The sequence below is a fragment of the Petroclostridium sp. X23 genome (assembly GCF_030013905.1).
Taxonomy (GTDB): Bacteria; Bacillota; Clostridia; order SK-Y3; family SK-Y3; genus X23.
Genome location: NZ_CP124862.1, coordinates 1672473 through 1730143, shown reverse-complemented (window position 1 = coordinate 1730143; position 57671 = coordinate 1672473). Strand labels below are relative to the sequence as shown.

Here is a 57671-nt window from a genome sequence, read left to right as displayed (position 1 = left end):
GTTGCAACTGTGATGGGCAGATACTATTCAATGGACCGTGACAATAGATGGGAAAGAGTACAAAAGGCTTACGATGCAATGGTATTGGGTGAAGGCCCAACTTGTGAATCGGCAGTAACGGCAGTTGAAAAATCTTATAATGAAGAAGTTATGGACGAGTTTGTAATCCCTACAGTTATCACCAAAGATGGAAAGTCTACAGCGCTTGTTGAAGAGAATGATTCAGTTATTTTCTTTAACTTCCGTCCGGATAGAGCAAGAGAGATTACACGTACTTTTGTAGATCCGGATTTCAAAGGATTTGAGAGAAAAAAAGGGTATTTACCTCTTTATTTTGTATGTATGACTCAGTATGATGCTGAAATGCCTAATGTTTCGGTAGCGTTTAAGCCTCAGGAATTAACCAATACTTTTGGTCAATACATCAGTGAAAAAGGATTCAGGCAGTTAAGGATTGCAGAAACTGAGAAGTATGCCCATGTTACATTCTTCTTTAATGGTGGGGTTGAAGCGGTATACAAAGGTGAAGATAGAGCGCTGATTCCGTCACCTAAGGTCGCTACTTATGATTTGCAGCCTGAAATGAGTGCGTATGAAGTGACTGAGGAAGTATTAAAACGCATTAATTCTAAAGAATATGATGTGATCATATTGAACTATGCAAACTGCGATATGGTTGGGCATACCGGTATATTTGACGCTGCTGTAAAAGCTGTTGAAACGGTAGATGAGTGTATAGCTAAAGTGGTAGAAGCTGTTCAAGCCCAGAATGGAGTTGTTTTGATAACAGCAGACCACGGAAATTCGGACCAAATGATTGATTATGAAACAGACGGTCCATTCACTGCACATACTACCAATGTTGTACCGCTCATCATGATTGGCAAGGAAGGCAAACTTGCAAAAGGCAGATTGGCAGACATCGCTCCAACCATGCTGGATATTATGGAATTGGAAAAGCCGGATGAAATGACCGGAGAAAGCCTTATTAGTGAATAATGAATAGTGAATAATGAATAGTGAATAATGAATAGTGAATAATGAATAGTGAATAATGAATATATAAATAACACTAAATACATTACAGTCAGGCGTAGAAGAAAAAATGTGACATGGGGACGGTTTTCATGTCACAACGATTTTGGGTGACAGGAGAACCGTCCCCGTGTTACATTTTTGAACAAGTATGTAATATACTTAGTGTGACGTATATAATAAGTAGAGATTTTTATTTACTTAATGTATATTTAACATTCACAGTTTATTATAGTATACAAATCAATAATTATATGGTAATATTTTTAATGCGAATAAGTGGTGGTTGTTAGGTAGATGGAATTTAAGTGCTGGGTAATTTGTTTCCGGTAATAGTCTTTCCTCGCACCACTTTAAATACATATTACGAAAGGAGAAAATTTAAATGAAACAGTATATTGAAATTCAAGATGTTTTTGCAAGGGAAATTATCGATTCCAGAGGGAATCCTACAGTTGAAGTTGAAGTAGTAGTAGAAGGAGGTTATGTTGGAAGAGCAGCGGTACCGTCCGGTGCATCCACAGGTGCTTTCGAAGCAGTGGAATTAAGAGATGGTGACAAGGATAGATACCTTGGAAGAGGCGTACAGAAAGCAGTAGAAAATGTAAACAATGAGATTGCAGAAGCTGTCATCGGTATGAATGTATTAGATCAGGTTGCTATTGACAAAACAATGATCTCTCTTGATGGTACTCCAAATAAAGGAAAATTAGGTGCCAATGCAATATTAGGGGTATCCCTTGCTTGTGCAAAAGCAGCTGCTGAAGCTCTTGGAGTAAGCCTCTATCAATATATCGGTGGTGTAAACGCAAAAACTCTACCGGTTCCAATGATGAACATCATCAACGGTGGTAAGCATGCGGACAACAGCGTAAACATCCAAGAATTCATGATTATGCCTGTTGGTGCTGCTTCTTTCAAATCAGCACTGCAAATGTGTGCGGAAGTATTCCACAACTTGAAAAAAGTATTAAGTTCAAAAGGTTACAGCACAGCAGTTGGTGATGAAGGCGGATTCGCTCCTAACTTAAAGAGTGATGAAGAAGCTATTCAAGTCATCATAGAAGCTGTAGAAAAAGCTGGTTACAAGCCAGGAGACGATTTCAGAATCGCAATCGACGCTGCTTCTACCGAAATGTACGAAGAAGCAAAAGCAAAAGGACAAGAAGGAAGCTATTATTTCTGGAAGTCCGATATCATGAAGTCCAAACAGGAAATGATTGATTACTGGGCTGACTTGGCATCAAAATACCCAATTATTTCTCTTGAAGATGGTGTAGCTGAAGAAGATTGGGAAGGTTGGAAGATGCTTACTGAAGCACTTGGAGACAAGATGCAGTTGGTTGGAGACGATCTCTTTGTTACAAACACTGAAAGACTTGAAAGAGGTATTAAAATGGGCGTTGGTAATTCCATCCTCATCAAGGTTAATCAGATCGGTACTCTAACTGAAACACTTGAAGCTATTGAAATGGCAAATAGAGCTGGATACACTGCTGTTACTTCCCATAGATCCGGGGAAACAGAAGATGCAACTATTGCTGATATCGCAGTAGCTACTAATTCAGGACAAATCAAGACCGGAGCTCCTTCAAGAACTGACCGTGTTGCAAAATACAACCAGTTACTAAGAATTGAAGAAGAATTGGACGATGTTGCACAATATCCTGGATTAAAAGCTTGGTTCAACTTAAAGAATGTATAATAGATAGTGTTTAGCGGGGAGTGGGGTGTAGGGAGTAAAAATATTCCTAAACCTTGCTCTCTTTTTATATTAAGAACTTTAAAAATATGTCTATGTATTTTCTATTGTAGGGGTGGACGACCCTGTCCGCCCCTACAAGAACTTGGTGATATAAGTTGAAAATTATAATTCTAAACTTGGCTATTTATATTACAGTAAATATCAAAAAATGATTGTACAAGTTATAGGAATGTGATAAAATAAATCTGTTAACGATTCGGGAGGTGTAAGGATGGCTATATTTATAACAATTATACATATAATTGTTGCTGTTGCTTTAATTGCTATTGTTTTATTGCAGTCAGGAAAAAGTGCAGGTTTATCCGGTTCTATTGCAGGCGGTGCAGAAACCTTCTTCGGAAAGAATAAAGGAAGAACAATAGATTCCATGTTAAGTAAGTGGACATCGATAGCTGCGATTGTATTTATTTTAACATCACTGGTTCTGGCACTACTTCAATAATTGTATGAATCAAAACATCCTGTTAAGGATGTTTTTGTTTTTTATACGAGACTGTGATAAAGTGGAATTAAGCACATAGAGAAAATTGAACTTGGGCGGCGCCTGTCCGAAACCATTGAAAAAGTTCGGTTTAGCACGTAGAAGGAGTGAAGGATGGGGACGGAGCTACTGCTGCACCTGGTTTTGGTGAAGCTGAAGCTCCGTCCCCGTGCTTTGCGACTGACCAATTAAGCACTTTTTCACATGCCCTATAGTTTTAAAATTAACAGTTCAAGGTTCATAGTTTTCAATGTTACAGGCCTATGAACTGTTTTTTTATAGAAATAATGGGTAGAATAATACTATATAATAAACTCAGTATATTACATTTGGTGAATAGCATCATATATTCTATACTCTGAACTTTAATAAAGGACGTGATTTGACATGACACAAAAGGAAAAAATATTGGCCTTCATGAGAGAAGATGCTTATAAGCCTCTTTTAATTGAAGAATTAGTTTCTGTTTTAGATATTCCAAGAGAAGAAATGGGTGATTTTCTCAGCATTATGGATGATCTTGAAGCAGAAGGTTGTATTATTAAGACGAAGAAGAAAAAATATGGAGCTACTGAACGTATGGGCCTGATCGTCGGACGTTTCCAAGGCAATGAAAGAGGATTCGGGTTTGTCATACCTGACGACGATACAATAGCGGACCTATTTGTACCTCTAGAGGAAGCGAATGGTGCCATGCATAATGATAGGGTAATCGCGAGATATACCCGTGCCATTATTGAAGGAAAAAGAGCAGAGGGCGAAATCATACGGATATTAAAAAGAGCCAACGAGACCATTGTAGGGACTTTTGAAAACAGCAAATACTTTGGTTTTGTTGTAGCGGACGACAAAAAAATATCGCAGGATGTTTTCATACCAAAGGATGAGTTTAACGGTGCCAAGGCTGGTCAAAAAGTAATTGTGAAAGTTACGCGATGGCCGGAAGCAAGACGAAATCCCGAGGGGAAGATTATTGAAATACTAGGTCACAAAGATGATCCCGGGACAGATATTTTATCAGTCATCAAGCAGTTTAATTTAAGCGAAGAATTTCCCGACGATGTAATAAGGCAGGCTGAAGGTGTGTCGGATACGGTCCAAGAGGCTGAGATTCCAAAGCGCCGGGATTTGAGGCATTTAAAAATAGTTACCATAGATGGAGAAGATGCAAAGGATTTAGATGATGCTGTGTCGATAGAAAAGTTGGATAATGGAAATTATAAGCTGGGAGTACATATTGCCGATGTCAGTCATTATGTAACAGAAAACAGCCCGTTAGATAAAGAAGCATTTAAAAGAGCAACCAGTGTATATCTGGTGGATCGGGTTATTCCTATGCTGCCTAAAAAACTTTCCAACGGCATATGCAGTCTTAATCCCCAGATAGAAAGACTTACGCTGTCGGTATTTATGCAAATTGATAGCACAGGAAGAGTCGTAGATTATGAAATATTTGATAGCGTAATCAAGACAAAAGAGAGAATGACATATTCCAATGTAACCAAAATTCTTGAGGATGAAGATCCGGATTTACTGGAAAGATATAAGGATTTAATTGATGAGTTTAAGTTAATGAAAGAATTGGCACTCATTTTAAGACAGAAAAGAATCGACAGGGGAAGTATAGATTTTGATTTTCCTGAAGCGAAGATCATATTAAATGAAATGGGAAAGCCGGTCGAAATAAAAAAGTATGAAATTACGATCTCAAATAAAATCATTGAAGAATTTATGCTGGTGTGTAATGAAACCGTTGCAGAGAATATGTTCTGGGCAAACAGTCCTTTTGTATACAGGGTTCATGAGGACCCGGACCCGGAGAAGATAGAAAACTTCAATACCTTATTATATAATTTGGGATATCATTTAAAAGGTATCGCAAAGCTGCATCCTAAGACATTGCAGCAATTGCTGGGTAAGATTAAAGGAAAAAAAGAAGAAAGAATCATTAGTACCATCATGCTGCGTTCGTTGATGAAAGCGAAATACTCCCATGAAAATTTGGGGCACTTCGGACTGGCAGCCAAGTATTATTGTCACTTCACTTCGCCCATTAGAAGATATCCTGACCTTGTGATTCATAGAATCATTAAGGAGAGCATACGAAAAGGAATTCAACCTGACAGAGAAAAGTATCTCAAAACCTTTGTCCAGGAAGCGGCTAAGCAGTCCTCCGAGCGGGAAATCGCGGCGCAAGAAGCGGAACGGGAAACAGAGGACTTGAAAAAAGCAGAATATATGAAAGATCAGGTGGGGGAAGAATTTGAAGGTGTTATTTCCAGTGTGACATCATTCGGGATGTTTGTTGAATTGGATAATACTATTGAAGGCCTTGTACGTGTAAGCAGCCTGGAAGATGATTACTATATATATGATGATAAGCACTACAGCTTGATAGGAGAAAATAAGAAAAAAGTTTATAAAATTGGCGATATGCTGAAAGTGAAATTAGTACGAGCTGATGTAGCCACCCGGCAAATCGATTTTATTGTGATTGATGATGAGAACGGGACTACAGAGGATGATACTCAGAATTTTATAACCGATACAACTGTAGAAAAAAACAAACCGGCAAAAGGAAGGACTAAAAAACCTAATAAGCCTAATAAAATAAAAGATAAGGCAAAAGCTAAAAAAAGAAGACGCAAGTAGTAAAGAAAAAAGATGAAGCTGGACAAGTTAAAATAATCCAACTTCATCTTTTTTCTTTAGACTGATTGACAATATAGAGTATCTGTTATATTATAAATATAACAGATACTCTATATATAATAATGAGGTGAAAAGGTGTTAATAAGTTTGGATTTACAAGCGGATATACCAATTTATGTACAACTAAGAGCACAAATTATTGAAGGTATAGCTACTGGGCAGCTGAAGCCCGGTGATGCATTGCCTTCAGTCAGACAGCTTGCAGAAGACATTGGAATTAATATGCATACGGTAAATAAAACATATAATATTTTAAAGCAGGATGGTTTCTTACTGGTACACAGACAAAAAGGAGTAGTAGTAAATCCTGATATGCTGCCTAGGGTTACAAAGGAATATGTCCAGCAGATTCATAATGATCTGAGACCTATGATTGTTGAAGCATATTGCAGGGGAATGACTAAAAAAGAGTTTACCCAGATGTGTAAAGATATCTTTGAAGATTTAAAGAAGGGAGAAGCTAAATCATGAGAGTATTTATGATTATAATAACATTTATCATTTGTTATATTCCGTTGTTATTGATTTTTGGGATAACCCCTTATATTACGCGCAAAACAGAAGGTTTTGGCGTAAGCATACCTGAACATATCTATCATGATGCTCAAGTAAAAAAGATCAGGGATAATTATAGGAATAGTGTTGTATTGTACGGAGGTCTTATAGCGATAGCAATACTCTTAGCAGTACTTAACATGAATAGTACGGTAAGTGCAATTGTTCTTCCGGCAGGAGTGTTTGTTGAAATCGGACTGATGTTTATCTTTTATGTTAGAGGGCATAAAAAGATGAAAGCATTGAAAGAGAAAAACATGTGGATAGAAAGTAAATTACAAAGGGTAGTGATTGATACAGAATTCCGGAAGAAAAAGGTACGTGTATCACCATGGTGGTTTTTATTGCATTTGATTACAATAGCGGCCACTATGGCAATAGGTTTGTATCTGTACGATATTATGCCGGATAAAGTTCCTATGAATTACAGTTTGAGTGGTGAAGTAACAAGATGGGCTGAAAAGTCATATAAGCTTCTTCTTTTTGCACCATTCATGCAAATATTTATTACCGGTTTAATGATGTTTATATATTGGACCATAGGAAAGGCAAAGCAGCAAGTAGACGCGGCACACCCGCAAAGATCTATCGAGCAGAATAGAATATTTCGCTACAGATGGTCTGCTTTTTTAGTTTTTATGGGATTTGCAATGGTAGTGCTTTTTGGTTTTACTCAACTATCTATGCTGGGAGTCGTAAGAAACATTTGGATCATTACGATGGTGCCTATGGTGATGGTACTGGGTATCGTTATTTCTGCGATTGTGCTATCCATTACAACCGGTCAAGGCGGCAGCAGGGTGAATGTGAAAAAGGATGAATCCAATGGAGCTGTTAACAGGGATGATGATAAATATTGGAAATTTGGTATGTTTTATTACAATCCTGATGACCCTGCTGTCTTTGTTGAGAAAAGATTTGGTGTAGGATGGACAAATAACTTTGCCAGACCCATGTCGTGGGTGATGATTGCAGCTTTTGTGGTAATAATAATATTAATCACTTATGTATCAAAATTTTTATCTATATAAGTTGAATTAAATAATTGGATATTGCAAGTCAACGGAACGCCACGGGGGGCGTTCCCTACGAATTGTAAATCATGTATGAATAGAATTTGGTGTTCTATGTAGGGAACGGCCCCTGTGCCGTTCCGACTCAAATGTTTAATTCAACTTATATAAGTGATATTTAGTGAGGAGTGGGGAGCAGATAGTGATGAGATTCTTTCCTCTCCACTATTGAATTATAAATATTAAAAACGGAGCCGCGCTCATGGCGCAGCGATAATAAGGAGGATTCAAGATGATATTAGTAAATACGGATTTTATTACAGGCAAAGAGCTTGAGACCCTTTCATTGGTGAGAGGTGCTACAATTCAATCAAAGCACTTAGGAAAAGATATTATGTCCGGTTTAAAGACGTTGGTAGGAGGAGAACTCAAATCTTACGCGGAAATGTTGAATGAAGCAAGGGCAATTGCCACAAAACGGATGATAGAAGAAGCCGAAAAGCTTGGAGCCGATGGGATTATCAATATCAGATATTCGTCAAGTTCTGTCATGCAGGGTGCTGCGGAAATACTTGTTTATGGAACAGCGGTAAAGTTTAAGAAATAACGATTAGCAAATGATGCGTTTTTTTACACAAACTTAACAAAAAAAGACATAAATTGTGCTATAATTTTCAAAATAATATATATAACCATACATCGGGGGATTTTACATGAGCAAAAAAAGGAAAGATGAAATTATCGCAGGAATTGATGTCGGGTCTCATGCTTTAAGGATGAAAGTTGCGGAAGTGGAAGAAGGGAAAAGAATAAGGCTGCTGGAAGTACTACGGCAGCCTATTTCACTTGGAAAAGATACTTTTGCCATGGGAAAGGTCAGCTTTGAGACTGTTGATGAGACATGTGAAATATTAAAAGGATTTAAACGATTGATGAGCGATTATCATATTAAGACATATAGAGCTGTTGCAACCAGTGCAATTCGAGAAGCTAAAAACAGAGATTATATTATTGATCAGATTAAATTAAAAACAGGACTAAATATGGATGTAATTAGTAATTCGGAGGAGAGATTCTTAACCTATAAGTCCATTGATGAGAAAATACCTAACTATCAGAAAATCAAAGATGAAGGTGCTATGATTTTAGATATCGGTTCCGGTAGTATTCAAGTTTCTATTTACAGTGAGGGAAGTCTTGTATTCAGTCAAAACATTAAGTTAGGATCATTAAGGATACGGGAAGTCTTATCAAGTATTGAGGGAAGAACATTGAATTTTCCTAGGATTCTTGAGGAATACATTGCCAGTAATATTGACCGGCTAAAAATATTTCAATCGCAGGATACATACAAGCATTTTATAGCTTTAGGAGGTGAAATAAAGACCATCAGTAAACTTTGCAACCATGGAGGCAAACATCATTCTCTAGCATCTATTAGAAAAGAAGATTTTGAAAGTGTATATAAAAAGTTGATGTATAAGTCCACCCATTCTATTACAAAAGAATATGGGATAAGCTTTGAGAGAGCGGATATTTTGCTGCCGTCTATGATGCTTTTTAAAAAATTTATGGATATGACTGCGGCAAAAGGGATACATGTTCCTTTGGTTTCTTTATCTGATGGTATTATATCGGATATTACAGACAAATGTTTTAATACAAACCGAAAAAAAGTTTTTGAGCAGGATATCATCTCTTCTGCAAGATTCATATCTAAAAGGTATCGCTATGACCAGGCCCATGCAGAGGATGTAGAAGTGAAAGCACTATTTCTTTTTGATGAACTGAGCAAGCTGCACGGGCTGGGACATGAGGAAAGATTATTGCTGCAGTTGGCGGCGATTTTACATGACACGGGTAAATTTATCGATATGAATCAACATTATATTCATTCCTATGAGATTATCATGGCTTCTGATTTGATCGGGATTTCAAAGGAAAGTCTTACAGTCATCGCCAATGTGGCAAGATATCACAGCAGAGTAGTCCCTCACTATACCCATGAGAACTATCAAAAGCTGGATGAAAAAACCAGGATTATCGTTGCCAAGCTGGTTGCAATCATCAGATTGGCGGATGCACTGGATAGAAGCCATAAGCAGAAATTAAAAGATATGAAGGTTCAGCTTGAAGAAAAACGGGTAATTATACGAGTAGATGCAGTTGAAGATGCGCTATTGGAAGAATGGACTTTTGAAACAAAAGCGGAATTTTTCCAAGAAGTTTTCGGTGTCACACCTATACTAAAAGTGAAAAGGAAGATCAGTCATGAATGAGATAGATTTTAGCAAATCCGAATTTTTTATCAATAGGGAACTAAGCTGGCTGGAGTTTAATGAAAGGGTTTTAGAAGAAGCAAAAGACAGGAATAATCCTTTATTTGAACGAATAAAGTTTTTGGCTATTGTCAATTCAAACATGGATGAATTCTTCATGATCAGGGTAGCATCGTTGAAAGATCAGGTGAATGCAGGTTTTAATAAGCCAGACCCAGCTGGATATACGCCTAAAGAGCAATTAAAAAGAATATCGCTTCGTACGCATAAGATGGTGGATGATATATACAATACTTTTAATAGGTCCATTCTTCCACGGCTGAAGAGAAGCGGCATACGGATGGTGTATCGGGATCATCTGACGGCAGAGCAGAAATGTTATTTGGAGGAATACTTTACGAATGAGATATACCCGGTATTAACGCCAATGGCAGTTGATTCCAGCAGGCCGTTCCCTCTTATTCTAAATAAGAGTGTGAATCTGGCAGTTCTGATCCAAGATAAGGAATGTGAAAAGGAATATATATTTGCAACGGTACAAGTGCCGGCGGTACTTCCCCGGATGGTGGAGCTCCCTGGCACTACTGATGATAAGAAAGTATTTATTTTATTAGAGGAAGTCATCAGTATTTATATTCATCGTTTATTTTCCGGGCATCGTGTGGTTTGCGATTATCCATATAGAATTACAAGAAATGCGGATTTAAGCATAGAAGAAGACGAAGCGGAAGACTTATTGATGGAAATTGAAAAATCATTAAAAAAGAGGAAATGGGGAGCAGCTATCAGACTGGAAGTAAGTCATGATATGGATGACAGATTAGTGGCGATTCTAACAGAGGCTCTTGAGATACACCGCGGGGATATTTATTACATCAATGGACCGTTGGATTTAGCATTTATCATGAAGATGTATTCCCTTGAAGGTTTTGAACAGTTTAAATATCCTTCCCATCAGCCGCAGATACCAAAAGATTTGTTGGGGCAAGAAGATATCTTTAGTGTCATTGCAAACCAGGATATTTTTCTTCATCATCCTTATGAATCTTTTGACTCTGTGGTAGGATTTATTCAAAAGGCAGCTCAAGACCCTAAAGTACTTGCCATTAAACAGACGTTATACAGAGTGAGCGGAGACTCTCCTATCGTAAAAGCTTTAGCAGAAGCGGCTGAAAGAGGAAAACAGGTAACGGTATTGGTAGAAGTAAAAGCAAGATTTGATGAAGAGAATAATATTCAATGGGCGAAGAGATTGGAACAAGCAGGCTGCCATGTCATTTACGGGTTAGTGGGCTTAAAAACGCACAGTAAAATAGCACTTGTTGTTAGGAAAGAAGAAGACGGCATCAAAAGATATGTACATCTTGGTACTGGAAATTACAATGATGTGACAGCGAGGTTTTACACTGATTCAGGAATGTTTACCAGCAATGAATATTATGGTGCCGATGCTTCAGCTGTTTTTAATATGTTATCCGGATATTCTGAGCCTCCCGAATGGTATAAGCTGGAGGTCGCACCATTGGGGCTGAGGAATAAATTTATGGATCTCATTGAAAATGAAACAAACCATGCTTTAGCCGGCAGAAAAGCACGAATCATCGCAAAAATGAACTCATTGGTGGACCCTGAAATTATTATGGCATTGTACAAGGCTTCAGCCGCCGGCGTAAAAATCGACTTGATCATAAGAGGCATTTGCTGCCTCAAGCCAGGTTTGGAGTCAGTGAGCAGAAATATTACAGTACGCAGCATTGTAGGAAGATTTTTGGAGCACAGCCGGATTTATTATTTTTATAACGACGGAAGAGAAGATATATTTCTTTCCAGTGCCGACTGGATGCCAAGAAACCTTGATAGAAGGGTTGAACTTCTATTCCCGCTGGAAGACACAAGGATAAAAGATAGAGTGATTGACATTCTAAATATATCCTTATCCGACAATGCAAAAGCTCGGATACTGTATTCGGACGGAAAATATAAAAAGGTGGATAAAAGAGGGAAGAAGCTTCTTAACTCACAAGAATTATTCTGCAGCCTTGCCTTGGAAGAGGTAAAGCGGTATAATAAAGAACAGACAAAATCAGTTTTTGAGCCAATTACTTCAGAGGATGAATTATATACAAAGGTGGAATAAAATTGAGTAAGAAGTTTGCAATTATTGATTTGGGTTCAAACTCTATTCGTATGATTATTATGAAAATATTTGATGACGGTTCATACAAAATGATTGACCAGGCAAAAGAAATGGTAAGATTAAGCGAAGGCATGGGAGAAGAAAGTACGCTAAAGCCAATGGCCATTAAGCGGACAATCAGTGCATTAAAGCTTTTTAAGAAGCTTATTGAAGTACATCATGTTGATGAAACATTTACCATTGCAACCGCTGCGGTGCGGAAAGCTGCCAACCAACTTTTTTTCCTGGATAAGGTAAAGTATGAGACAGGCTTTGAGTTTGAAGTGATCCCCGGTGAGCAGGAAGGGTACTACGATTATCTAGGCGTCATCAATACTATAAATATCGATGATTGCATTATCATCGATACCGGTGGAGCCAGTACCGAATTGGTACGTATTGAAAACCGCAGGATGAAAGATGTCATAAGCCTGCCCTTTGGAGCAGTTGTACTGACCGAGCAATTTTCAACGCAAGATGTTATAACCGCTGATATTCTTCAGAAACTTGAAGAATTTATGCGTGAACAGTATGCTGCCGTTGACTGGCTGCACCAGATGCAGGGCATTCCGGTGGTAGGACTGGGAGGATCTATCAGAACACTGGCTAAAATTGATAAGAAAAAGATTAAATTCCCTTTAGACAGTTTGCATAATTATAGAATGACGATAGGTGATGTATTGGCCGCATATGACCGAGTGACCAAAGTGAAGCTTGAGGATAGGAAGAGTATCCCGGGTGTCGGAAAGGATCGGGCAGATATTATCGCGGCAGGACTTGTTCCGGTAAAAGTGCTAATGGAGTATCTTAAATCGGAACGTCTAATCATCAGTGGCAATGGCTTGAGGGAAGGGGTATTTTATAAAAATTATCTCATAGCTTGCAGCAAGGATGATGAGATTGTTGATGATGTACTGATTCACAGTATTAATAATATTTTAGATAATTATGATGTTAATACCACCCACGGAAAGCATGTGCTGAAGCTGGCGCTATCTCTTTTTGACCAGTTAAAGGAACTGCACGGTATGGGAGAGAAAGAGAGAATGCTCTTATGCGCCGGTGCACTGCTGCATGATGTGGGGATGTATGTGGACTATTATAATCATCATAAACATGGTTTTTATTTGGTACTCAATTCACGTATCAACGGTCTCACAAACAGAGAATTGGTCATGTGTGCATTTATAGTGGCCATGCATGAAAATGAAGAATTTAAGCAGGATTGGAAAGAATATAATGCAGTGATAGATAAGAATGATTACGAAACCATTAAGAAACTGGCGCTGATTACTAGGATAGCGGAAAAGCTGGATAGGGACGAATACGGAAGTGTTGAAGATATTATCTGTTATATAACGGAGGACAGCATTCAAATGATGCTCAAATCCAGCAGCACACCTGAGCTGGAAATTGCAGCAGCGATGAAAAGTGATAAAACTTTCGTAAAGCTGTTTGGTAAAAAATTATATATCGTGTAAAAGCCGGATTTATTCCGGCTTTGTTTTTGTCAATCATACGAATATCGTAGGGGCAGGCCTTGTGTCTGCCCTAATGTAGGTAACAATGTATTCTCGGGCAGACACAAGGCCTGCCCCTACAAAACCTATGTTGAGAGTATCATTAGTAAAAGAGTATTTATCTAATAAGCATTTTATGATAATATAGTTACTGTTAAAATAGTACTTAAAAGCAGGTGAAATGATGGAGAATACAATAGATATTCTTGGTGTACATATAGATTTTGTTACGTTAGCGCAAGCAGAAGAAAAGATATGGCGTTTCTTAAAAGAGGACAAGCTGCATATGGTTTTTACGCCTAATTCGGAGATGATTATGGTGGCGATGAATGATCCGAAGCTGCAAGAAGTACTGAATGCGGCTAATCTGAAAACTGCCGACGGAATTGGTGTTGTTCATGCATCAAAGATCTTAGGCAAGCCTTTAAAGGAAAGAGTGGCAGGTTTTGACCTTGCAAAAAGAATCGTTGAAAAGCTACCGCAAACGGGTCATTCTCTGTATTTACTTGGAGGTGCGCCGGGGATCGCCGAAACGGCTAAGCAAAATTTAGAAAAACAGTATACCGGTATTAAGATAGTGGGCTTGCATGACGGTTATTTTGATGTGCAGGAAGAGCAGCGCATTATTCGTGAGATCAATACCTTGAAGCCGGATATTGTTTTCGTTTGTCTGGGAATGTCCAAACAAGAAAAATGGATTTATGATCACCGCAATGAGTTGAAAACAAAACTCTGTATGGGTATTGGAGGCAGTTTGGACGTATTCGCGGGAAAAGCACAGAGGGCACCCGATATATTTATCAAATTCGGTTTGGAATGGTTCTATCGTCTGATCAAAGAGCCATGGAGATATAAAAGAATGATGGCACTGCCTAAGTTTGCGGTTACGGTATTTTTGAAAGGAAAGAGGCAGAAGTGAAATTGGGGGGATTCGCATGGAAACAAAATTAAAAGTAAGATTACTGCAATACACACCTGAACCTGAAAAGCTGATTGCTTCTGCGGCAAAGCTTTGCTATTCGAGTTCAAATATTGAAGATATTATGGATGGATTAACGGAAGAAAAAGTAGATAACTTTTTAAATATGCTTGTAGATATAGGGCACGAAAGTCCCATTGAACATGTTAGCTTTACATTTGGAATTGAAGGAGTAAGCAGAAGTCTGCTGGCGCAAATTACTCGGCATCGTATCGCCAGCTTTAGTGTAAAGTCTCAACGTTATGTAAGGGAAGGCCAGTTTGAATACATCGTACCTGTAGAGATTGAAGCAATACCTGAAGCCAAAGAAAAATTTATACAGGCGATGGAACAAGACCAGCAAAATTATAATGCGCTTGCGGATATTCTCATGAAAAAGCATTATGAAACATTTATCAGTGAAGGGAAAACAGAAAAACAGGCAAGGCTGATGGCGGAAAAAAAGGCGATAGAAGATGCCCGGTATGTTCTTCCCAATGCGTGCGAGACAAAAATGGTGGTTACCATGAATGCACGCAGCTTGCTAAACTTTTTTCATCATCGCTGCTGTGAAAGAGCGCAATGGGAAATAAGGGAACTTGCTGTACAGATGTTAAAGCTGGTAAGAGAAGCGGCTCCGACGCTGTTTAAGCATGCCGGACCAAAGTGCTTGGCAGGTTCATGCCCCGAAGGTAAGATGAGCTGTGGAAAAATGAAAGAAAAGAGAGAGTTGTTTGAGAATTTATAAATCAAGGAGAGTAGGATGAAAGCGATTGTTGCTGTTGACTTGAATTGGGGGATTGGCTGTGGAGATAGTTTATTAGAGCGGATTCCGGAAGATATGGCATTTTTTAAGCAAATGACATTAGGTAAGATTGTAGTCATGGGCAGAGGGACTTTTGAGTCATTACCCGGCCGACAACCGCTAAAGGATAGAATAAATATTGTTTTGAGCAGGAATCGATATTTTAATCATAATGGAATGATAATATGCCATTCGGTAAATGAGTTATCTGATGAACTGAAAAAATACCCTGCCGATGACGTATTCGTAATTGGAGGAGAATCAGTATACACACAGCTTTTACCCTATTGCACGGAAGTTTATGTAACCAAGATTGAGAATAGATATAGGGCGGATAAGTATTTTGTTAATTTAGATAAAGAACAAACATGGGAAATGGTATTCAAAAGTGCCCCCAAGAACTATAATAATGTTCAATATAGTTTTGAAAGATATGTAAATGTTAAAAGGTGTAATGAAATAAGCTTTGGGAGTCTATAGTGATGGAGAAAAAAGGATTATATGTAGTGTTTGAAGGTCCTGATGGTTCAGGTAAATCGGTTCAAGCCCAAAAGATTGTAGAACGTATGAAAAAAATAGGGTTGGATACCATCCATTATCGTGAACCGGGCGGGGAATTGGGCAAGCAAAATACCATTGGAGAGAAGATACGGGCGCTTCTTCAGGATAAGGAAAACCATATCAATGCGATGTGCGAGCTGCTTTTGTTTACTGCCAATAGGGCGCAGTTGATAGATGAGATCAAGGAATATACAAATCAGGGGGTCAATGTGATTTGTGAGAGGAATTTTCTATCATCCATTGTGTATCAGGGATATGGGCGAGGAATAGACATTGATTTGATTATTAACGTAACACAGCTGTTTGTAGATAAACTTCCGGATTTGGTGATACTTTATAAGGTAAATACGCAGGAAGGTTTGCAAAGAGTAACAAACCGGGGCGAAAAGGACAGGATAGAAAATGAATCAAAGGATTTTCATTTCAGAGTATTTGAAGGGTATGAAAGCTTAAAAAGTGTATGTGATAAGCTAGGAATTCCATGCGTTATTATAAATACTACCGATAAAAAATGGGATGAATATGAAGAAAGTGTACTGCGAGAAATCATACAAAAACAGCAGAGCTAAATTATCTCTGCTGTTTTTGTATGATGCTATCAATTAAGTTTTCATAATATTTGCGACTAAGATTCATTGGTACTAACGTCCATAACAGTTGTTTTACTAACAAGGGTTGTTTTTCTTGCCCGGAACATCATATAGGAGCCGATCAAGATAAAGATGATTCCAAACGCAGTATTAAGAGTGACTGTTTCACCTAGTATCATAAATGCCAATACAGGTGCTAAGGCCGGTTTAATAAAAAATACAATAGATGTCGTAATTGCGGACGTTTCTTTCATTGCCATAAAATAGAGTACATATGCCAGTCCAGTTGCAACAACTCCTAGGTAAAGTATACATAAAATATTGGGAGTGGTAATGTTCTTGGTGATGGGGATTTTTGCAAATAACAAATATGCCAGTACGATAGCGTCACCTATCAAAAAGGTAAAGCAGTTTAGAACCAAGCCACCGTATCGTTCCATTCTTTTCTTACTAACTACACTGTATAATGAAAAAGCTATGGAAGCAAGCACTGAAAGAATAATACCTTTTAGATGTCCGTTTAGAGAGGACGGATCCAGAAAAAAACCTATCCCTATTAAGCTGATCAAAAATGAAAGCACCATCTTTTTATTCATATTCTCTTTTAGAATCACGTAAGCAAATGGGATTGTGAATATTGGGTTAGTGCTGAAAATAACGGCAACGGTTGATGCCTTTGCATTTGCTACTGCCATTTGGAAAAGCCCCATACTCATAAAAACACCAATAAAACCTGTTAGCATAAAAAACAAAAAATCATTTACATTAAAATGTAGTTTTCTTTTCTTGATGTCATAAATGGCAAATGGCAGAAGAATAAGACTGCCGATCAAAAATCTTAAAAAGTTTAATTGGAAGGGGTTTATCCCTTGTGTCATTTTCACTGCAATCTCAATCGTACTGAAAGCTATACCGGTTAAAATAATATATAAATATCCCTTTTTCAAATTAATGCTCCTATCCATTGAATATTTAAGTTGGTTGTAACTGACTCTATAAAATTATTGTAAACATATTATACAATATAAATCTTAAAAAGCATATAATATAAATTAAAATAGGCTAGTATTCCCAGCAAGTATATGCTATAATCGTCTAAGGCGATGGAGTTCGCCTTTAACCGCAGAAATGCTAATGACTCCTACTGATAATATGAATGGTTTATTATCGGTAGGAGTTTTGTTTTTCGATTCTTTAATGACTAAAATGAATGGAGGACAGCCATATGGCAATAAGTTTGGCAATCATGATTTTACTAGGTTTATTAGCGAATACTCTTTTTACGAAATTTAAAATGCCGGGACTTTTAGGGATGTTGATTGTTGGCGTGATGATCGGTCCTTATGTATTGAATTGGCTTGACCCAAGTTTGTTAGAAGTTTCAACTGATTTTAGGCAGATCGCATTAATTATCATTCTGCTTAGGGCCGGTTTGGGCATCAGCAGGGATGCCTTGAATAGAGTTGGAAGTACTGCAATTAAATTAAGCTGCATACCGGGATTGATGGAGGGTTTTACCATTGCTTATATATCTACCAAAGTTTTCGGCTTTTCATTTATAGAGGGAGGAATATTAGGATTTATCATCGCGGCAGTATCTCCCGCTGTCGTTGTTCCGCAAATGCTTGAGTACACCGAGAAACGAATCGGAACGAATAAGGCAATCCCAACGTTGATATTAGCAGGAGCTTCCATAGATGATGTGTTTGCGATAACGATATTTACTGCTTTCTTAGGATTATACAGCGGCAGCCATATGAACATAGGAGTTCAAATATTAAAAGTACCTGTGTCTATTATATTAGGTATTGCGATAGGTCTTGTGATCGGATTAATGTTCGTAAAAATATTTAAAAAATATCATATCAGGGATACAAAAAAAGTGTTATTTATTCTTGGGGCCGCAATCTTGCTTACTGCCGTGGAAAGTGTATTGAAGAATACGATAGAAATTGCAGCGTTGCTGGGAGTGATGGCTGTGGGTTTTATTATTCTTGAAAAGAGTCCGGCTGTAGCCAAAAGACTGGCAGTAAAATTTAATAAAATATGGATATTTGCTGAGATATTATTATTTGTCCTTGTTGGAGCGCAGGTTAATATTAATGTTGCTTTTAATGCAGGCCTAAGAGGATTGGTTATTATATTCGTAGGCCTTATCGCACGCAGCCTGGGTGTTGTTTTGTCTACGTTAGGTACAGATTTGAATTGGAAGGAGAGGCTATTCTGTATGATCTCTTATACACCCAAGGCAACGGTGCAGGCTGCGATAGGAGCCATTCCGTTATCATTAGGAGTAAAATCGGGAGAGGTGATTTTAGCAGTTGCCGTATTATCTATTTTGATTACAGCACCGCTAGGCGCTATTGGCATAAAAGCATCTGCCAAAAGATTTTTAACAGTAGAAGGAAAGGATTCTTTATAAAAAACTTGCCTTATAAATAGGATATTTTGCTTGTATAAGTAAATCATAAAGACAGTACTCTCTGTGAACTGTGAACTGTGAACTATGAACCATAAACTTATGCAAGGAGGATTATAATGAGCGTAGATAACACGATGAATGATATTTTTATCCAGCAGCCTACATCATATTGGATTGCTTCGACATCAGAAACAACTTACTCTTCATTGGAAAAAGATATTGAGGCAGATGTGGCCATTGTAGGTGGTGGAATGGTAGGGATTACATGTGCATATCTTTTGAAAAAGGAAGGATTTAAGGTTGCTGTCATTGAGGCAGACCGGATCGTGCAGGGAACATCTGCAAAAACTACCGCTAAAATCACATCACAACATGGATTGATTTATGAGAAAATAAAAAGTCAAATGGGAGAAGAGAAAGCCAAACAGTATGCGGATGCTAATGAGTCAGCCATACATATGATAGCGAAGCTTGTTAAGGAGAAAAGCATAGATTGCGATTTTGAATGGCAGCCGGCCTATGTATTTACGCAAGAAGATAAATATGTAGAGAAGATCATGAATGAAGCTAAGACGGCTTCGGATCTTGGTATCCAGGCGTCCTATCTGGAAGAAATCCCTCTGCCTTTTCCGGTGAAGGCAGCAGTAAGGTTTGATCACCAAGCGCAGTTTCATCCTCGTAAATATTTGCTTTCGCTCGCCAAGGAAATTCCGGGAGCAGGATGCCATATTTTTGAGATGACAAGAGCGGTAGATATACAAGAGGGAGCTCCGTATAAGATCATAACAGATAAGGACATCAAGATTACTGCTCCCAGAGTCGTCATTGCGTCCCATTATCCGTTTTGTAATTTGCGTGGGTTATACGCAGCGAGAATATATGTAGAACGGTCTTACATTCTAGCTGCGAAAGTAAAAGAGGAATTTCCTCAGGGGATGTTTATTAATGCCGAAAATCCTACACGTTCTCTCCGGTCGCAGAAATATAAAAACGATAGGCTTGTGCTTTTTGCAGGAGAACACCATAAAACAGGTCAAGGAGCAAATACAATACATCATTACAAAAACTTGAAGGATTTCGCTCAGCAAAATTATACCGTAGAGGATATTCCTTATCGTTGGTCTGCACAAGATTGTATGACTTTAGATGATATTCCGTATGTAGGATTGTATACATCAGATACACCTGACTTATATGTTGCTACAGGTTTTGGCAAGTGGGGCATGACAAATAGTACGGTATCTGCGATGATGATAAAGGATATGATTGTAAAAGGCAGCAGTCCGTGGGAACCTGTGTACAGTCCTTCGCGGTTTACGCCGGTCGCGTCTGCCAAAAACTTTATAGTAGAAAATGCAAATGTTGCTAAAGAGCTGATAGAAGGAAAGCTTATCCCTGTTCCGGATGAATTGGATATTCAAAATGGAGAGGCAAAGGTGATTGGTATTGAAGGGAAAAAGGTGGGAGCATACCGGGATGAAGAAGGAAAGCTGCATCTTGTAGATACTACTTGTACCCATCTGGGGTGTGAACTGCACTGGAACGCGGCAGAGAGATCATGGGATTGTCCGTGCCACGGTTCCAGATTTACCTATGACGGACAGATCGCGGAAGGTCCGGCATTACACCCTTTAAAAAAACTTTTTCAACAGCAGAATCAGTGATCTATGTCGATGAAACTCTTATTAGATAGTATTTTAGAGAACGAACTTTAGACTTGTAATATACCAAGTTATATATTACGCTAACAGTTAAGATACCGTAGGGGCGGACGACTCTGTCCGCCCGCAGATAGGTAATAATGCAGCGGGTGGACAGGGTCGTCCACCCCTACGATAATAAAACAGATATATTGAAACAAGAATTAACATATTGGTTAATAAATAGCTTTAAAGTTTTTGTCTATAGAGTAGATAAAGATTACAATTAATTTATAAAAATACAAATTATAACTATAGGATAAGACAGAATATTGTTGAGCAAAATAGTAATGTAATCTTAATCAAAGTTTGATAAGGAGGATTCTTATGCGTGAAGGATTAATACCAACAGTTCTCGGAGCAGCAGTTACAGCAACAGGTGTTGCATTAAGAGTACAGGATATGAACAAAAAGAAAGGTATGAGAAGTGATGAGATCATGCCTATGGTTGGTGCAGGATTATTAGGACTGGGAATCGCTCATATTGCGTTAGGAGCTATCGACCTTGTTCAACATAGAGATTAAGACTTAAAAAAGAGTAAGGGTTTGGGAATCCGAACCCCTTACTCTTAAATAAAAAAACGGTAAGTTATATGTCTGAAATAAATGCCGCTACAAGATCCGGGTCAAACTGGGTGCCGGCACATTTTTGTATTTCGGCAAGCGCTTCTTTTTCAGATTTAGCTTTCCGGTAAGACCGATCACTGGTCATAGCGTCATATGCGTCGGCGATTGATAATATACGGCATTCCAGTGGAATATCTTCTCCTTTAAGACCAAGAGGATACCCTTTTCCATCCCATCTTTCATGATGTCTAAGGATCCAGTCGGCAATATGGGTGAGGTCTGGGGAAGCCATGGCAATACGGTATCCGATTTCAGAATGACGCTGCATTTCTTTTAATTCATCAGCGTCAAGTGTACCGGGTTTAAATAAGATCTTATCCGGAATACCTACTTTTCCGATATCATGAAACTGAGCCAATAAACGCAAGTCATTGATTCTAAACTCAGATAGACCGACGTTCTTTGATATTTTTTCTACTAAAAATTGAAGTCGTTCTGCATGTCCTTCTGTAATAAAGTCCCGTTCCTCTAAAGCTTTCATAAGTGTTTTCACAATTGCACTTCTTTTACTTTGGCTGCTGTGCAGCTTTTCTTTATACATCATGTTATCGGCTTCTTTCAAAACGTCTTCCATTTTAGTTGATTCATTCTTTTTAACAGCATATCCTATTGATAGGCTTAGATATAGTTCGTGATCCTGTTTATTATGGTTTTCTATATTATGTTTGATACTTCTGTAAATTGCTTGCAGGTATGTCTCTGTAGTATTTTCAATCAAAATAGCAAACTCATCTCCGCCGATTCTAAACAGACTATGTTTACCGGATAGTGACTTTTCAATCACTTTGGCAGCGTCAATAAGTATGTTGTCGCCGCTGTCATGCCCCATCGTATCATTGATAAGCTTTAGTCCGTCAAGGTCACATAACAGCGCACCGGTACGACCTAAGTTATTACTATCTAAATGCTGTACTACCTGTTCAAAATAGGTACGATTGAATACATTTGTAAGAGCGTCGTGCAAACTTATATACTTTAATCTGTTTTCCACATGATCTCTTTCCTTTATCAAATTATCTATTGTGGATACCATAGTATTGAATTTATTGCTAAGTTGGAAAAATTCATTGATGTATTTATATTTGCACCTAACATTATAATTTCCGTTTTCAACCTCCTTCATGGATTCTATCAAATTATGGATTACGCCGCTTAGATAGTTGGAAATAACTATACTGATAATGATCGCAAGAGTGATACTTAATAAGGCAACGATAATGGTTTTATGCTTTATAGGTTCAATTTTATTTTTAATCGCTGTTTCCGGGATAAAACCTATAAGTTTCCAGTTAGTATGCGGGATGGTGATATAGCCGATAAAAGTAGATTTGCCATTGATGGTTGTATAAATGGATCCCTTGGTTTGAGAATATACTTGTTTTAACCATTTTTCGTTATTGATAACCGTGCCAGCCAAAGACGGGTCGGGATGGGTAATGATGTATCCGTTTTGGTCTATAAGGATCGCATAACCGCCTTGCCCGAAGTACATATTATTCACAATGTCAGATAGCTTGTACAGTGAAGTATCTATCGCGAATACCCCAATAGGACCTTTGGGCGAATCAATCAGCTTAGTAGCGCTGACTACTATTTTATTTGATATATATTCTAAGTATGGCTCGCTCCATGCAATTTGTCCCGGATTTGTTTTGGCGGCGATGTACCACGGTCTTATCCGAGGGTCATAGCCTGTGGGTGGGATCCAGTCACCGGCAACATAGATTTGACCGTCTTCTGTTCCGGTATAGATATACCATATGTCGTCATTAAATTTCTCATATTTTAGCCATTCTTTTTGAGTTTCTTTAATCAATTCCGGATTAGAGAGTATATAGGGCAAATCAGTAGTAGCTAATATGACTTCAATAGTTTTTTCAATCTTTTCAATATGATATTTAATAAAGTAATCATTTGCATGCTCCATTGTTTTAAGAGTAGACTCTTTTATTTCATTAATAAGAATCTCTTCCGTATGTTGATAAGAGATAACTCCTGAAATAGTAATAGGTACGATGATCAGTATTAAGAATGTTATGATTAGTGTATTTTTTATACTAATTCTCATATTTATATTATCTCCTGCATATTAAAAAAATGTCCGAACACCATACATATCATATTTCGACATTTTTAACCGTTATCTAAAGGATATTACTTAAAAAGTTCTAGGAATAAAAACTTATTTATAAATATCTGTAAAACTACTTTACACTCCTGAGTTTGACACTTTAACAAAATAAAAATCCTGTAAAGCCTTGATATGAAGGGTTTTGCAGGATTTAATATTTGTGTAAAAAGTGCGTACTTTTTTATTTTTTCGTTTCTTTAAAACTTTTTTCATCATACTTGTTGTAACAATCTGATAGTCCGTGAGAAAGCCGAAAGCTTCATGTAACGCGTCTGTAAAATCAGTTCTTGTGTAGGTTGGAACATAGCCTTTGCCTTTAATGTAAAAGAACTCCATATCTCTAAGTCCAGAAATAATCTCATGACAGGTATAATTTTCATTGAGCTTCTTTTCGAGTAGCCTATAAAGAATTAACGATATAAAGCTAGTGGTAAAATGTGCTTTAATCCTGTCATCATTGCTTAAGTACACGGGTGGTGCATTGAATTCGCTTTTCATATGAAGGAACGCTGTTCGTCTTTAGAAATAATTTTGGACTGTTCAAAAGGGACAAGGCTTTTCCTTGTTTGCTCCTTTTCTCTCTCGTTTAATTTCCGAATATATTCTTTAGCCCACTGATATGGATCAGCACCATTAAGTTTTTCTCTGAGTTCAGTTTCAGTTCCAAGCTTTTCGACAATCTTGGAGGAATTTGATTGAGTTTTGCTATTATAAATAGATTTAATTACATAGAGTGAAGCTGAATTTTTAGATTTGGTTACCTTAAGTCTCGTTTATAATATCGCCTCCTTACCATATATTATAACACAGTGCGATATATAAAAATGATAAATTTGACAAAAAAATAAGCCCATTTCAAGGCTTTTACGGATTTTTTCTCTATTCAACTGTCAAAGACCTGTAATTACTGATATGTAAATATTTATCAAACATTGTGGATTTACTAAATGCAATATTCAAAATATCCTTTACAAATAGAAAATATAGGAGTATAATCAATAATAGAGTTTTAAAATTTAATAGTTAGCTAGGGGTGCCGTAAGGCTGAGAGGGAGAAATCCTAACTCTTTGAACCTGAAGTGGTTAAGACCACCGTAGGGAAGCATAAGTCTGACTTATATTTCGATTACAAGCTTACCTTCGGGTAAGCTTTTTTATTTTAAAAAAAATTGGGAGGTGAAACGATGGAAATCACATTGAATGGGAAAAAGGAAGTGTTAGATAAAGAGATGACACTTCTTGAGCTTATTGAGTATAAAGGTTTGAATCCAATATCGGTTGTAGTAGAATATAACGCTAATATTGTTAAAAAAGAAGAGTGGGATAATATCAGCTTAAAAGAAAACGATACTTTAGAAGTTTTAAGATTTGTAGGAGGGGGTTGAGACAATGCAGGACCAATTAAAGATAGGGGAAACTACACTGGACAGCCGTTTGTTTGTAGGAACCGGCAAATATTCTACTGATGCGCTTATTCCGAAAGTGCTTAAGAAATCCGGTGCACAGGTTATTACTGTTGCACTCAGAAGAATAGATTTTGATTCGCAAACAGATAATGTCTTAAATTACATCCCTAAGGATGTCCAGTTGCTGCCGAATACGTCAGGTGCCAGAAATGCGGAGGAAGCCGTAAGAATAGCAAGACTTGCCAGAGCTGCAGGATGCGGTAATTGGATTAAAATTGAAGTCATATCCGATAACAAATATTTGCTGCCTGATGGATATGAAACCATAAAGGCTACAGAAATACTAGCTGCAGAAGGGTTTGTAGTACTGCCTTATATCAGTCCGGATCTGATGGTGGCTAAAAAGTTGGTAGAGGCAGGAGCAGCAGCCGTAATGCCGTTAGGAGCACCTATAGGGACTAACCGGGGCTTAAAGACCAAGGAATTAATTAGAATTTTGATTAACGAAATACCTTTGCCGGTAATTGTAGATGCCGGTATCGGCAAGCCTTCCGATGCTTGTGAAGCAATGGAGATGGGGGCTGCCGCATGTCTGCTTAATACAGCGATCGCAAGCGCAAATGACCCGCTATTGATGGCGGAAGCTTTCGGAAACGCGGTAAAAGCAGGACGGTACGCGTATCTTGCGGGATTAGGTGCAACTGCAGATTATGCACAGGCATCTTCACCATTGACGGGATTTTTACATGAATAGATTATTAGTTCATAGTTTACGGTTCACGGTTCACAGTAAAAGTAAGCCGAGTTGCAGGAGATTGTGATAAAGTCGGATTCAGCACATAGAAGGAGTGAAGCATGGGGACGGACCTACTGCTGCGCTTGCTTTTTAGAGAAGCTGTAGGTCCGTCCCCATGCTTTGCGACTGACCAATTAAGCACCTTATCGCGTTTTTCTATACAGGTCTATCATCATTGTGAACTGTAGAGCGTTAACTAAATAATGTAAAGAAGGAATGACAATGAGCTTTTACAATGAATATTTAAAATACAATGATTTAAGTTTTGAAGACTTTTTTGAATCTGTTACCGATCATCAAATTAAAAGCATCATTCAGAAAGAAAGACTTAGTGTAACCGATTATCTAGCCTTGCTCTCTCCGCAAGCAGAGAAACATTTGGAAGACATGGCACAAAAAGCACATAGACTAACAGTACAACACTTTGGTAAAACGATCTTGCTTTATACTCCGATGTATCTATCCAATTATTGCACCAATCAGTGTCTATACTGCGGCTTTAATACTTCTAACCACATTCATAGAAAACAGTTGACATTGGATGAAGTGGAGACCGAGGCGAAAGTGATTGCAGAAACAGGACTTAAGCATATTATTGTCCTTACAGGCGATGCAAGAAAGATCGCTTCACCTGAATACATAAGCGATTGCATCAGGATATTGAAAAAATATTTTACCTCCATCGCAATAGAGGTTTATGCATTGGAGAAAGATGAATATGCCCAGGTTATTGAGGCCGGAGCAGATCTATTGACCATATACCAAGAGACTTATAATGAAGAACTGTATGATCGTATTCATCTTAAAGGCCCTAAAAAGGATTACCGTTTTAGACTGGATGCGCCTGAAAGAGCTTGTCAGGCGTTCATACGCGCTGTGAATATCGGAGCGCTTTTGGGATTGGATAGCAACTGGAGAAGAGAAGCCTTTTTTACCGGACTTCATGCCAATTATCTGCAAGACCGTTTTATGGATACGGAGGTTAGTATTTCATTACCCCGGATTAGGCCACATGAAGGAGGATTTGAGCCGGGTTGCGTCGTGAATGATAAGAATATGGTACAGATGATGCTGGCATTTAGATTATTTATGCCCAGAGCCGGTATTACTATTTCAACAAGAGAAAATGCACAATTTAGGAATAATATCATCCGGTTAGGGGTTACAAAAATGTCTGCAGGTTCTACCACTGCCGTTGGAGGACATACGCAAAAGGAAGAAAACACAGGACAGTTTGATATTTCAGATGAAAGAAATGTCTCGCAGATGAGAGAAGCGGTGTTGAGCTTAGGCTATCAGCCGGTATTTAAAGATTGGCAAACGATATAAAATGGACAGTGTACAATGTACAATAGACAATATTAAGAGCTATATAAATAGCACTAAATACATTACAGGCGGGCTTAGAAGAAAAAATGTGACATGGGGACGGTTTTCATGTCATAACGGTTTTGGGTGACAGGAGAACCGTCCCCGTGTTGCACGTGTTGCATGTTGCATTTTTGAGCGAAGATGTAATGTACTTAGTGTGGCGTATATAGCTATAAAGAGGGAGTATATGAATAATTTTGAAAAGGCATTGGTTACATATATCGGTCAAGAAAATTTAGAGAAGATTCAATCAGTTAGAATCGGTATCGGGGGTGCCGGAGGATTAGGTTCCAATTGTGCTTTTAACCTTATCCGAAGCGGGTTTAAACATTTTACTATCGCTGATTTTGACGTGGTAGAGTACACTAACCTCAACCGACAGTTTTTCTTTTATCATCAGGTGGGAAAACCAAAAGTGCACGTGCTGAAGGAGAATTTACTGGCAATCAACCCGGATGCGAAAATAGAGGCTGTACAGGTCAAACTGGAAGAAGAAAACTTGAGCGGTATATTTGAAGACTGTGATATTATTGTTGAAGCTTTTGATAAAGCGGTGTACAAGAAGATGATAGTAGAAAGCTACCTAAAATCAGAGAAATTGCTGGTATCCGCGTCCGGACTTGCGGGATGGGGAAACAGTGATGCTATAAAAGTTCATAAGGTGAAAGAACGGTTTTATATTGTTGGAGATTTGGTGTCGGAAGTAGGGGACAGTCTGCCGCCCATTTCACCAAGGGTAAATATTACCGCTGCTAAGCAAGCCGATGTAATACTAGAATATGTCCTTGGAAAGGGGTGATAACATGGATAAGATTTATAGGATCATTGATGCAAACATCAATCGTGTTTCGGAAGGATTACGTGTTCTAGAAGATCTGGCAAGATTTTATTATGAAGAGTCATTAGTAACAGAAGAAATAAAGAAGATGAGGCATAGAGTAAGAAAAACCGTGAGTTCACTTTCTTCTGAGTTGTTAGGTCAGAGAGACGCGGCAAATGATTTAGGATTTGACATCTCACAGAAGAATAATATGGATAATAAGACCAATATAAAAGAATTGATTGCAGGAAATTTCAAACGGGTGCAAGAAGGGTTAAGGGTCATAGAAGAAAACCTTAAGATCGCTGGAAAATATGAATTCTCTAAAGTATATGAAATGTGCAGGTATGATTCATATACCATTGAGAAAATGTATTATGCCAAATTTAATACAACCATTAAGAAAAACGTCCTGAACACAGACCTTTATTGTCTTACTGCTGAAGAATATTCCGGAGGCAGAAACAATATAGAGGTAGTAAGTGAGATGATTGCAGCCGGAGTTGAAGTCATACAATACAGGGAGAAAGATAAAAAAGCGCTGTATAAGTATGAGGAATGCAAAAAAATCAGAGAACTTACAAAGCAGGCAGGGGTTACTTTCATTGTTAACGATGATATAGACATCGCACTGCTTGTAAAAGCAGATGGGATACACATAGGACAGGAAGACCTGCCTATAGAAAAAGTAAGAGAACTGGTTGGGGAGGAAATGATTATCGGACTGTCAACCCATTCACCTATGCAAGCGCAGGACGCTATTGAGAGAGGTGCGGACTATATAGGCGTGGGCCCGATATTTAAGACCTTTACCAAAAAAGATGTTTGTGACCCGGTTGGACTGGAATATCTGGAATACGCTGTTAAAAGCGTAAATATTCCTTTTGTAGCCATCGGTGGAATCAAGGAGCATAATGTAGCAGAAGTAGCTAAACGCGGGGCAAAGTGCATTGCGATGGTTACGGAGATCGTAGGTGCGAAGGATATCAGGCAAAAGATAGAGGACGTAAGAGAAGTGATTAAGTGCAGTTAATAGTGAACAGTTAATAGTGAATAATTAATAGTGAATAGTGTGTATTGAGTAGTGATAAAGTAGAGTAAATTATTTTGTAGTTTCCACGGTTTACTCCCCACTCCTCACTCCCCACTATCCACTAAAAACGTGAGGAGAGTTAAATGATGAATACAAATTATACAACCCAAATGGATGCTGCCAGAAAAGGCATTATTACTAAAGAAATGACTGCCGTTGCTCAGAAGGAGCAAATGGATGTAAATGTATTGTGCGAAAAGGTGGCGAAGGGAACGATAGTAATTCCTGCGAATAAGAATCATACCAGTCTTGCTCCTGAGGGAGTTGGAGAAGGCCTGAGAACAAAAATCAATGTAAACTTAGGGATATCAAAGGATTGCTGTAATATTGATGTAGAGATTGAAAAAGTAAAAAAAGCGTTGGATCTGAAAGCGGAAGCCATTATGGACTTAAGTTCCTATGGTAAAACACAGGAATTTCGTCATAGATTAATTGATATTTCCCAGGCAATGATCGGGACGGTGCCTATTTATGATGCGGTAGGATTTTATGACAAAGAGCTTAAGGATATTACCGAACAGGAATTCTTGGATGTGGTAGAAAAGCATGCGCAGGATGGCGTCGATTTTATGACGATCCATGCGGGTATTAACAGGGCTACAGCAGAAAAGTTCAAGAAGAACAAAAGATTGACCCATATTGTATCCCGCGGTGGTTCGCTCATGTTTGCTTGGATGGAGCTGAACGGAAAAGAAAATCCTTTTTATGAATATTATGATAAGGTTCTTGATATATGTGAGCAGTATGATGTTACCCTCAGTTTAGGAGATGCTTGCCGGCCGGGCAGTATCAATGATTCAACAGATGCATCTCAGATTGAAGAGTTGATTGTATTGGGAGAGCTGACCAAAAGAGCTTGGGAAAGAAATGTACAGGTCATGATCGAAGGTCCGGGTCATATGGCATTGAATGAAATCGTTGGGAATATGATGCTGGAAAAAAGGCTGTGCCATGGGGCGCCTTTCTATGTGTTAGGTCCGATTGTTACCGATGTAGCGCCGGGGTATGACCATATTACAAGTGCGATAGGGGGAGCGGTCGCTGCGGCAAATGGAGCTGACTTCCTTTGTTATGTAACGCCTGCGGAGCATCTGAGATTGCCGACATTAGAAGATATGAAGGAAGGAATTATCGCAACAAGAATTGCTGCCCATGCCGCAGATATCGCAAAAGGCATCAAAGGAGCCAGGGATTGGGATAACCAGATGAGTGAAGCGCGGGCAAATCTTGACTGGAATAGTATGTTTGAACTGGCAATGGATCCTGAAAAGGCGAAGCAATATAGAGCCGAATCCACACCGGAGCATGAAGATAGCTGTACCATGTGCGGTAAAATGTGTTCAATGAGAAACATGAAGAAGATCCTTAGCGGAGAAGATCTTAATATTTTAAGAGATTAATATTAGCAGTTTAAAGCTGTCAGTTTTCGGGTAAAACAAAGCTGACGGCTTTTTTGCGTCCATTTATTAGATGGAGTGATGATTTTGCTTATTGAAGGTATACTGGTAGAAGGGTTTTTTATACAAAGGCTAAATAGATTTGAGGCAATAGTGGATATAGAAGGAGAAGGCCGGTTGGTTCATGTACCCAATACCGGCAGGTTGAAAGAACTGCTGATACCGGGGGCGCCGGTTATGGTGAAGAAGTTTAATAATCCTAAACGAAAAACGCAGTTTGGATTGCTGCTTGTAAAAAAGGATGATGTATGGATATCCATCGATTCGGCGAATGTTCCCAATAAAATGGTATATGAAGGGTTAATGAATAGAATATTTCCACGATTTAACAGATATGAGCAAATAAAACGGGAAGTGACGGTAGGAAATAGCCGGTTTGATTTCGGACTTTTTTCCGGTGATGAAGAATATTATATTGAAGTCAAAGGCGTGACGCTGGTTGAAGATAGAAAAGCGTATTTCCCTGATGCGCCAACTGAAAGAGGGACAAGACATCTCAAGGAGTTAACGCAGTTAAGGTTGCAGGGTAAAGGTGCGGGAGTCATCTTCATCATTCAACGGAAGGATGCGGATATGATTGCGCCTAATGATAGAACGGATAAGGCGTTTGGCAACGCACTTCGAAAAGCTTATGAAACAGGAGTGGATATGTGGGCATATACATGCAATATTACGCATGAGCATATTGCCATTGATAAGGAAGTTGCAGTATATCTATGAAGATATCAAAGGTTGAATAATTTACTCTAGCAGTATATAATAACCATAATAATATTTACCATCATTTATAGGAGTGTGACATGAAAAAAGTACCTTTTAATGAACTGCAAAAACGAATGGATTGTTTTAGAGCTCAAATGAAGGTTTCGAATCCGGATTGGAAAATAGCAGTTGTTTTTAGTAAGATAAATTTATACTATTTCACCGGAACCATGCAAGAGGGGATGTTGATGATCCCCAGGAATGATGAAGCGGTCTTTTGGGTACGTAGAAGTTATGAACGGGCGCAGGATGAATCGTTGTTTCCAACAATAAAGCCAATGCAGAGTTTTCGGGATGCTGCGCAATATATGAGGAAACTGCCGGATACGGTGTATCTGGAAACGGAAATAGTACCATTGGCATTGTATCAGCGTTTCCAAAAGTATTTTCCTTTTCAAGAAGTTAAATCGGTTGACAGGCAGATTTCGGCAGTCAGAGCAGTGAAAAGTGCATATGAGTTGTCCCTTATGGAACAAGCGGGCAGCATTCATAAGAAAGTTTTGGAAGATCGTGTGCCCGAAATATTAGTGGAAGGAATGAGTGAAGCCGAGCTTGCCACTCGCATCTTTTCAATTATGGTAGAGGAAGGGCATCACGGAGTGGCTCGTTTTGGAATGTTTGATACCGAAATAGTATTGGGGCATATTTGTTTTGGTGAAAGCTCTATCTATCCTACGTATTTTAATGGTCCTGGAGGAAATTACGGAATGCACCCTGCGGTACCTCTGTTAGGCAGCAGAGAACGCAAATTAAGAAAAGGAGATTTAGTCTTTATTGATATAGGATGCGGGGTAGATGGTTATCACACCGATAAAACCATGACTTACATGTTTGGTACGCCGCTGCCCAAGGAAGTCGTAGATACACACTACAAATGTGTTGAGATACAAAACAGCATTGCTGGAATGTTAAAACCCGATGAAATTCCGGCACACATATATAAGACAGTAATGAATGAAATTGATACCGATTTCTTGAAAAATTTCATGGGAATGGGGAACCGGGCTGTAAAGTTTCTTGGACATGGTATCGGGTTATTCATTGACGAACAGCCGGTGATTGCTGAAGGGTTCATACAACCGCTGCAAGAAGGGATGGCATTTGCGCTTGAGCCTAAGAAAGGCATAGAAAGTATCGGTATGGTAGGAGTGGAAAACACATTTTTAGTAACACGTGACGGAGGAAGATGTATAACGGGAGATCATCCCGGATTAATTCCTGTATACTAATAATGGTTTATATTTAGATAACCGATTGTGCTATCTTGGAATTCCAAGATAGCACAATCGGTTAAAGTTATTTCTTAAATATAAAATCTTTAACGTAATATCATACGCGTTAAGTTAAGCTATTTTTTACCAATTTAATTGAGCAAATAGTGTTCCTGCAATCGCTCAACCGTGGTTTTGCGATTACGTTTATCATGTAAGCTTTGTTCGGCCGCTCTTTTAAGAATCAGTCGCAGTTCCGGTATTGCTTCAGTGGTTGCATAAAGGCTTGAAAATATTTTTTCCACCTTTGTCGCAATTAGTTTGATAAACGACATCATACTAATGCATCTGTTTTTTTGTTGGTACATGAGGGCATACAGTGCTGAGTAGACTGTGAAAATTAGTATAATGGCAATTAACCTTCCATATAGAAGACACTCTAATTGCTCTTTACCACAGTTGCCTACTTTGCCAAGGTTTAGATAGCTTTTGCAAGCCTTAAATAAAAGCTCTATCTGCCATCTAGCTCTGTACAATTCACAGGCTGCCTTTGGAGTAAGCATATGTGCTGGGGCGTTAGTAATTAGAAGGTTCCATCCTAATAACTCTAAGTCATAGTCACTCAGTGTTTTGCCTTGTGACTTTGCTTTTTTATTTGCTTTGCGCCTACGTTCATTAGCGACTTCATCAGGTAAACGTACACCAATCAGCCGACATTGTAGTAATTTAGAATACTTGGTGCCAAAGTATACATCTATATCAACACTGGAGCTGTTTTTTAAAACACTTAAAAGGTCTAAGGCTTTAAAAGATTTAGTGTCAGAATTTTGTATTTGAAAAACAGTATTTGATTTAATTCGGCTAAGAAAATATGCACCTTTGGATATTATTTTCCTAAACAAATCTTTACTGTAATATCCTAAGTCAGTAATTAACAGCTCACCATGATGAATGTGTTTTAGAAGTTCATCTTTATAGCCGGCATCTGGACCAGGCGCCTTTGTCAACTCCATATTTGTGATAGTTCTGGACTTAAGGCTATATATAGTCTGGATTTTTAGAGCAGCTTTTGCATTATTGCCACCAAGACCTTTCCAGACATCTGCTAATTTGTCCGGAAGAGTAACTTTAGAGCTATCACATATTTTTACATCAGTAAAAGCTTGGAGCACATCGAGATTCTGGACAGTTATTGCTCTCTTGGCAGAATACTCAACTGCTGACTGGAATACTTGTTTTAGCAATAAAGCACTTGTAGCCAAACGTTGAAAAAGTCCTTCGCGTGTTATACTAAGTCCGCGTTGAATATTTTCGCATTTAGAAGCAGTTTGACGTAAGGATGGATTAGGGGTGTCCCATAAGCCGAATGTAAATACTTTTACTATAGTATCTGGCAGCAGCTTAGAGCGGCGCACCGTAAACCCTGTGTCCTTAGAAATTTCCAGTATTTTTGTCTTTCCTAAAAAGCAAATAAAGCTTATAATTAGTGATATGGGAACTTGAAACATGGGAACCTCACCTTTCATTTCTCTATTACTTTGAGGTTCTCATGTTTTTTTCTTTTTTGCAAATGTAATTATTGGTTTACCATAACATGGCTTAGCTTAACGCGTATGAACGTAATATATAAAATCATTAAGTTCTTTTGTATAAAACTTAGCCTTTGTTAAATGGCACTTTCCATAGTTTCTCTCATGAATCTCTATTGTTCAACCAAATCCAAGTCGATCAAAGAAACATAGCTCCCTCTTTGGGGTAAGTTTCAATCAGAACAAAAAGCTCTGGCAGGACGTAGAAATAGAGTTCCCCGAATTTGACTATGATAAGATTGGGGCAAATACCGCATCAAATCCGATGTGGGTATATTTTGGAGCCGGAAATATCTTTAGAGGATTTACTGCGGTGCTACAGCAAAAGCTTCTTAATGAAGGGAAAGCGGATACAGGAACTGTAGCGGTAGAGACTTTCGATATAGCCGATGAAATGAAAGACAGCCATTTAAAGAAATTGGTTGAAAAGATAGAAGCATACTTTGAAAAATTAGTGGCAGGAAAAAGCGCAGTCAGAAAAACACTGGAAAAATATTAAATTTGATATATAATATAAGAGGAGGCAGCAGTATGAAAGCGATCCGGGTAAATGCGCCCCTAGATGTGGAGATATGTGAAGTACCTATGCCTGCAAGGTTATTTTGAAATATGAATGATATTTATAAGGATGTGAAACTATGAAAATGACATTTAGGTGGTTTGGAGAAAATCTTGACAGTATTTCTCTGGACAAAATAAGACAAATTCCCGGTTCGCCAGGCATCGTCAGTGCGATTTACGATGTCCCGGTAGGAGAGGTATGGCCGGTAGAAAAGATCAAGCAATTAAAAGATACTGTAGAAAAAGGCGGTCTGGAATTAGAAGTCATTGAAAGTGTAAATGTACATGAAGACATTAAGCTGGGTTTGCCGGCCAGAGATAGGTATATCGAAAACTATAAGGAGACATTGAGAAATCTATCAAAATTCGGTATTAAAGTAGTCTGCTATAACTTTATGCCTGTATTTGACTGGACCAGATCAGACTTGGCGAAAGTTTTGCCTGATGGATCTAACGCCTTATCTTATGAGGAAGAAAAAGTGCAAAAAGTAGACCCTGATAAGATGGTAGAAGAAATGGAAGCCAATTCAAACGGATACGAACTACCGGGTTGGGAACCGGAAAGACTTAAAGTATTAAAAGATTTATTTGAGCAGTATAAGGATGTAGATGAAGAAAAACTGTTCGAAAACCTTGGATATTTCTTAAGAGAGATTGTTCCGGTAGCCGAGGAATGTGACATCAGGATGGCAATACATCCGGATGATCCGCCGTGGTCTATTTTCGGACTGCCAAGAATTACAATCAGCAAAAAAAATCTGGAAAGAATCATCGATCTGGTAGACAGTGAATATAACGGATTGACGCTATGCAGTGGTTGCTTGGGTGCAAATCCTGAGAATGATATTCCGGAAATGGTTCGATACTTCGGTGGAAAAGGCAGAATACATTTTGGACATGTAAGAAACATAAAAATACATTCGCCTAGAAATTTTGACGAAGCATCTCATTTAAGTTCGGACGGATCATTGGATATGTTTGAAATCATGAAAGCATACCATGATATAGATTATAAGGGATATATCAGACCCGACCATGGAAGAATGATTTGGGGAGAAGTAGCAAGACCGGGTTACGGCTTGTATGATAGAGCCCTGGGAATCACATATTTGAATGGATTATGGGAAGCTATCGGCAAAATGAAAAAATGATTTAACTAAAAGGCAATCTAAAAGAATTTGTTAATCCAATTTCTTTCAGGTTGCTTTTTTATTATATCTTTTATAATTAAAATATTTTTTTAAGTAAATAATACTCTTATAGATGGAAACTGTTAATCCTTTTTCGTCTTGCAGGAGGTTGGGTATGAGATTGAAAAAAATGAACATAAATAAAAGCGTAAAAAAACTGGATACCAAAAAGCTGATTACTTATGGTGCTGGAGCAGCCGGAGCTGCTGCCAGCGTATGGGGCGCCAAGCTTGCGGGAAGAAAAGCTTTTCAAGTGGTTCAAAATCGTGCTGCCAAGGTGGTTATGACGGATATTTACGACGAAAATATATATGAGCTCATTTCATCAACATCTAGAGTAGGGATTCCGCAGGTAGCAGAGACAAACCTACGGGCAACGGAAGGGAAAGCGATTTCCAGGCCCATGGGAACACCTAAAAAATTTCCTAACATGGAGAGCCTGATGTTTAATATTGCGCAGCTCTATACTATGCCGACACCTTTTGAGGAAGAAATCGATGTGAAGGTAACCATAGGGAAAAAAGCAAAAAAACCGCTGGAAATGGAAATGCCCATTATGATCGCGCCTATGGCTTATGGAGTGGCGCTTAGTAAAAAAGCAAAGGTTGCGTTGGCAAAAGGGGCATCATTGGTTGGAATAGCCACTTCTTCCGGTGAAGGCCCTGTATTAAAAGAAGAAAGAGAAGCGGCGAAGAAATATATATACCAATATCACAGAGGAACTTGGGGAAAGACAGAACAGAATCTCACTGACTGCGATGCGATTGAAATACAATTCGGGCAAGGTGCCATAGCAGGAGTAGGGCATGTTTTTAATTCGAAATACATGGATAATGAGATGCGTGAAGCCTATGGATTTCCTCCGGGAAAGAATATCGTAGCTCATTCAAGACAACCGGAGGTGAATGAACCTTCGGAGCTGCCGAGGCTTGTCGAAAAATTAAAGCGGATAAGCGGGGGAGTTCCGATAGGAGCTAAGATCGGGGCAGGAAAGTATCTTGAAGCCGACCTTGATATTTTATGTAACAGCGGCATTGATTATGTAGCGGTGGATGGTGCTGAAGCGGCTACAAAGGGATCGCCGCCTATACTTCAAGATGATTTTGGAGTTCCTACGGTATTTGCTATAAACCGGGCGGCAGAGTGGCTGTATAAGAATAACTTTAAAAATAGAGTAAGTCTGGTGGTGGGAGGAAAAATCAGAACGCCGGGAGAAATGCTAAAGGCTTGTGCTCTAGGTGCCGATGCGGTCTATATCGGAAGCATTGCAATCTTTGCGATGTCCCATACCCAGGTTTTAAAGGTTCTTCCCTATGAGCCTCCGACACAATTGGTCTGGCACCACGCAAAAGGTGAAAGAAAGCTTCATATTGAAGAAGCAGCAGAGTCACTTAAGAAATTTTTGAATGCATGCAAAGAAGAAATCGGAGAAGGTATCAAAGGCCTGGGAAAAACGAGATTGAGTGAAGTGAATAAAGAAGATTTGATGTCGATAGATGAGATGGTCGCGTGTGCGTGTGGGATACCTATGGTATATGAGCCTTTTCAATATGAATATGAGGAGGAAGAATAAAATGCCGGTAGGCATAGTTAAATCTTATGATGAAGAAAAGAAGTTTGGATATATTCAGGTGAATGAGAAAGATGATATCTTTTTCTACCATGCCGATCTGGATGAGCCGGTGGAGGTAGGAGACCAGGTAGAATTCGATATTACTGAAGCTACACATAGCTTGCAAGCGGTATACATTCATAAGAAGCAGTAAATAACAAGGCTATCCTAAAAAGGGATGGCTTTCTTATTTTAAAAGATGCATGTAAATGCATACTTTTGTTGTTTATTGTGGTATATTTGTGCTATAATAAATTGTGTTTTACATAAAATAATTCGTTGTAAAGAAAAGAGGATGATAGTGGATAGATTTGTATATATTTTTATAAATATCATTGTTCCGGTATTTCTGCAGATAGGTATCGGTTATGCCATACAGAAAAAGTTTAATCTGCATATAGGAACTTTAACCAAAAGTGTTTTCTTTGTATTTTTGCCGGCAATGTTGTTTACAAAGATATATCATACAGAAATCAGTAAAGAAATTTTTTTTTCAATTATTGTGTACAGCTTAACCTTATTTAGTATTTTGTTCTTTATCAGTTGGTCAATTACAAGATTTAAAAAGTACGAAGGGCGTTTTTCAAAGGCATTTATAAACTCGGTATGTTTTTATAATGGAGGAAATTTTGTTCTTCCAATCGTTCAGCTTTTATACAATGATCCTTTTGCAACGGCAATACAAGTGATTGTAATCATGGCACAAAACATCACTTCAAATACAATCGGCGTATTCAATGCAAGCAGTGGAAACCAAAGTAAGCTTGCGGCATTGACAAGTATTTTAAAAATGCCGATGGGATATGCGATAATTGCAGCACTATTATTGAAAACGATGCACATTCAGATATGGGATCCGGTATGGTCCACATTAACTATTCTTGGGGAAGGAATGGTTCCGCTTGCAACATTCACACTAGGTGCACAGTTGGCAAATACTTCTATCAGTTTCAAAGCACCAAGAGTATATTTGTCAAATATGATAAGATTAATTGCCAGCCCTATATTCGCCTATATGATTACTTTGATTTTAGGAATTCACGGTGTTGTCGCGCAGGTGATGATTATTTCTGCCGCAGCGCCTACTGCGGTTGCAACCGCTTTGATGGCGATTGAGTTTAACAATGAACCTGAATTTGCATCGCATGCCGTATTTTCAGCAACTGTTTTCAGCTCGGTAACAGTCACATTGGTAATATATTTGGTTACAAATTTTATATAAAAAATAGCTAGGTGGGATATACCCGCCTAGCTATTTTTATATCGCAATGATCAATTATTGCTGCTGGCCGAATCCGGCACCAAAGCCGCCGCCAAAACCACAGCCACCGCCGAATCCGCGTCCCTGGCCTCTACCACCGGCACTGCCTCTTCCAAAGCCCATGCCTGATTGTCTTCCAAGGCCCCCGCCTATACCCGTACCATCACAGGTTGCAATTCTTTCTTCCATTGCTTTCAAGAAAGCATCAGCTTGCTCGCGGGTAATTGTACCTTCTTCAACTCTCTGTTCAACGATTGCCTTTTTCTGCTCAAGCATGCTGTCTTTGAATTGATCCAGTACACCGTTTTCATCGGCAATCTGCCCGTATGTCTTACCTGTCGATCTTTCCTCATAAAGATCTTCTACCGTTTGGCCTGTAGCGTCGGATAATACATCCACCGGTCTCTGGAATACTGTTTCTGCAGCGTATGCTGCACCTGCCGCAAGAATTCCTCCTGCAAGGACCATCGCTAAAAATTTCTTTTTCATGGTTAAAAACCTCCTCAAAAATGAATTACTTACTATGGTTATAATATACCTCTCCGATGTGTCAGTACTGTGACAGAAATATGTATATTGAAGGAAGTTTTTAAATTATCACAAATATTTTTCTGCAGCGATCTTTTTTCCTGTCTCCGTAACAAAATTTTTATTGATTATTTCTTTGATTTTTTCTTTATTTGTTATATTTTCTTCTTCGATATTTACCAAAAGGTCGGACTCCCATAAAATCTGGAAGTCAAGCCCGTCATTCTTAGCTTTGGTATGATGGTTTCCGATGATATAGCATATGCGGTCAATCATTTCATTGGGAAGTTCCATCCTATCCAGTATAGGCCGCGCAATCCCGGGACCTTCGATCTCCTGGTACTTACCTGAATTGGAGCCGTGTTTTTGTTCTGCTGCATGGATTCCGATATCATGCAGTACCGCAGAGAGAATAGAAGAGGTGCGAATATTTTGATCTGTAACATTCTCACTATTCAATATTTCTTCCGAGAAAGAAAGTACCTTTAACGCGTGATTGATTCTTCTTGTGTCATCTCCAAAGATCATCTTCATATCTTTTATTGCAATGGACTTGTAATCTTTTTCTCCATTCAAATTGAAAGGCAGTCCATGTTTGCCGGAGATATGTTGTATGTCGATCTCTACAATAGTAACGCCGTTGGCGACCGCATGGTCGTTGCACGGATTGGTATACCCGGGGGCATACTTGTCCATCAGCAGATCCAATACCTTCTTTTTATCAGCAAGGTTTTCTACATAGTGCGCTGTGCCGAATACTATTGCACTAGTGAATGCAGAAGTAGAATTGCTGGGAATGATTTTATGATCACCTATTACCGTGAAACAAACTTTGGAGTTATACTGAAGGTTGTCAATCTTATGACCGTGGTTTGCGCAATGAAACGCAACTTTATTACCATAATATACATAGTTTAAAGGAACAGCATAAGGATATCCGTCTTCACCCACCGTGCCCAATACGCCTACTTCCGAGTATTTTAACAGATGTAATGTTGCTTGGTCATCCAGGACTTTGTGCGGTTTATTAGATTTTCTAAACATATCTTAAATCCTCCATATAAGCTATAAAAAAAGATTTTTATTCCCAACCGATATCAATTTCATCACCGGTTCTTACAATGTCTGTAAATGCTGCTTTATTCCCGTTTAGTTTCAAAACGATGTTTCCTTGGGGATTGGATAAATCAAAATCAATGTGATTAAATATATCTACAAACATGAAGTTTGTTTTATTGGTATCAATAATCAATTCCTTTCCGTTCACAGCTACCTTAAGCTGGCTTGCGGGAGCAGGAAGCTTGTTTACCACTACAAGTGGTTCATCAGGGACATCATCATTCCGGCTGATCTCTTCCGGTACGATGGATTCCTCTTCAATTTCAGACTCATGGTTATTTTGCGGAGCAATCTCCGTTTCAATCTTATCTCCATTTTGTATCATATATTCATCGGACACGATAGTTCCATTTATCTTTATAATACTACCGGTATCGGCATAATATTCCGCTACTTCCTCGATGGACAGCTGAGCCGGTTTACCCGTCTGCGCAGGTTTTATAGTAATGTTATCATTATGATTGATCACCGTTTCCAAATTGGCTGTTTTACCATTCACCACGATTTCAGCAGACTCACCATAATTTCCTTTAAGCGTCTTTTTTTCTCCATTAAGTTCAAAAGTAAGAGATGCACCACGTTTGGCCAGCAAATCCTTTGGATTGAATCCGATTAATACCAATGCATCGGCCACAATGAGTTTTCTGGTATTAAAGAGCCTGGTTGATTTTTTGTTGATGGTAATATCAATAAAATCCTGGCCTCTTTGTATCTGAGCTGTTACCGCGATACCGATGGGAGTGATGGCTTCCGGTCCCGAAAGTTTCTTTCCTTTTATCCTTACATTTTGGATAGCATTTCTGCCTCTTACTGCCACTCTATCTGTAGGGAGGTTTAACCGCTCAGCAATAAGCTGCGGCAAACCTGTGATCTGGCTGCCGCCTCCAACTAAAAACACGGCGTTGGGCGCTTTTTTATTGTACTGCAGAATTTTTTGTGTAATCGCGTTTGCCAGATGCTCAACGGCCGGTTGTATCGATGCCTTGATATCTTCAACATTCTTAACCTGTTTGCTGCCCATGATATCTGTAAAACTTACCGTTTCTTTAGAAGAGGACAGCGCCATCTTTATCTTTTCAGCCGTATTAAAATCAATCAAATAATTTTGACAGATCAGTTCCGTAATCTCATCTCCTGCTACAGGCACCATGGCATAGGCTACTACCGAGCCGCCTTTTGTAATAGCTATATCCGAAGTACCGGCGCCAATATCGATCAAGGCGAGATTTAATAACCGCAAGTCCTTCGGAATGCCTACATTAATGGCTGCGATAGGCTCCAGGGTTAAACTGTTGACCTCAAGACCTACTCTGTTCATTACGGCATAGAGACTGTCAACGACCGTGTGGGGGAGAAAAGTGGCTAGAATATCCGCGCTGATGGTTTTTCCTTTGTGACCTATTAGTGAACCTATAACATAATTATTCAAATAATAATTAATGATATCATAACCAACACAATAGTAAGGTGTTTTATCTTCGTTAGACAATTCTTCATCCAGCTGCATTTGTGCAAGCTGCATGCCTTCCATTTCAAGGCTTTTTACCAGTTCTCTATCAATCTCTTTTGAAGAATCAATCTCTCGGTGTATTTTGATTTGTTTTGTTTTAAGCACCCTGCCTGCAGCGGCGATAGCAACATTATTCAACGCTACTCCTGTTTTTTTCTCAAGGCTTCTTTTGACCTCATCTACCACAGAAGCAACTTGTTCTATATCGTGTACCTGCCCATCCATCATGGCGCGGCTTTTATGTTCTATAACCTCTGATGCGATTACTTTGAATATCTCTTTTTCCTGTAATCCAACAATGCCTATAACCGTTCTGGTTCCGATATCCAGAGCGAAAATCAAATCATTCATATCCAGAGTGCCGGTTTGCTTTAAACTCATGACCTATACTCCTTACGCTTATGATAGTTTCATTTAATAATTCGACATAATGTTTCTAAATCCTCCTTTGATTTTATCACAAAATCGTTAATTTTATTTAAATATTATGAATTTTAATGATGAAAAGATATCTGTAAAGGTGAATGGCATAAATATTTGACAACATTTTCCGGTGTAAGCAGCATTTATATGACGTATGATATTTCTAATAGAAAATGAAACGGAACTTAAGGTAAGATAAATAGTTCACGGTTCAGAGATTACTGTGAACCGTGAACTATTAAACTGTGAACTATAACGTCTTTTCGCCCGGTTTCCAATCAATAGGACATAATCCGCCTGATTGAAGCGCATGCAGCACACGAAGGGTCTCATCTACGCTTCTTCCAACATTAAGGTCATGGATAACCGAATAGCGGACTATTCCTTGCGGGTCGATGATAAACAGGCCTCTTAGAGCAATACCTTCTTCTTCGATCAATACTCCGTAATCTTTTGAAACGGTTTTGGTAAGATCGGACGCGATAGGGAAGTTGAGCTTACCCAGCCCTCCTTTAGCAGTGTCGGTATTAATCCATGCCTGATGAGAATACTGGCTATCTGTACTTACAGCCAATACCTCGGCGTCGGCTTTTTGGAATTCATCATATCTCTTGCTATATCCCGATATTTCAGTAGGGCACACAAAAGTGAAATCTAAAGGATAAAAGAACATGACCAACCATTTTCCTTTATAACCGTGAAGTGTAACTTCTCCAAAGCTCTGTCCATCGCCTAAGGCGGTTTTCATTGTGAACTCCGGCGCATTTTTTCCTACTAATCTTTCCATAACATACCTCCATTAAGTAAAGAAATTAATTCTTTAATAAGTATTTCCATACTTAGCGGAAATCATGACAGGAATTTACCTTGTTTTTATTTAATGAAGCGTGGTCCTCAATACTCTTTTAAGACTTTTGCGATTCTTTTTATTCCTTCTACCAAGTTCTCTTCTGTAGCGTTGGAATAATTGAGCCGGAAGCTGTTGGTTTTTCCGCCATTAGGGAAAAAAGAATCTCCCGGAACAAAAGCAACATTGTTTTTCAGGCACTTTGCAAGAACATCTTGTGAGTCCATCCCTTCAGGCATTTCTACCCAGGTAAACAGACCGCCGTTGGGATTATTAAAATGTACGTTTTCAGGGAACTCTTGTGCCATGGTATGGATGGCAATATCCTTTCGTTTTTTATAAACTCTTTTTAATTTGTCAATGTGTAGATCAATATCAAACATTTCTAAAAATTTATTCAGTTTTCTCTGGTCGATGATGGAGGTATGAAGGTCGGCGCTCTGCTTTACCAGTACATACTTTTCCAGAATAGGTTTTTCTGCAGCCACCCAGCCAATCCTAAAACCGGGGCAAAATATTTTTGAAAAGGTCCCTAAAAAAACGACCAGCCCTTTGGTATCCAATGATTTGAGGGAAGGTGCCATCTCACCCTCAAAGGTCAATTCGCCGTAAGGGTTATCTTCAACCACCATCATTTCATATTTATTAATGATGTGCATAAATGCTTTTCGTCGTGCGATTGACCAGGTGCGGCCGGTAGGATTTTGAAAGTCGGGAATAACATATATAAATTTTATGCCGGCAGTTGTTTTAAGGATGTTTTCCAATTCCTCAATCACCATGCCCTCATGGTCGGTAGGGACTTCAATAAATCTTGCGCCGTATGCCTTAAAAGCATTGATCGCCGCAAAATATGATGGGCTTTCACACAAGACAATATCATTTTCATCCAGAAAAACTTTTCCCGAGAAATCCAGGCCTTGCTGTGACCCGGTGGTTACTAATATATTTTCATGGGTTAGATGGGTCTTGGTTTTGGTATTCATCCTTTGGGCAATTTTTTGCCGCAGTGGAGTAAAACCTTCTGTTGTTGCATATTGCAGGGCCTGCATTCCTTCTTCTTCTAGTACTTTGATGGATGCTTGCTTTATTTCTTCAATAGGGAATAGTTCAGGTGCAGGTAATCCTCCTGCGAGAGAGATTACTTCTGCGTTTTCGGTAAGTTTTAATAATTCACGTGTCTCAGAGGCCTTAAGATGATCCATTCGTTTTGCAAACTTGGTTGTCATAGGGTCTTCCTCCTTACCTTAAAATAATATTTCTATATGATAGGGTTGATTTCGATACTTAAGCTTTCTTGTTTGGGCACGGATGGGGACATGCATTCTTTTACTGCTTTCATTAAAAGTTCTATCCCGGCGGTAATTTGATCCGGGGTAGGGAAAGAAAAGTTCAATCTAATATAATTGCGGTCTTGCTCACCGGAGAAAAAAGCCTTGCCCGGGACAAAAGCCACGCCCAATTCTGCTGCACGTATCAATAACTTTGATGGAATGATTTCTTCGGGAAGCTTGCACCAGATATATAATCCGCCTTGCGGGTGGTTCCATTCTACATCGGCCGGTGCGTATTTTTCTAAAGCTTTTATCATCGTATCCCGGCGGTAACGATATTGATCGCGAAGATGCTGTAAATGATCCGGAAGCAGTTCTTTGCTCAGATAATCATGAATCAAATACTGCCCTAAACTGTTTGCATGTAAGTCATCTATCTGTTTCACCAAGGCGAATTGGCGTATTACGGCACGTGGGGCAGTGACCCATCCTATACGTAAGCCGGGGAACAGTATTTTGGAGAAAGTACTTAAATAGATTACATATCCATGTTGATCCATGGCTTTAATAGGAAGCTCTTTTTCACCTTCATAAGTTAACTCTCCATAAGGGTCATCCTCCACGATGGGTATCTGGTAACGATATGCCAGCTCAAGCAGCTGCCGGCGGCGTTCTACTGCCATTACGGTACCTGACGGGTTCTGGTATATCGGGATGGTATAAATAAATTTTGGTTTGTGCCTTGATAAGATAGTTTCAAGCAAATCCATCCGCATACCTTGCTCATCAACAGGAACACCGATCATTCTTGCACCGGAGGCTTTGAATACTTGAAGAGCACCGATGTACGAAGGCTCCTCAACCACGATAAGGTCCCCGGGCTGGATGAAAATCCTTGCGATAAGGTCCAGCCCTTGCTGCGATCCGGAAAGAACCAGGATATCTTCGATGGAGGAATCTATTCCTCTGGCGCTTTGCAAACTGCAAATATCTTCCCTAAGGCCATAAACACCTTCCGTAGGAGTATGAAGAAGTACACCTGCTCCATGGGTGCCAAGAAGTTCTTGCTGCATTTCGGAAATCACTTTGGCAGGGTAGAAGTCCGGTGGAGTAATACCGGCGGCAAAAGAAATCATATCTTTTCGGTTAATAAGCTGCATTAGCTCCAGAAGTAACGGGTCTTGGGAACGGGCAGCGTTTTCATTATAGAGCTGACGCCATGAAATAGGCATAGGCTCAGTGACTGAGCTCGAAAGCGGCTCATCCGGATCATGTAAAACGATCGTTCCTCGGCCAATATGTGAATCTACCAGACCATCTGCTTTTAGTTCACGGTACGCGTTCAGTATAGTGCTCCGGTTCACTTGCAGGCTGTCGGCGAGTCTGCGTTCAGGCGGCAAGCGATATCCGGGCGGTAATATGCCGGATACGATCATCTGTCGAATTTGATTCTTAATCTGTAAATATATAGGGGTAGAATTATTGCGATTAACATGAATATTCATAACATCATTCCTTAATATTAATAGATTGGATCCAACCAATTTAAATATTAATCTTATTATATACGCTTTTAAAGTAGAAACAACCACCAATTACTCGTTTTTTATACCATCCAATTATTTGGTATCTTATTGGCAGAATTAAAGTTTAGAATAAATAGATAATATTGGTACTTGACATTATTGATAATTGTAGTATAATAAGATGTTGAAACGTTAAAACACCATAATACCCTACTTGGCTATACAAGTTGGGTTATTTTATCCATTTGAGTAGGTGCTGGGCATGAGTAACGACAATTTTAAATCAATAGCGCAAAATAAAAAAGCACGCCATGATTACTTTATTGAAGAATCATTTGAAGCTGGTATCGAGCTTTACGGTACGGAAGTAAAATCTGTCCGTCAAGGGAAAGTGAATTTAAAGGATAGCTATGCTTCAGTTGATAATGGAGAAGTAATTATTAAAGGCATGCATATTAGTCCTTATGAAAAAGGAAATATATTTAATAAGGATCCACTAAGGCATCGCCGGTTACTTTTACATCGTTATCAGATCAATAAACTGATCGGAGCGACACAGCAGCAGGGATATTCACTTATTCCGTTGCAGGTGTATCTGAAAGGCTCGTTGGTAAAAGTCCAGCTTGCACTTGCAAAAGGTAAAAAGAACTATGACAAAAGAGCAGATATCGCTGAACGTGACGCGAAACGCGACATGGACAGAGCACTGCGCGAGAGAAATAAAATGTAAGCCATGTGTAGTTATTAATCAATAGTTGGATTTCAAAATGTTTGTATTTTCACTATTAATTATTAACTATTCACTATATACTTGGGGGCGTACTGGTTTCGACGGGGATGTTGAAGCATGAGTAGCGAGTAGTGGACCAGGGCCACTATAAAACTTGGAAAATTAAAGATAAACGCTGAAGATAATTTAGCTTTCGCGGCCTAATAAGGCCGTCGTTCAACCTAGGATCACCGCGGCCTAGGATTGGGCGTCGATTAGCGGTGAACGTGACATAGCTAAGCTTTGCGCTATGCATGACTAATGAAGCTACTAAAGCTGTAAGCTTGTGGGCAGGCGTGCAGTGGAGGGAATGTTAAAACACCCAATGCACTCGGAGAAGCTTATGTGAATGCGTTTTCGGACAGGGGTTCAATTCCCCTCGCCTCCACCAAGATAAGTGGACAGATTAAGTGATAAAAATAATCATTTAATCTGTCCTTTATTTTTTCCTAATTTTATGAAATAATATAGTAAGAAAAGGAGTCGAGTGTATGGCCAAAAAAGTACAAAAAAGAATAATTTTTGGATACAACCGAAATGCTTTAAACCATTTTGAGATAAATCAGGCACAAGCATTAGCAGTTAAACTACTTTTTGAATTGTATGCAGATGGAGAAAGCATGCAAGCAATATCAACAAGGCTTGAGTTATGCGATATTCCTTCTCCATATAATAACTCGAGATGGGGAAAACAAGCAATAGCAAAGATTTTATCATATGAGCGGTATGTTGGAGATGAAGACTATCCACAGATAATTGATAAGGAATTATTCGAAAGGGTTCAGAAAGTTAGGCAGAGTAAGGCAAAATGAGATCTGCAAAACAGGTTAGTAAATATGTTAATAAAAAAGAAATGTCTGTTAAGAGAGTTGCTGCTTATTGCCGAGTAAGTACAAAACATGAAGAGCAGCGGCTTAGCTTGAAGGGCCAAGAAGAATATTATAGGTCAAAAATCAGTAAAAACCCTTTATGGGAATTAGTTGGGATATATTCAGACAAAGCTTCTGGAAGAAGTCGAAAAGGAAGGAAACAGTTTGAGTTATTAATGTCGGACTGCCACGACGGGAAAATTGATATTATTCTTGTGAAATCAATCAGCAGGTTTGGGAGAAATACTCTTGAAACAATAAATGCTTTAAATGAATTAAAGCTTCTAAGTATAAACGTTATTTTTGAAATTGAGAAGTTAGAGTTATTTGGTAAGCATTCTGACTTAATGATTACAATATATGCGGCTCTTTATCAGAATGAAAGCGAACTACGAAGTTTCAATATTAAGTGGGGTATTGAACGTAGCTTTAGAAGAATTGACTCAAAATATCTGAGCCGTAGTTGCTTCGGATATCATCAGGGTACCGAGGGGGAATTGCTAATTGAACTGGAAGAAGCTGAAATTATAAAGAATTTATATAAATTTTATCTTGAGGGAAAAAGTCTTAGAGAATTGGCAATTTGGTTAGAGAAAAATGAAGTGAAATCACCAAGAGGCAAATATAAATGGAGTGCAGAGACGATAAATAAAATACTTTCAAACGAAAAATATACTGGAAATGTCTTGCTTCAAAAGACTTATGTAGAAGATTATCTAAAAGGCAAGCAAATTATTAATTTAGGACAAAAAGCTAAGTACTATATTTTAAATTCTCATGAAGCAATTATATCGAAAGAAGATTTTGAAAAAGTACAAGAGGAAAAGAGACGAAGAAGATTTATAAAATAAGGATGTTTCTATGGATTACAAACAATTGTTTGACAAGTATCAATCATTACTGATAGAGAATAACAATTTAAAAGATGAAATTAAAAGCCTGAAATTTCGGCTTGGAATTATAGAATGCCAAGCTGATTGTGATGCGATTTTAAATCAAGAAACTCTAATTGAGTGTACCGACCAAGAACCATTGGAAGACGAACCAGGTGACAAAGCCTTTCAAATAGAAGTTAATAATATGTCAGAGCCCCATGAAAAAATAAAACTTTATATGTCATTGTTTAAAGGAAGAGAAGATGTCTATGCAAAAAGATGGGTAAGCCTTAAGAAGGGTACAGCCGGATATTCGCCTTTTTGCTTGAACGAATGGAAGTATGGTGTATGTAGGAAACCAAAAGGTGGTTGTAACGATTGTTTACACGAAGATTACGCTCCATTAAATGAGAAAGTAATTGATATGCATTTGCGAGGAGTTGATAGTAAAGGCAAATCTTTTGTTGCAGGAATATATCCACTTTGTCAGGATGAAACTTGTTGGTTTCTTGCCATTGATTTTGATAAAGGGGAATGGCAGAAGGAAATTACGGTTTTTAGAGAGGTATGCAAGGAGTTTAGAATTCCTTTAGCTGTTGAACGTTCACGTTCCGGAAATGGAGCTCATGTATGGTTTTTCTTTGAAAATCCTATTTCTGGTATGCAGGCAAGAAAATTTGGGAGTGCATTGATTACCTGTTGCATGTCTAAAAGGCATGAAATCCCGTTTGAATCATATGACAGGCTTTTCCCAAATCAAGATACAATGCCAAAAGGTGGATTTGGCAATCTTATAGTTTTACCTTTGCAAAAGGCGGCAAGAAACGATAATAATAGTGTCTTCATAAATGAAAATTTTGAACCCATCGATGACCAGTGGGCTTTTCTAAGTTCCATTAAAAAACTTTCTGAAAATGAAGTGGAAACATATACTTACAAGCTTTGTAATGGAAATGAGCTTGGCATATTAAAGAAAGATGATGAAGAAGAGCATAAACCATGGGAAATCAATAGAGTTGAATTATGTAGAAATGATTTTTCTGATGAAATTCGAATTATCAAAGCAAACATGCTGTACATATCTAAAACAGGAATCTCTCATAGAGCATTAAATCGTTTAAAGCGTTTGGCCGCATTTAAGAATGCTGAATTTTAAAAGCACAGGCCATGAGGATGCCTACCTATGACAAGCCAAGAATTATATCATGCTCTGAAGAAACAACAGAATATTTATGCCTGCCGAGAGGTTGTGAAAGTGATTTAAAAGCGGTTTTGAATGAATTTAGAGTAAATGTAGATATTACTGATGAAACAAACAGAGAAAAAAGAATTGACATTGAATTCAATGGGGTTCTACGTGATGAACAGCCAAAAGCAGTTGAAAAGCTCTTAGAGTATGATAATGGTATACTTTGCGGAACAACAGCCTTTGGCAAAACAGTAGTAGCCATTAAATTAATGGCGGAAAGAAAAGTGAATACATTAATTCTAGTTAACAAAGTAAGTCTAGTTTCACAATGGAAAAAGAGATTAACAGAATTCCTTAAAATAAACGAATCTTTGCCTGATTTAGTTGAGGAGAAAAAGAGAGGTAGAAAGAAAACAAAAAGCATCATAGGACAGTTGGGAGCAGGAAAAGACAATCTTAGCGGTATCATTGATATAGCAGTTATGCAATCTTTGAACAGAATGGGTGAAGTGAAGGATTGTATAAAGAATTACGGCTTGATTATTGTGGATGAGTGCCACCATGTCTCTGCTTTCAGTTTTGAAAAGGTACTTAAAAGTACAAATGCAAAATATGTTTATGGATTAACTGCAACACCTACCCGGAAAGATGGACACCATCCTATTATATTTATGCAGTGCGGCCCTATCAGATATAGAGATGATGCTAAAAAGCAAGCAGAAAAGAGGCCTTTCGAGCATTATATTATTCCAAGATTCACTTCTTTTCGTGTTCCGTTGGATAAAGATGAAAAAGATGTTTCCATAAATGAGTTGTATGCTGAAATTGTTGAAAATGAAATGCGTAATAATCAGATTGTGGAGGATGTAATTAAAAGCCATAAAAGTGGAAGAAATTGTGTCGTGCTAACCGAAAGAACAGCCCATGTTGAGTGGTTTTCTGAAAATTTAAGCAAGCATATTCCGGATGTTATTTCTCTCACGGGTGGTATGAGGGCTAAAGAAACCAGAGAAATGATGAAAAGAATAGCAGAAACTCCTCTTGATAAGAATCTAACCCTAGTGGCTACCGGTAAATATATTGGAGAAGGTTTTGATGAGCCACGTCTGGATACCTTGTTTCTGGCTATGCCAATATCATGGAAGGGAACATTGCAGCAGTATGCTGGAAGACTTCATAGACTATTTGATGGAAAAAATGAAGTGCAAATTTATGATTATGTAGATGTTCATGTGAAAATGCTTGAGAAGATGTATGATAAAAGACTTGCGGGATATGCCTCAATTGGATATAAAGCAAAGGGTGAGATAGATAGGACAGTTGCTATAAATGTTATATTTGACAAAATCAACTTTTTACCAGTTTATACAAATGATATAATGAGTTCTGAAAGAGAAATTATTATTGTAAGTCCTTTTGTTACAAAGAGGAGAAGCTTGCAAATGCTGAAAATTCTTGAAGTTGCTCTGAGGAATAAGATAAAAGTAATTATAGTAACCAGGCCGGTTAAAGATTTCCAAAGCAAAGATACTACCTCCTTACAGGAAACATTAGAAACTCTCACAGCTGTTGGAATAAGTCTGGTTTATAAGTCCAATATACATCAGAAGTTTGCTGTTATGGATCAAAAGATTGTTTGGTACGGAAGTATAAATCTAATGAGTTTTGGAAGTGCCGAAGAAAGTATCATGCGGTTGGAGAGCTATAATATTGCAAATGAACTTATTAAAAGTATAGAAGTAGATGTTCAGTAAATAACAACAAAATGGTATAGAATGTTAAAGTTTTAGGTTATAGCAATAAACTATGTTCATGTGTACTTTGAAAATTTAAAGAATGGATGATAGGAATAATTTGGTATCTAAAAATGGTCGGAGATTCCCTATGCAAGAGAATAGTAAGAATATTTTTCCTGTAGTTTATGCAGCAGTCTTATGGTATTCTTTATTCTCAAGGGTTATGGCTATGGCTTTTGCATGTTGGAGCATGCAAACTAAGGCAGTTCTCACGAAGAAGTTCTTGGTACCCCTAAATAATGGAGATTTAAGACCGTTGTTGAGTACAATATCTCCAATAACGGATTCTATACGTGCTCTTCTTGAATAGATGTCTTTCCAGAGTTGTGAGCCTCTGGGAACTTGGGTAAACCAACGAATATCATCTTCAATGTGAGTATAGACTGTCTTGCCATAGCCAGAATCACAACATGGATGATCACACTTTAGTTTTTCAGCCAATTTTTTAGAAGCTTTTCTTGGACACCGCCATTTTAGTCGTCTTTTTTTCTTATCAATACCCCAATAGTAAAATGTATGACCAGCAGCACAAACAGGCAAACCAAACTCATTAGTAGGTGTTGGAGTTTGAGAATTTCTTGGATTAATTGCAATAATAGGCTTACCGCCTAGTAAACTAATCCACCAGTAAACATAATAAGCGTCGTATCCCGAATCAGCAATGACATAATGAAAGTCAACTTTCAAGTTGTGATAAAGATGCATTATTAGATGTGGTGTCATTCTAACATCGTGGACATCAGCACCTTCGACGAAGAATGTTAGTGGTAGGCATTTAGATGGATTATCTATCATAGGAGTTGTTGCAAAATGCAGACCGTATCCCATTAGATATTCATCAAGATTATGATCATAACCTTTTGTGGCTTCGGAGTCAGTACACATAGAGCATTTAAAGGGTTTTATATTACTGGCATAGCATCTACAATATTTTTCAGGAACATACTTTTGTTTGCAAAAAGATTTTACCTTGCAGCCGTCAAAGATTACTTTATCATGGGGATCAATGATTCCTAATTCGATAGATTCTTTGACAAATAACAATTCAAATATTTTACGGATTAGAGAACCTTGAAGCATGACATCTTCAACGTTTTCATCGCCGAAAAGATTAGAGATAAACCAAGAGAAATAAGCCTTAGAGGGCGTCTTGTCAGGAGAGAAACCTGATAGATAAGCATATCTTGGTGTATCCCTAAGTTCTTTGACCCATTTATTAATGGATGTAAAGCCAGCAAGGTACATCACAAGTAAAGACCTTAAAGCATCTTGAGGGCGATAAAGTGCAATACGTCCTGCAGGATTTTGTGAATAAAAATGTAAACAGAAGTCATAAACACGAGATAGATCAATCTTTGATATTATCTTAGCAATGCTGTCAGTCTCACTGACAGATAGAAATAAATTAAGTTTATAAGCCAGGTGACTCTGGTTTGGTGGAAGCAATGACATCAGCCCCTTTCTAAAATATTCTCTATTTTAGCAGGTTTGAGGGCTGTGAGGTGAAGAAAATTGTTTCCAGTTGATAAAATCAAGTTGAATCAAGGGGTTCAGCTTTGCTGAACACCAACGTATAGAAAGGAGTGAGGTGAAGTCATGACGAATACCAATCTTGAGATTATCATACAGGAAGGCGAAAGCTATAAAGTTGAATTTAAGGAAAGTATTGATAAAACTTTGGTTGAAGAGGTTTGTGCGTTTGCTAATGCATCCGGCGGTAGATTGTTTATAGGAATTTCTGATAATGGAAAGATAACAGGAACAGACACTAGTAATGTTGCACGTTCAAGGATTCAAGACACAATTAGACAAATTCAACCGGATTTAGCTATAGGATTAGAGGTTCTTGAAAATATTATTATTCTTACAATTCGTGAAGGTAAAGAGAAGCCATATAGCTGTTCAAAGGGATTCTATCTCAGAGTTGGGCCGAATTCTCAGAAGCTAAGCAGAAATGAAATAATTGCTTTTGTACAGTCAGAGGGAAGAATAAGGTTTGATGAATTGGTAAAGAATGAAGCAAATGTAGCAGAATTGCTTGATAAGAATAAGTTTGAACGATATTTGAAGTTTTCTAGTATTAGTAATGTACTTCCACAGGAGGATATACTTTTAAATTTAGGTTGCTGTATACAAGAAGAAGGAAAAGCGAAATTTACCAATGCGGGCTTGCTGTTTTTCACAAATGACCCCATGAGGTACATTCCGCAAGCCCAAGTGGTATGTGCTTTGTATAAAGGAGCAAAGAAAGTAAATGTTCTAGACCGCAAAGACTTGACGGGTGATTTGGTAACAATCATTGATGAAGCTGTTGTTTTTCTAAAAAAGCACTTAAATCTTCGTTACGAAATAAAAGAAATACGAAGAAAAGAGATTTTGGAATTACCGGAAATAGCTCTTAGAGAGGCAGTAGTGAATGCTGTTTGTCATAGAGATTATTTTGAAAAGGGCGCAAGTATTATGATTGAGATTTTTGATGACAGGGTTGAAATTAGTAATCCAGGTTCTTTGCCGCATGGCATGGCTATAGAGGATTTCGGTAAGAGAAGTATGACAAGAAACCCTACCATTGCCTCTTTATTACATCGGATTAACTATATTGAGAAAATGGGTACAGGAATTAACCGAATGAAGGAAGCTTGTAAAGAAGTCGGTGTAGCAGAACCAGTGTTTGAGATTACAGGGTTTTTCACCATTATATTTTACAGAAACCATATTGAAAATGATAAAAACTTCGGTGATTTCGGTGAAAACTTCGGTGATTTCGGTGTTCATATAAATGAAACACAAATAAAAATTCTAAAACTAATTCAGGCAGACTCTAAAATTTCAGCAAAGCGGATAGCTGAAAACTTAAATATGACTACTAGAGCCATCGAGCAAAGTTTAAAAGATTTGAGAGAAAAAAACTTGATTCAAAGAATTGGTTCTGCAAGAGGGGGAAGTTGGATGATTGATATAGCAATCCAAAATAAACTGAAATAACTTAGTTTATAATGGGTATGCACCTTTTAGCGGAAATTCTATACTTTTTAACAGTATTCAAAAAATTTAGCGTTAATCAATACCGCTAAATTGTATCAAAATTATAGTGATTAGACAAATAAGAACTACAATTTTAATACAATGGAAAGTCCTTGATCAAGGGCTTTCGTTGTTTCTGGGGTAAAAATGAGACATGAATTAGGTCAAGTTTAACTGCGAAAATGGAAGAAAGATACAAAAATGCACCGGGGGGTCATCCTGGTGCAAGGGGTGTGCACAAATCCACAATTAAACTATAACATTATCACATGCTAGCGCTCAACACTTATTGTATAGAGTTATAGGAACAAAAAGTACCAACTCTACATCTTTTGAGAGCTAATTATACATTAGAATTTAGTGTAGAATACATTTTCATTAACTATTTTATTTATTAAGATTTTGCAATTGTTTTTTATAGATGACATATTTCATTATGGATAATAGCCTCTAAAATAGTATTACCAGATATCCCGGTTAATGAATTAGAAGGTCGTATTACTAACCTAGAGTCAGGTAGAATTGATGCAACGGTAGGAAGTTCAATTCTCGTAGACCAAGTTGGTGGGTCTTCAGGAGTGGGGAATAACTGGTTTCCAAATCCTCCAATGTTTGGAATGTAAATTTCTCCTATGTAGATATCAAAATTACCGAATACTGACGGTTGTGCTAATGTTGCCAGAAAGCTCACCGCCTGACCACCTCTAGGAGCAAAATTGATATAAGCTACCCCTCCTGTACCAAATGGAACACTAACAATGGGCATTAAAATAATAGAACAGGGATAGGGTATAAGACCTGGTACGCAAAGGACATCTCCAGGGTATATGATATTAGGATTTGTTATGTGAGGATTATTTACTACAAGTGCTTCAAATCTTGTTCTGAAGATTTGAGCTATATTGAAGAAGGTATCTCCAGGCTGAACGGTATATCGACCTAGAAATGCCGGCGGACAGGTTTGTGGAACTCGCCTGTATTGTTGTAGAGTAAACATAACTACTACCTCCATATTTTTATATTGGCACAGTAACTATAACGGAAACAATGTTTCAATCAGTAAAGATGCTATGATATAATATGTAGTAATAGTTCGAGTTGCTACATCAGTGACCTATCACAGAGTAATTAAAATAGTTAATCTTATCATCCTGACTAGGGACTTGAGTTATCCTCGTAACCGGTGATATCACGCAAAGTAAATTCCAGGTGGATATGTTTCCGCATACGATGCTCGTGGAGACGTGCGTACTTCTTTCCCACAAAAATGCTGATACACATATCAACGTAAATGTGGAGTTTGGTGAGGGCGATGGAAAAATTCCGACAGATAAATTAGCTGAAAAAGCGGAGGAACACAGACCTAGCGAAAGAGTAACCTATAAAATGATACAAGAGTATATAGAAAGCAAATATGGAGTCAAGGTGCATACGTTTATATTGCAGAAGTAAAAAGAGATTTGGGGTTGCCTATGTATGGTGCTCCTAATGCAGTAGAAGAATTGAAAAATCCGACGAAGCATCCAACACCTGAGAAGGTGGAAGCAATTAAGGATGCATTAAAATATTTTGGGATGATATAAACTATTTTGCTGACCGCCTGCATAACTGTGGGCGGTTAAATCTAAATGATAGGAAAGGTTAATGTCTTAAATTCGATGAATTTGATATGATTAAATAAATATCTCAAATTTACATAGATAGAGGTGTAAGTGATGTTTTCGAAGAAATGCTGACAAAAAAAATCATAATCGTACCTTTAAAAACAGAAAAGAATATCTGTTAAGTTGAGAAAAAATATAATAGGTGGTGAAGGAATGAAGTGCTGCAGTGTAATTGCCGGAATAGATTTGAAAGACAATTAAAATATTAGGAGGATTTGTAATGTCTATTCCGGAAGAAAAAAAATATCCACGTACAGGTGATACGCAAACCATTTATCTAAAGTCTATTATTACCGATGCTAATATAAAGATTGGTGATTATACAATGTATAATGACTTTGTAAATGATCCGATTTATTTTGAAAAAAACAATGTTTTATATCATTATCCTGTAAATCATGATAAATTGATTATTGGTAATTTTTGTTCCATTGCTTGTGGTGCTAAGTTTATTTTTACCAGTGCCAACCATACTTTGAAGTCTCTCTCTACTTATCCGTTCCCTCTGTTTTGGGAAGAATATGGGCTTGCACAGAATGATGTCACACAGGCCTGGGATAACAAGGGCGATATCATTATTGGAAATGATGTATGGATTGGGTATGAAGCGGTTATTATGTCCGGCATTCATATTGGAAATGGAGCAATTATAGGAACAAGAGCAGTTGTAACAAAAGATGTTGAGCCATATACAATAGTGGGTGGTGTGCCGGCAAAGCCTATTAAAAAGCGATTTAATGATGAAACAATTGAAAAATTACAATCTATTTGTTGGTGGAACTGGGATAAAGAAAAAGTCCGTGAAAAAATAAATGATATTATGTGCGGAAATATAGATAAATTGTAAGTGTTTGTTTTTTTGGAAAACGCAAAACAAGCAAACTTAGAGGCATCGAGATAGAAAAATCTTGGTGCCTCGTTTTAATTGTTTGCTATATGTCTTTGTAGATATAACTGAAATAAATCTTATTATTTGAGTGGGCAGTTATGAATTCTGAAATTGTTATGCAGACGCGGGGACGGAAGAACGTGTGAAAACCCCATAAATTGGTTAACATAAATATGAAAGAATATGCTATAATCTAATCTGTTAATTAGAAAGCAGGTGGATTATGAGATATATAGAAGGAATTGCTAGAAAGAGAAAGATTGCTTATCCAGAATATATAGATGATTATATTACCGATGATAATCAAGTTCGAGTCATTGATGCATTTGTTGACACCTTAGACTTGGTTCAATTGAGTTTCAAAAATGCTACTCCTTCACATACCGGGAGGTTGGGATTTAATCCCAAAGATTTATTAAAGCTATATATCTATGGTTATATGAATAGGATTACTTCCTCGAGAAGACTGGAATCAGAAGCAACTAGGAATGTCGAGTTAATGTGGCTAATTCGAAAACTAAGACCTGATTTTAAGACAATCGCTGATTTTAGAAAAGACAATAAAGATGCAATACAAAAGGTATTCAAACAGTTTGTTGCACTATGTAAACAATGGGATTTGTTTGGGATGGAAGTAGTTGCGGTTGACAGGTCTAAATTTAGAGCTAGCAACTCTAAGAGGAATAATTTTAATCAGAAGAATTTAGCTCGTAAAATTAAGTATCTTGAAGAAAAAATACAAGAATATATGACGCAGCTAGATGAAAATGACATCTGCGAAGAATCCATTAGAAAGCTTGATGCACAAGAAATAAAAGACAGAATAAAAGAGTTAAAAGCCCGTAAAGTGAACTGTATGAGGGTTATCAGCAGGAACTAAAAGAAAAAGGAATTAATGAAATATCAACAA

At 38.1% G+C, this 57671-nt stretch carries 51 protein-coding genes, 1 other RNA gene and 2 riboswitches (1 of these 54 only partly in view); of the genes, 40 read left to right on the top strand and 12 right to left on the bottom strand.

Going from position 1 to position 57671, the window contains the following annotated elements:
* From gpmI to tmk, 14 genes are all read left to right on the top strand, one after another.
* Positions 1-999, top strand: the 3' portion of a protein-coding gene (gene gpmI / locus QKW49_RS08460; RefSeq protein WP_282867113.1) for a 2,3-bisphosphoglycerate-independent phosphoglycerate mutase. 534 nt of this gene lie to the left of the window's left edge; the window shows 999 of its 1533 coding nt (coding positions 535-1533); the start codon falls outside the window, past its left edge; its stop codon occupies positions 997-999.
* A gap of 421 nt (positions 1000-1420) precedes the next feature.
* Entirely contained in the window at positions 1421-2740 is a 1320-nt protein-coding gene (eno, locus tag QKW49_RS08455; RefSeq protein ID WP_282867112.1) for a phosphopyruvate hydratase, read from the top strand.
* A gap of 271 nt (positions 2741-3011) precedes the next feature.
* Positions 3012-3242 (top strand): preprotein translocase subunit SecG, encoded by a 231-nt coding sequence (secG, locus tag QKW49_RS08450; protein WP_282867111.1) that lies wholly within the window; start codon positions 3012-3014, stop codon positions 3240-3242.
* 426 nt (positions 3243-3668) lie between these two features.
* Complete coding sequence (gene rnr / locus QKW49_RS08445) at positions 3669-5933, top strand: ribonuclease R (protein WP_282867110.1); 2265 nt, start codon at positions 3669-3671, stop codon at positions 5931-5933.
* A 135-nt stretch (positions 5934-6068) separates the two neighbouring features.
* Complete coding sequence (locus tag QKW49_RS08440) at positions 6069-6464, top strand: GntR family transcriptional regulator (RefSeq protein WP_282867109.1); 396 nt, start codon at positions 6069-6071, stop codon at positions 6462-6464.
* A complete protein-coding gene (locus QKW49_RS08435; RefSeq protein WP_282867108.1) occupies positions 6461-7579 on the top strand; it encodes a DUF5808 domain-containing protein in 1119 nt (372 codons plus the stop codon). Before QKW49_RS08440 ends, QKW49_RS08435 begins: the two co-directional genes overlap by 4 nt.
* Positions 7580-7853: 274 nt before the next feature.
* On the top strand, positions 7854-8168 hold the full coding sequence (locus QKW49_RS08430; protein ID WP_282867107.1) for a YbjQ family protein: 315 nt from the start codon (positions 7854-7856) through the stop codon (positions 8166-8168).
* Between the two features lie 106 nt (positions 8169-8274).
* Positions 8275-9840 carry an HD domain-containing protein gene (locus tag QKW49_RS08425; RefSeq protein ID WP_282867106.1) on the top strand — a complete coding sequence of 522 codons (1566 nt, stop codon included), beginning with the start codon at positions 8275-8277 and terminating at the stop codon, positions 9838-9840.
* A complete protein-coding gene (locus QKW49_RS08420; protein WP_282867105.1) occupies positions 9833-11977 on the top strand; it encodes an RNA degradosome polyphosphate kinase in 2145 nt (714 codons plus the stop codon). Before QKW49_RS08425 ends, QKW49_RS08420 begins: the two co-directional genes overlap by 8 nt.
* A 2-nt stretch (positions 11978-11979) precedes the next feature.
* Positions 11980-13497, top strand: coding sequence for an exopolyphosphatase (ppx, locus tag QKW49_RS08415; protein ID WP_282867104.1), 1518 nt, complete (start codon positions 11980-11982; stop codon positions 13495-13497).
* A 220-nt stretch (positions 13498-13717) separates the two neighbouring features.
* Positions 13718-14455, top strand: a complete 738-nt coding sequence (locus tag QKW49_RS08410) for a WecB/TagA/CpsF family glycosyltransferase (RefSeq protein WP_282867103.1) — start codon at positions 13718-13720, stop codon at positions 14453-14455.
* Positions 14456-14471: 16 nt separating this feature from the next.
* Positions 14472-15242: an FAD-dependent thymidylate synthase gene (gene thyX / locus QKW49_RS08405; protein WP_282867102.1), complete on the top strand. Its 771-nt coding sequence runs from the start codon at positions 14472-14474 to the stop codon at positions 15240-15242.
* A 15-nt stretch (positions 15243-15257) separates the two neighbouring features.
* A complete protein-coding gene (locus tag QKW49_RS08400; protein ID WP_282867100.1) occupies positions 15258-15779 on the top strand; it encodes a dihydrofolate reductase in 522 nt (173 codons plus the stop codon).
* A 2-nt stretch (positions 15780-15781) separates the two neighbouring features.
* Entirely contained in the window at positions 15782-16429 is a 648-nt protein-coding gene (gene tmk / locus QKW49_RS08395) for a dTMP kinase (RefSeq protein ID WP_282867098.1), read from the top strand.
* 56 nt (positions 16430-16485) lie between these two features.
* Here the strand turns inward: tmk and QKW49_RS08390 are convergent, their stop codons facing one another.
* On the bottom strand, positions 16486-17397 hold the full coding sequence (locus QKW49_RS08390; RefSeq protein WP_282867097.1) for an EamA family transporter: 912 nt from the start codon (positions 17395-17397) through the stop codon (positions 16486-16488).
* 143 nt (positions 17398-17540) lie between these two features.
* Positions 17541-17601: riboswitch (Fluoride riboswitch) on the top strand.
* Between the two features lie 74 nt (positions 17602-17675).
* Between QKW49_RS08390 and QKW49_RS08385 the strand changes: the two genes are divergently transcribed.
* The 3 genes from QKW49_RS08385 (at position 17676) to QKW49_RS08375 (ending at position 21097) form a co-directional block, all read left to right on the top strand.
* Entirely contained in the window at positions 17676-18872 is a 1197-nt protein-coding gene (locus QKW49_RS08385; RefSeq protein WP_282867096.1) for a cation:proton antiporter, read from the top strand.
* A 116-nt stretch (positions 18873-18988) separates the two neighbouring features.
* Complete coding sequence (locus tag QKW49_RS08380; RefSeq protein ID WP_282867095.1) at positions 18989-20536, top strand: FAD-dependent oxidoreductase; 1548 nt, start codon at positions 18989-18991, stop codon at positions 20534-20536.
* Between the two features lie 363 nt (positions 20537-20899).
* Positions 20900-21097: an asparagine synthase gene (locus QKW49_RS08375; RefSeq protein ID WP_282867093.1), complete on the top strand. Its 198-nt coding sequence runs from the start codon at positions 20900-20902 to the stop codon at positions 21095-21097.
* Positions 21098-21161: 64 nt separating this feature from the next.
* On the opposite strand, the gene QKW49_RS08370 is transcribed toward QKW49_RS08375, so the two are convergent.
* Complete coding sequence (locus QKW49_RS08370) at positions 21162-23267, bottom strand: HD domain-containing phosphohydrolase (RefSeq protein WP_282867092.1); 2106 nt, start codon at positions 23265-23267, stop codon at positions 21162-21164.
* A gap of 141 nt (positions 23268-23408) precedes the next feature.
* Positions 23409-23828, bottom strand: a complete 420-nt coding sequence (locus QKW49_RS08365; RefSeq protein ID WP_349239098.1) for a hypothetical protein — start codon at positions 23826-23828, stop codon at positions 23409-23411.
* 521 nt (positions 23829-24349) lie between these two features.
* Positions 24350-24448: riboswitch (TPP riboswitch) on the top strand.
* A 66-nt stretch (positions 24449-24514) separates the two neighbouring features.
* On the opposite strand from QKW49_RS08365, the gene thiS reads away from it, so the two are divergent.
* The 8 genes from thiS (at position 24515) to QKW49_RS08325 (ending at position 32264) form a co-directional block, all read left to right on the top strand.
* Positions 24515-24715, top strand: a complete 201-nt coding sequence (gene thiS, locus QKW49_RS08360) for a sulfur carrier protein ThiS (protein ID WP_282867091.1) — start codon at positions 24515-24517, stop codon at positions 24713-24715.
* A 4-nt stretch (positions 24716-24719) separates the two neighbouring features.
* Positions 24720-25490, top strand: a complete 771-nt coding sequence (locus QKW49_RS08355; protein WP_282867090.1) for a thiazole synthase — start codon at positions 24720-24722, stop codon at positions 25488-25490.
* Positions 25491-25754: 264 nt separating this feature from the next.
* Positions 25755-26861 carry a 2-iminoacetate synthase ThiH gene (gene thiH / locus QKW49_RS08350; protein WP_282867089.1) on the top strand — a complete coding sequence of 369 codons (1107 nt, stop codon included), beginning with the start codon at positions 25755-25757 and terminating at the stop codon, positions 26859-26861.
* A 229-nt stretch (positions 26862-27090) separates the two neighbouring features.
* Positions 27091-27702 (top strand): sulfur carrier protein ThiS adenylyltransferase ThiF, encoded by a 612-nt coding sequence (gene thiF, locus QKW49_RS08345; protein WP_282867088.1) that lies wholly within the window; start codon positions 27091-27093, stop codon positions 27700-27702.
* Positions 27683-28756, top strand: a complete 1074-nt coding sequence (locus QKW49_RS08340) for a thiamine phosphate synthase (protein WP_349239097.1) — start codon at positions 27683-27685, stop codon at positions 28754-28756. Before thiF ends, QKW49_RS08340 begins: the two co-directional genes overlap by 20 nt.
* A gap of 146 nt (positions 28757-28902) precedes the next feature.
* A complete protein-coding gene (gene thiC, locus QKW49_RS08335; RefSeq protein WP_282868094.1) occupies positions 28903-30216 on the top strand; it encodes a phosphomethylpyrimidine synthase ThiC in 1314 nt (437 codons plus the stop codon).
* 84 nt (positions 30217-30300) lie between these two features.
* Positions 30301-30993, top strand: coding sequence for a DNA/RNA nuclease SfsA (sfsA, locus tag QKW49_RS08330; RefSeq protein ID WP_282867085.1), 693 nt, complete (start codon positions 30301-30303; stop codon positions 30991-30993).
* Positions 30994-31073: 80 nt separating this feature from the next.
* On the top strand, positions 31074-32264 hold the full coding sequence (locus tag QKW49_RS08325; protein WP_282867084.1) for a Xaa-Pro peptidase family protein: 1191 nt from the start codon (positions 31074-31076) through the stop codon (positions 32262-32264).
* Between the two features lie 134 nt (positions 32265-32398).
* Here the strand turns inward: QKW49_RS08325 and QKW49_RS08320 are convergent, their stop codons facing one another.
* Positions 32399-33754 carry an IS4 family transposase gene (locus QKW49_RS08320; RefSeq protein ID WP_282867083.1) on the bottom strand — a complete coding sequence of 452 codons (1356 nt, stop codon included), beginning with the start codon at positions 33752-33754 and terminating at the stop codon, positions 32399-32401.
* A 394-nt stretch (positions 33755-34148) separates the two neighbouring features.
* Between QKW49_RS08320 and QKW49_RS08315 the strand changes: the two genes are divergently transcribed.
* The 5 genes from QKW49_RS08315 (at position 34149) to QKW49_RS08295 (ending at position 38420) form a co-directional block, all read left to right on the top strand.
* Positions 34149-34334: a hypothetical protein gene (locus QKW49_RS08315; protein ID WP_349239096.1), complete on the top strand. Its 186-nt coding sequence runs from the start codon at positions 34149-34151 to the stop codon at positions 34332-34334.
* Positions 34335-34473: 139 nt separating this feature from the next.
* On the top strand, positions 34474-35547 hold the full coding sequence (uxuA, locus tag QKW49_RS08310) for a mannonate dehydratase (RefSeq protein ID WP_282867081.1): 1074 nt from the start codon (positions 34474-34476) through the stop codon (positions 35545-35547).
* A 154-nt stretch (positions 35548-35701) separates the two neighbouring features.
* Positions 35702-37159, top strand: coding sequence for an FMN-binding glutamate synthase family protein (locus tag QKW49_RS08305; RefSeq protein ID WP_282867080.1), 1458 nt, complete (start codon positions 35702-35704; stop codon positions 37157-37159).
* Position 37160: 1 nt separating this feature from the next.
* A complete protein-coding gene (locus tag QKW49_RS08300; RefSeq protein ID WP_282867079.1) occupies positions 37161-37352 on the top strand; it encodes a cold shock domain-containing protein in 192 nt (63 codons plus the stop codon).
* Between the two features lie 147 nt (positions 37353-37499).
* Complete coding sequence (locus QKW49_RS08295; protein ID WP_282867078.1) at positions 37500-38420, top strand: AEC family transporter; 921 nt, start codon at positions 37500-37502, stop codon at positions 38418-38420.
* A 54-nt stretch (positions 38421-38474) separates the two neighbouring features.
* On the opposite strand, the gene QKW49_RS08290 is transcribed toward QKW49_RS08295, so the two are convergent.
* From QKW49_RS08290 to QKW49_RS08265, 6 genes are all read right to left on the bottom strand, one after another.
* The gene (locus QKW49_RS08290) at positions 38475-38948 is read right to left on the bottom strand and encodes a DUF2680 domain-containing protein (protein ID WP_282867077.1); all 474 of its coding nucleotides are present in this window, start codon (positions 38946-38948) and stop codon (positions 38475-38477) included.
* Between the two features lie 108 nt (positions 38949-39056).
* Positions 39057-40031: a pyridoxamine 5'-phosphate oxidase family protein gene (locus QKW49_RS08285; protein ID WP_282867075.1), complete on the bottom strand. Its 975-nt coding sequence runs from the start codon at positions 40029-40031 to the stop codon at positions 39057-39059.
* A gap of 37 nt (positions 40032-40068) precedes the next feature.
* Positions 40069-41997, bottom strand: coding sequence for a cell division protein FtsA (locus QKW49_RS08280; protein ID WP_282867074.1), 1929 nt, complete (start codon positions 41995-41997; stop codon positions 40069-40071).
* 292 nt (positions 41998-42289) lie between these two features.
* Positions 42290-42826: a peroxiredoxin gene (locus QKW49_RS08275; protein ID WP_282867073.1), complete on the bottom strand. Its 537-nt coding sequence runs from the start codon at positions 42824-42826 to the stop codon at positions 42290-42292.
* A gap of 107 nt (positions 42827-42933) precedes the next feature.
* Positions 42934-44115 (bottom strand): PLP-dependent aminotransferase family protein, encoded by a 1182-nt coding sequence (locus QKW49_RS08270; protein WP_282867072.1) that lies wholly within the window; start codon positions 44113-44115, stop codon positions 42934-42936.
* Between the two features lie 32 nt (positions 44116-44147).
* Positions 44148-45665 carry a PLP-dependent aminotransferase family protein gene (locus QKW49_RS08265; RefSeq protein ID WP_282867071.1) on the bottom strand — a complete coding sequence of 506 codons (1518 nt, stop codon included), beginning with the start codon at positions 45663-45665 and terminating at the stop codon, positions 44148-44150.
* 283 nt (positions 45666-45948) lie between these two features.
* Here QKW49_RS08265 and smpB point away from each other — a divergent pair, with 283 nt between their 5' ends.
* The 6 genes from smpB to QKW49_RS26020 all read left to right on the top strand — a co-directional run bounded on the left by smpB (position 45949) and on the right by QKW49_RS26020 (position 51142).
* Positions 45949-46416 carry an SsrA-binding protein SmpB gene (gene smpB / locus QKW49_RS08260; RefSeq protein WP_282867070.1) on the top strand — a complete coding sequence of 156 codons (468 nt, stop codon included), beginning with the start codon at positions 45949-45951 and terminating at the stop codon, positions 46414-46416.
* Positions 46417-46499: 83 nt separating this feature from the next.
* Positions 46500-46846, top strand: a transfer-messenger RNA (tmRNA) gene (ssrA, locus tag QKW49_RS08255).
* Positions 46847-46946: 100 nt separating this feature from the next.
* Entirely contained in the window at positions 46947-47267 is a 321-nt protein-coding gene (locus QKW49_RS08250; RefSeq protein WP_282867069.1) for a recombinase family protein, read from the top strand.
* Positions 47264-48175 carry a recombinase family protein gene (locus QKW49_RS08245; protein ID WP_282867067.1) on the top strand — a complete coding sequence of 304 codons (912 nt, stop codon included), beginning with the start codon at positions 47264-47266 and terminating at the stop codon, positions 48173-48175. Before QKW49_RS08250 ends, QKW49_RS08245 begins: the two co-directional genes overlap by 4 nt.
* 10 nt (positions 48176-48185) lie before the next feature.
* On the top strand, positions 48186-49355 hold the full coding sequence (locus tag QKW49_RS26025; protein WP_349239095.1) for a hypothetical protein: 1170 nt from the start codon (positions 48186-48188) through the stop codon (positions 49353-49355).
* 17 nt (positions 49356-49372) lie between these two features.
* Positions 49373-51142, top strand: coding sequence for a DEAD/DEAH box helicase family protein (locus QKW49_RS26020; RefSeq protein WP_349239094.1), 1770 nt, complete (start codon positions 49373-49375; stop codon positions 51140-51142).
* 165 nt (positions 51143-51307) lie between these two features.
* Here QKW49_RS26020 and QKW49_RS08235 read toward each other — a convergent pair whose 3' ends face one another.
* Positions 51308-52636, bottom strand: coding sequence for a transposase (locus QKW49_RS08235; protein WP_282863714.1), 1329 nt, complete (start codon positions 52634-52636; stop codon positions 51308-51310).
* Positions 52637-52780: 144 nt separating this feature from the next.
* On the opposite strand from QKW49_RS08235, the gene QKW49_RS08230 reads away from it, so the two are divergent.
* Positions 52781-54169, top strand: coding sequence for a helix-turn-helix domain-containing protein (locus tag QKW49_RS08230; protein WP_282867066.1), 1389 nt, complete (start codon positions 52781-52783; stop codon positions 54167-54169).
* Positions 54170-54623: 454 nt separating this feature from the next.
* Here QKW49_RS08230 and QKW49_RS08225 read toward each other — a convergent pair whose 3' ends face one another.
* On the bottom strand, positions 54624-55205 hold the full coding sequence (locus tag QKW49_RS08225; protein ID WP_282867065.1) for a LysM peptidoglycan-binding domain-containing protein: 582 nt from the start codon (positions 55203-55205) through the stop codon (positions 54624-54626).
* Positions 55206-55423: 218 nt separating this feature from the next.
* On the opposite strand from QKW49_RS08225, the gene QKW49_RS26015 reads away from it, so the two are divergent.
* From QKW49_RS26015 to QKW49_RS08210, 3 genes are all read left to right on the top strand, one after another.
* Complete coding sequence (locus tag QKW49_RS26015; RefSeq protein ID WP_349239093.1) at positions 55424-55660, top strand: hypothetical protein; 237 nt, start codon at positions 55424-55426, stop codon at positions 55658-55660.
* A 432-nt stretch (positions 55661-56092) separates the two neighbouring features.
* A complete protein-coding gene (locus tag QKW49_RS08215) occupies positions 56093-56719 on the top strand; it encodes a CatB-related O-acetyltransferase (RefSeq protein ID WP_282867064.1) in 627 nt (208 codons plus the stop codon).
* Between the two features lie 265 nt (positions 56720-56984).
* Positions 56985-57641, top strand: a complete 657-nt coding sequence (locus tag QKW49_RS08210; protein WP_282867063.1) for a transposase — start codon at positions 56985-56987, stop codon at positions 57639-57641.
* Positions 57642-57671 lie beyond the last annotated feature (30 nt).

Excerpts from the sequence above, each read along its gene's own strand:
- eno (WP_282867112.1), top strand. The coding sequence starts at position 1,421 with ATGAAACAGTATATTGAAATTCAAGATGTTTTTGCAAGGGAAATTATC.
- secG (WP_282867111.1), top strand. The coding sequence starts at position 3,012 with ATGGCTATATTTATAACAATTATACATATAATTGTTGCTGTTGCTTTA.
- rnr (WP_282867110.1), top strand. The coding sequence starts at position 3,669 with ATGACACAAAAGGAAAAAATATTGGCCTTCATGAGAGAAGATGCTTAT.
- QKW49_RS08435 (WP_282867108.1), top strand. The coding sequence starts at position 6,461 with ATGAGAGTATTTATGATTATAATAACATTTATCATTTGTTATATTCCG.
- QKW49_RS08430 (WP_282867107.1), top strand. The coding sequence starts at position 7,854 with ATGATATTAGTAAATACGGATTTTATTACAGGCAAAGAGCTTGAGACC.
- QKW49_RS08425 (WP_282867106.1), top strand. The coding sequence starts at position 8,275 with ATGAGCAAAAAAAGGAAAGATGAAATTATCGCAGGAATTGATGTCGGG.
- QKW49_RS08420 (WP_282867105.1), top strand. The coding sequence starts at position 9,833 with ATGAATGAGATAGATTTTAGCAAATCCGAATTTTTTATCAATAGGGAA.
- QKW49_RS08410 (WP_282867103.1), top strand. The coding sequence starts at position 13,718 with ATGATGGAGAATACAATAGATATTCTTGGTGTACATATAGATTTTGTT.
- thyX (WP_282867102.1), top strand. The coding sequence starts at position 14,472 with ATGGAAACAAAATTAAAAGTAAGATTACTGCAATACACACCTGAACCT.
- QKW49_RS08400 (WP_282867100.1), top strand. The coding sequence starts at position 15,258 with ATGAAAGCGATTGTTGCTGTTGACTTGAATTGGGGGATTGGCTGTGGA.
- tmk (WP_282867098.1), top strand. The coding sequence starts at position 15,782 with ATGGAGAAAAAAGGATTATATGTAGTGTTTGAAGGTCCTGATGGTTCA.
- QKW49_RS08385 (WP_282867096.1), top strand. The coding sequence starts at position 17,676 with ATGGCAATAAGTTTGGCAATCATGATTTTACTAGGTTTATTAGCGAAT.
- QKW49_RS08380 (WP_282867095.1), top strand. The coding sequence starts at position 18,989 with ATGAGCGTAGATAACACGATGAATGATATTTTTATCCAGCAGCCTACA.
- QKW49_RS08375 (WP_282867093.1), top strand. The coding sequence starts at position 20,900 with ATGCGTGAAGGATTAATACCAACAGTTCTCGGAGCAGCAGTTACAGCA.
- QKW49_RS08370 (WP_282867092.1), bottom strand. The coding sequence starts at position 23,267 with ATGAGAATTAGTATAAAAAATACACTAATCATAACATTCTTAATACTG.
- QKW49_RS08365 (WP_349239098.1), bottom strand. The coding sequence starts at position 23,828 with ATGAAAAGCGAATTCAATGCACCACCCGTGTACTTAAGCAATGATGAC.
- thiS (WP_282867091.1), top strand. The coding sequence starts at position 24,515 with ATGGAAATCACATTGAATGGGAAAAAGGAAGTGTTAGATAAAGAGATG.
- QKW49_RS08355 (WP_282867090.1), top strand. The coding sequence starts at position 24,720 with ATGCAGGACCAATTAAAGATAGGGGAAACTACACTGGACAGCCGTTTG.
- thiH (WP_282867089.1), top strand. The coding sequence starts at position 25,755 with ATGAGCTTTTACAATGAATATTTAAAATACAATGATTTAAGTTTTGAA.
- thiF (WP_282867088.1), top strand. The coding sequence starts at position 27,091 with ATGAATAATTTTGAAAAGGCATTGGTTACATATATCGGTCAAGAAAAT.
- QKW49_RS08340 (WP_349239097.1), top strand. The coding sequence starts at position 27,683 with ATGTCCTTGGAAAGGGGTGATAACATGGATAAGATTTATAGGATCATT.
- thiC (WP_282868094.1), top strand. The coding sequence starts at position 28,903 with ATGAATACAAATTATACAACCCAAATGGATGCTGCCAGAAAAGGCATT.
- QKW49_RS08325 (WP_282867084.1), top strand. The coding sequence starts at position 31,074 with ATGAAAAAAGTACCTTTTAATGAACTGCAAAAACGAATGGATTGTTTT.
- QKW49_RS08320 (WP_282867083.1), bottom strand. The coding sequence starts at position 33,754 with ATGTTTCAAGTTCCCATATCACTAATTATAAGCTTTATTTGCTTTTTA.
- uxuA (WP_282867081.1), top strand. The coding sequence starts at position 34,474 with ATGAAAATGACATTTAGGTGGTTTGGAGAAAATCTTGACAGTATTTCT.
- QKW49_RS08305 (WP_282867080.1), top strand. The coding sequence starts at position 35,702 with ATGAGATTGAAAAAAATGAACATAAATAAAAGCGTAAAAAAACTGGAT.
- QKW49_RS08300 (WP_282867079.1), top strand. The coding sequence starts at position 37,161 with ATGCCGGTAGGCATAGTTAAATCTTATGATGAAGAAAAGAAGTTTGGA.
- QKW49_RS08290 (WP_282867077.1), bottom strand. The coding sequence starts at position 38,948 with ATGAAAAAGAAATTTTTAGCGATGGTCCTTGCAGGAGGAATTCTTGCG.
- QKW49_RS08285 (WP_282867075.1), bottom strand. The coding sequence starts at position 40,031 with ATGTTTAGAAAATCTAATAAACCGCACAAAGTCCTGGATGACCAAGCA.
- QKW49_RS08280 (WP_282867074.1), bottom strand. The coding sequence starts at position 41,997 with ATGAGTTTAAAGCAAACCGGCACTCTGGATATGAATGATTTGATTTTC.
- QKW49_RS08275 (WP_282867073.1), bottom strand. The coding sequence starts at position 42,826 with ATGGAAAGATTAGTAGGAAAAAATGCGCCGGAGTTCACAATGAAAACC.
- QKW49_RS08270 (WP_282867072.1), bottom strand. The coding sequence starts at position 44,115 with ATGACAACCAAGTTTGCAAAACGAATGGATCATCTTAAGGCCTCTGAG.
- QKW49_RS08265 (WP_282867071.1), bottom strand. The coding sequence starts at position 45,665 with ATGAATATTCATGTTAATCGCAATAATTCTACCCCTATATATTTACAG.
- smpB (WP_282867070.1), top strand. The coding sequence starts at position 45,949 with ATGAGTAACGACAATTTTAAATCAATAGCGCAAAATAAAAAAGCACGC.
- QKW49_RS08250 (WP_282867069.1), top strand. The coding sequence starts at position 46,947 with ATGGCCAAAAAAGTACAAAAAAGAATAATTTTTGGATACAACCGAAAT.
- QKW49_RS08245 (WP_282867067.1), top strand. The coding sequence starts at position 47,264 with ATGAGATCTGCAAAACAGGTTAGTAAATATGTTAATAAAAAAGAAATG.
- QKW49_RS26025 (WP_349239095.1), top strand. The coding sequence starts at position 48,186 with ATGGATTACAAACAATTGTTTGACAAGTATCAATCATTACTGATAGAG.
- QKW49_RS26020 (WP_349239094.1), top strand. The coding sequence starts at position 49,373 with ATGCCTACCTATGACAAGCCAAGAATTATATCATGCTCTGAAGAAACA.
- QKW49_RS08235 (WP_282863714.1), bottom strand. The coding sequence starts at position 52,636 with ATGTCATTGCTTCCACCAAACCAGAGTCACCTGGCTTATAAACTTAAT.
- QKW49_RS08230 (WP_282867066.1), top strand. The coding sequence starts at position 52,781 with ATGACGAATACCAATCTTGAGATTATCATACAGGAAGGCGAAAGCTAT.
- QKW49_RS08225 (WP_282867065.1), bottom strand. The coding sequence starts at position 55,205 with ATGTTTACTCTACAACAATACAGGCGAGTTCCACAAACCTGTCCGCCG.
- QKW49_RS26015 (WP_349239093.1), top strand. The coding sequence starts at position 55,424 with ATGTTTCCGCATACGATGCTCGTGGAGACGTGCGTACTTCTTTCCCAC.
- QKW49_RS08215 (WP_282867064.1), top strand. The coding sequence starts at position 56,093 with ATGTCTATTCCGGAAGAAAAAAAATATCCACGTACAGGTGATACGCAA.
- QKW49_RS08210 (WP_282867063.1), top strand. The coding sequence starts at position 56,985 with ATGAGATATATAGAAGGAATTGCTAGAAAGAGAAAGATTGCTTATCCA.